Consider the following 52,258-nt stretch of genomic DNA (forward strand, 5'->3'; position numbering starts at 1 on the left):
TAGGCCTTGGCTTCTCCACCAAACTTCTTCGCCAGGATCGTCGTGATCGCCGCCGTCAAGGTGGTCTTGCCATGGTCAACGTGACCAATCGTGCCGACGTTTACGTGCGGCTTCGTACGTTCGAATTTTGCCTTAGCCATTGCCGGTACCTCAATACGTTAAATGTTAGAAAACCTTCAGTAATCATAAACACTGGTGCCCATGGGCAGGATCGAACTGCCGACCTCTCCCTTACCAAGGGAGTGCTCTACCACTGAGCTACATGGGCATCCTACCTGCCAATTTCACAGCCACAACACTGCTGCGTGGAGCGGGTGAAGGGAATCGAACCCTCGTCTTAAGCTTGGAAGGCTTCAGCTCTACCATTGAGCTACACCCGCGCAACCACTTACCCGCAAAACAAGCAACAAGACCACTTACAGCAGCATTCTCGGTGGAGGGAGAAGGATTCGAACCTTCGAAGGCAGAGCCGTCAGATTTACAGTCTGATCCCGTTGACCGCTTGGGTATCCCTCCAACTCAGAACAGAAAATTCTGACGCCCCCACAAAGGATTGTCAAACAGTTTTTTTCGAGCCGGGCGATATTGTAGCAGAAATCATGCCGATATACATTATTTCTCTCGCTTTGATGGAATAGACGCTCAAACCTATCAGTTCGACAGCGGATACAATACCGCGAAATCACTGGAGTCCAGCCTTGCATTCTCCCAACTCTGAACCCGAAACTGACACTGATCTGCAAGCGCAAAACCGACCGCATTTGCGACAACTGGCCTTGCAATGCGCTGCGGCATTCGTCGTTCTTTCGCTGGCCTGGCCCTATTTCGGAATCCGCAATGAAGCCCTGCCCTGGCCTGAAACCGCCCTGCTCATCGGCGGCGTTGCCCTGCTGCTCGCCAGCCTAACCCACCAGCCATGGTGGTGGCGATTGATCCACACACTCTTCGCCCCGCTGGCTTGGGGTATAGCCGAATTGGCGATCGATCCTGGCTGGTTTTTGCTGGCTTTCATCCTGGTATCGCTGTTTTATCGCGGCGCAGTCACTGGCCAGATACCGCTCTATCTTTCCAACAATGCTACAGCAAGCGTCCTGGCCGAACTCCTGTCAGAGCGTCCGGGCCTGCGCTTTATCGACCTCGGGGCCGGTATCGGTAGCGTGCTGCGCCCGCTCGCCAGGGCACGGCCTGATGCGCAACTCAGTGGCATCGAAAACGCGCCGGCCACCTGGCTCATCGGCTACCTGCGCACGGCCAGACTGGCTAACTGCAACTGGCGCTGGGGCAACATCTGGCGCGCCAACCTTGCCGAGTACGATGTGGTTTATGCTTTCCTCTCCCCGGCCCCGATGCCCAAATTATGGTCAAAAATTCAACGTGAGATGAGCGCAGGAAGCCTTTTTATCAGCAACAGCTTCCCTATTCCCGAGCTTGATGCCAGCAGCGTCATCACCGTTGATGATGGCCGGCAAACCCGGCTGTACTGCTACCGCCGCTAAACAAACCGACGACAACAATGAGTTTGACCACGATGACGAACAAGATTGGCGTTATGATGAAGCTGTACTCTGACATCACCATTACAGGAGTCACGCCATGCCGAAAATCAACTCTGCAAACGACCCGCTTGAATTCGCCCAGAATCTCTGGGGAAAAATGGGATTTTCGCTGCCCGGAATGGTTACTCCGACCTTTGACGTCGACGAACTGGAAAAACGGCTAGTCGATCTCAAGGCGGTCGAAGGCTGGCTGAAGATGAACCTGTCAATGCTACAAATGACCATTCAAACCCTCGAAATGCAGTGCAGCACTCTCAATGCTGTGCGCGCCATGGGCAGCATCAAGCCTGATCCGACTCCGGCAGCGCCGTCCCCTGTCGCCGGACCAGCCAAGGCTGCCAACGAAACTAATACGCCAGCGCCAGACCCTTACGAGTCGGCCGTGTGGCCGTGGGCGCTGATGCAACAGATACAAACGCAGATGCAGCATTCGATGGAGAAACAGGACGAGGCGTCGGCACCGACGACCAAACCTGGCAAGAAATCGTCCTGATACGGGCGCGTTCATGAACCGTGTTCACAGTGCTCCAGCCAGGTGGCGTCCATTTCGATCAGTCCTCCCTGTTTCAGGGGCTGCTCGAGAAACTGGCCGCGAAACAGCCAGCCTACCGTTCCATGCTGATTCGACCACGGCGTTTCCCACGCCTCGACGACCACACGGATACGCAGCACCGCCACCTCACGAATCTCGGCATCGTTCCCGACACAAGGTGTAGCCGCCGCGACACGCGCCCAGTCTGCGCGCGTATAGTTCGACGCCAGCTTGCCGATTTCCGGGCAACGGCCCGCTAAACGACGCTCGTGTGAAATAGCGGCAATCGAACCTTTCAGCCAGTAGGTCGGCGTCTTGAGGATACGTCCGCTGCCGCCTTCACGAAAAACGACACAATCGCCCAACTGTGGTGAACCCAAGGCCGTTTGCACTGAAGGCAGTTCGTCGGCTGACGCGGCAAAAGCCAGGGCCAGCGCGCACAGAAGTCCATTTTGAGCTTGGCAGCGTGCCAAAGCAACGCAACAGGCGATAATACCTTCATGTTCAAGGCATTTCATAACACCCCCACACCTGAGACGCCACTCCTGCATGAAGAGAACGGAGCGCTGTCACTACACTTCGACTTTCCGACCATTCAGAGCCGCATGCTCAAGGCCGAACCAGAACGCCTGATTCTCGACTATACGCGGACAATGATGGGCTTTCTGCTTTTCCAGCCAAAGCCGAAGCGTATCGCGATGATCGGGCTCGGTGGTGGATCGCTGGCCAAATATTGTCACCTTCGCTTACCCGAAACGGATTTCACGGCGATTGAAATTTCCTCCGAAGTAGTCGCACTGCGCAAGGAATTTGGCATTCCGGAAGACGATGCACGTTTTCGGGTGGTCTGTGCCGATGGCGCTGATGCCGTGCGCAATTCAAAAAACTCATTTGACATCCTTCTGATTGATGGTTTTGATCGCAACGGGCAACCGCGCCAACTATGCAGCGCCATGTTCTATGACAATTGCCATGCCGCCCTGCGCCCGGGCGGCGTTCTCGTCGTAAACCTTTGTGCCGACGATACCGGTTACGGCAGTTATATCGCCAGAATCAGCGATTCGTTTAACGGAAACGCAGTCGTCGTCGAAGCCGATGAAGGCGAGAATAAAATTGTCTTTGCCGGTAAAGGCGGCGACTTCCCGCCAACGCTCAAGGACTTGACTGATCGCCTGGGCGCACTCGAAGCGTTGCACCCCGTTGAACTTGACAAGACCGCGCAGAAAATTCTTCAGCGCCAGCAAGCACGCAGTGGCAAACGCAAAACTCGCCGCTAACCCCCGGCTCTGCCCTCTGAAGTGAAGTGCTTCATCCATGCGCGGCGGGCCTTCCGGATCATGCAAAAACTTTCCCTCGACCCAGTCGAAGCAGATCCGTATTTTCCTGCCAGTTGCGTCGTTCCGGGTTTGACCATGCATAGTCCCGGCTTTGCTCCGGCGTCTGCTCTTGAAACGTCTCGATCAACCTGCGCAAATAGCTCAAGTGGGGCAGCATCGTTCCGAAGAAAAGAACCGAATCGCTGCGCCTGATCAATAGTGTCGGAAAATTTTCGACGTCCAGATCGCCCAGATCGTCTGCCTGTTCTTCAATATCCAACCAGAGAAAGCGGACTCCGGGAAACTCCACCGCCAGCCCAGTGAAACCCGCCATGTAATCACGGCAGGTACCGCACCATTGGGCACACAGGCAGACCACCACAAACTCCTCAGGAGCCTGATGCTCCATGGCCGTACCTACATGTTGCTGCAAAGGCATGATGGCTAGTCACGGCCATAACGGATAATCGGTATAGCCAGCGGGCCCCGGAGTATAAAAACTGGCGGGCTGTGGCTGATTCAGGGGTGCACCGCCCTTGATCCGGGCCGGCAGGTCAGGATTGGCCAGGAAACCGGTGCCGAAGGCAACGGCGTCAACTTTCCTCTGTGCAATGGCGGCGCTCGCCTCGTCACCGGTGTAGCCCATATTGCCAATCAGTACCCCTTGATAATGCGCACGAACCGGGGTCACCACATCACCATTTTGTTGCTGGAAGAAATCGCCACGCATGAGATGGAGATAAGCCAGATCAAAGGCATTCAGCCGTTCTGCAAGCCAGGTGGACAAGCCGATCGGATCACTGTCGATCATGCTGTTGTAGCTGTTGAGCGGCGAAATGCGCAAACCGACCCGATCGCTACCCCACACACTGCTGACCCCATCAATCACTTCGAACATCAGTCGCGCCCGGTTTTCAAGGCTTCCCCCATAAGGACCGACACGCTGGTTGGCACCATCACGCAGAAATTCATCGAGTAGATAACCGTTTGCACCATGCACCTCAACGCCGTCAAAGCCCGCGGCCAGAGCATTTTCGGCAGCTTTTTTGAAGCCTGCGACAATCCCGGGCAATTCATCATCACGCAGTTCGCGCGGAATGACGTAAGGCTTTTTACCCTGCGGTGTGCGCACCTCGTCGCCGTTTATGGCCAGAGGACTGGGCGCCACCGGCTGGGCATCGCCGTTAAGCAGTGGGTGGCAAGCCCGCCCACCATGCCAGAGCTGGAGAAATATACGACCACCCGCCGCATGCACGGCATCGGTCGTCAGTTTCCAGCCAGCGACCTGAGCGTTAGAGTAGATTCCAGGCTCCGTCCAGAACGAGGAGTTGCCCTCAATGACCATGGTGGCTTCGGCAATGATCAGTCCGGCACTGGCACGCTGGGCATAATACTGGGCCATCATGGCATTCGGAAGATGCTCGGCGCCAGCCCGGCAACGGGTCAAGGGGGCCATGAAAATGCGATTGGGTACCGTCAGGGCGCCAAGTACAAGCGGGTCGAATAACGTGGTCATGAAATCTATTTTTTCGGGATTGGGCGATCGTCATAGTACCGCAATTGCGTGGGTCTTGATCCGGCGCGGAGACAAAGAGACAAAGCGATTAAACCCGTACAATGGCCGTTGACCATTTGAGCCCACGCGCCATGAGCAAAGGTTTCTGCTGTATCGGACTCATCAACCCCAAGACACCGGAGAATGTCGGCTCGGTACTGCGCGCCGCAGGCTGTTATGGCGTCAACACAGTGTTCTACACCGGTGTTCGTTATGACCGCGCAAAGGAGTTTGTCACCGACACCAAGAAGGTTTTCCAAAAGATACCGCTGATCGGCATTGAAGACCTACAACAGATCATCCCGCTAGGCTGCACCCCGGTCGCCGTGGAACTGGTCAAAGGCGCCAGACCGCTGCCGGAATACGCGCATCCCGAGCAGGCGTTTTATATCTTTGGCCCGGAGGACGGAACCCTGGACAAAACGATCCGCGCCTGGTGTACGGATGTGGTGTATATCCCCACTGTTGGCTGCATGAATCTTGCCGCAACGGTCAACGTTGTGCTCTACGACCGCTTGGCCAAATCGCACAAAAAACCAGGCCGGTAGCATAAGCCACCGGCCATGGCACAGATTCATTTGGCGGCGAAGCAGTAAAACAAGCCACCCCCGCCGCTACTCTTCAGCGCATCGACACTGCAGCCGCGTGACGGATGCGAATGATTCCACGATTTGGCGGGCGGTTTGCCATCCAGCCCTGTCCTGTCGTGATGGCCTACCTGTGCCGAGCCATCACCGCTTTTCGTCCAGTTACCGCAGGTGGTATCCAGCTCTCCCGGGAAGGCATGGCCATGCGAATCCGAACCGGTCAGCATGTCATGCGTGTTCGGCGTGTCACCCCGACCATTGACCACATCGCCCTTCTCGGTGAGCGCCGTCTGTTTATTGAGATTATTGTCCAAGTGCAACTCATCGACGTTACGCGCAACCAGTACGCCTTTGGCGTTATACCAGGGACCGGCACCGATTCGATCGCGGGCATTGATCGCCGACGTTGCACCCGAGGCGCTGGTACTCAAGTAGGCGCGCCAGGTTCGCCCGCCAGCGCCAACCGCTTGCGCGAGCGCTTGACAGTGTTTGTCGGCGCCGGCCAGCCCACCCAGATCACCTCCCTTGCCTGAGCCGACACTGGTTACGAAAAATCCCATTTTCTTGGGCGGTGCATCCTGCCCGGCAACAACTACCGAGCCAAAACCGGCTGCGGCTGCGACGACTACGCTTAATACGGACAATTTTAACGGGTGTTGCATAGCGCTTCTCCTCAATGTAAATCGTGCGTTGATAGTACCGAACAGCATACGCCCCGCACCACGGTCTCGATGAAGGTGCTTGGCGAGAAAACAATTTTATGCGACAACGATTCGCAGCGCGGCTACTTGCGCTCGATCTGCTCGTAGACCACTTTTGCGACGCGTGCCAGTTCGTCTTTGTCGATGCTGGCCGACAGGGCGTAGCCAAACTTGCCGTCGATCCAGTAAAAGACATTGACCTTGCCCTCCCGGGCGAAGCGGAAAGCGCTTTCCTGGTTGCTGGCGTTTTCGGTGCTTAGGTAGAGCGTCAACCGTTGCCCGCTGCCGTCGTGATACATGAATTGCGCGACAGGACCGGTATTGCCAGGCAGCAGGCGGCCACCGATCAGTTCGTAACCGAGCTCGCCTAGCCTGGGCGGATGTACTGGCGTACCCAGGCGTTTGGAAAGCCAGGCCACGAGCTGGTCTTCATGTTCGGCATCCACCTCGACCGGACGGCGCACATCCGGGCTGAACACCGCATGCGCCACAGCGGCCTGCCGGGGAAGAGGCGTCAGTCTGGCAACGCTTTCCGGCGGGGAATCCTGGCCGTGCGCCAGCCAGCCGGCGACACCGCCGAGCAGCGCGATTACAAACCCAGCCGCGCTACGTTGCAGCGACCAGCGCGCCAGAAATGGCCGGGCGAGCATGGCACGCGCTGGTGGTGAAGCCAGCGCGTGCAAATTCTCCGGTAATGGCTCGTCGAGCACCGCTCTGAACACGGCTTTGACCGCCTGATTCTGGACCAGGTAAGCCCTTACGCGCTCGGCATCGTCCGCTTGCACGGAAAAATAGTTCTCCAACTCGACATACCGTGCTGCGGGCAGGGCGCCATCGACGTAGGCGTGCAGGTCAGTTTCGCTGATCAAGTGATTGCTCATCGCACGACTTTCAGCCGGGGCTGCTGACCATCCATGATCAGACGCAGCCTTTCACGCCCGCGAGAAAGGCGCGACATGACGGTACCCGCCGGTATGCCAAGCATTGCGGAAATTGCCGTATAACTCATTTCTTCCAGGGCAACGAGCAGCACCACTTCACGCTGTTCATCGGGAAGCAAGCATAGCGCGGACTCGAGATCCTTTACCTCGCGCTCGTCGGCCTGGGTGGGGCGCGTCGGCACCTCGAAATCCTCCCCATCAATGGCCTGTGTGGGCAGCACCGGACGGCGCAACTGATCAACCCACAGGTTGTGCATGATGCTGAACAGCCAGGCACGCAGGTCGCTGCCGACCTGCCACTGCATTAACTGACGCCAGGCCCGCTCAAGCGTGTCCTGCACCAGATCGTCGGCCGCAGCGCGATCACCAAGCAACGCCCGCGCATACCGGCGCAGGCGGGGAATTTCGGCCAGAAGCGCGCTGCTATCCACGCAATCTTATGGCTTGGCGACGTGCCAGACGCTATTAATGCCATCACCAGTCTTGTCACCCGGCTTCTGGTCCTTGGCCCAGTAATAGAGCGGTTTACCCTTCAAAGCCCACTGTTTCTTGCCATCATCACGAGTAATGACGGTGTAATCGCCGCTGGCGGCATCACCACTCATGGCTAAAAGTGGGGGCCAGTTACTTGCGCAGGCGTCATTGCACATACTCTTGCCGGCAACATCCTTATCGAAGGTGTAAAGCGTCATGCCATTGCTGCCCGTGAGCATGCCGCCGGACACCGCAACTGGCGCGGCGGCGCGTGCCTCGTAGGCGAAAAAGACGGCCAGGGTGGTGGTCAAGAACAGGGCAAGTGTCAACTTGGACGTATTCATGTGTATCTCCTTTGATGTTTTAGGGGTCCTACACCTGCATGAACGAGGCGAAGGCTGCGCTTATTCCAATAAGCAGAAAATAACTGCCATGGCGTCGCAGCTTACTCGTCAAGCGTGGCCCTCAGTTGTTCCTGGCGCCCTGCACTACCCATTGCTTGAGTACCTCGATCTTGTCCTGGGGCATGGACGCCTTGCCGTGGGGCATTTTAATCGACGGATCGGCACGGCCTTCGACCAGCATGATGAGGACACTGCTCAGGCTGTCTCCGGGCTTGATAATGCTGCCAAACTTGGTGCCTTTCATCAGGCTTTCATGACTGGTCATGAGCAGGCCGCTCTTCGTGTAGCCATCACCACCCTCGACATGGCATTCCAGGCAGTACTGCTTGAGGATGGGCTGGACATCCGCTTTGTAGCTGACCTCCCTTTGGCCGCAGGCGGCAAGAACAAATGTGACGGCAAAAAGGGCGCCGCCCCGCAAAATTCCGGTTTTCATCATACTGTCCCCTTCCAACGCGTCTGTTTTTCCAGCTATTATCCCCGCACACGACACGGCTGAAACGACACGGGGTCTTCGCCGCGTACTATAAACCTACTACGCGGGAAAGCACCAGTCTCCTCCGCGATGACAAGTAGTCATTTGCTTGCCTTGCCTGAGAATTGTGCCCCTCGCTGACGCCCAACAAGTGCAGTGTCATGTATCGGACTCGATCACGACACTGCAGAAAGCAACGCCGAAAAGCAGCCGAAACCTGTTATTTTTCAGCGAATTGGCGTAGAATCCGCAGCCCTACAGCATTCCCGGACTTCTCGGATTCCTTATGCAGTTTCCTGACCGTTTCGACGTCATTGTGGTCGGTGGTGGCCACGCCGGCACCGAGGCCGCGCTCGCCAGTGCACGCATGGGCGCCAGAACACTGCTGCTGACACACAGCCTCGATACGCTGGGCGCGATGAGTTGCAACCCGTCGATCGGCGGCATTGGCAAGGGGCATCTGGTCAAAGAGGTCGACGCACTCGGCGGCGCCATGGCTGCGGCTACCGACGAAGCCGGTATCCAGTTCCGCATCCTCAACGCCAGCAAGGGGCCCGCCGTGCGCGCGACCCGTGCGCAGGCTGATCGCGTGCTTTACCGCCAAGCCATCCGCAGCCGGCTTGAGAATCAGCCGAACCTGACCCTGTTTGCCCAGGCCTGCGACGATTTGATCGTCGAGGGCGATGCTGTGGTCGGAGCGGTGACCCAGCTTGGTGTCCGTTTTGCAGCGCGCAGCGTGGTGCTGACCGCCGGAACTTTTCTCAATGGCCTGATCCACGTTGGACTATCGAATACCTCTGGCGGCCGCATGGGCGATATGCCTTCGCTGTCGCTGGCCTTACGCCTGCGCGAGCTGCAATTGCCGGCCGGGCGTCTGAAGACGGGGACGCCGCCGCGGCTGGACGGCAAGACGATCGATTTCTCGGTGATGGAAGAGCAGCACTCGGACAGTCCGCTGCCGGTATTTTCGCTCATCGGCAAGGCCAGCGCCCATCCGCGGCAGTTGCCCTGCTGGATCACCAGTACCAATGAGCAGACGCACGACATCATCCGCGCCAACCTCGACCGTTCGCCAATGTATACCGGAGTCATCGAAGGTGCCGGGCCGCGCTACTGCCCGTCGATTGAAGACAAGATTCATCGCTTTGCCGCCAAAAACAGCCACCACGTCTTCCTTGAACCGGAGGGGTTGACGACGCACGAGATCTACCCAAACGGGATTTCAACGAGCCTGCCTTTCGACGTGCAGCTAGCCCTTGTGCGTTCGATGCGCGGCCTTGAGAACTGCCACATTCTGCGCCCTGGCTACGCCATCGAATATGATTATTTCGATCCGTGCGGCCTCAAGGCATCGTTTGAAACCAAGGCCATACGTGGACTCTTTTTCGCCGGGCAGATCAACGGCACGACCGGCTATGAAGAAGCCGCTGCGCAGGGCCTGCTGGCCGGTGCCAATGCCGCCTTGCAGGCGCAAGACAAGGCGGCGTGGACGCCGCGGCGCGACGAGGCCTATCTGGGCGTCCTGGTTGACGACCTGATCACGCGTGGAGTTTCCGAGCCCTATCGGATGTTTACCAGCCGTGCCGAATTCCGTCTTTCCCTGCGCGAGGATAACGCCGACATGCGCCTGACCGAGCACGGTCGCTGCCTGGGTCTGGTCGATGAGGCGCGCTGGGCGGCCTTCTGCGACAAGCGCGAGGCAATCGCCCGTGAACAGGAAAGACTGAAGTCGACCTGGGTGCACCCGTCCAGAGTATCGGTCGAAGCCGTGACGCGCGTGCTCGGCCAGCCAATTGAGCGCGAATACACGCTGTACGATCTGTTGCGGCGACCTGGCGTGAACTATTCGGCACTGATCAGCCTACGCTTGGGCGCAGATGAAAGAGCGGGCGAAACTGAGGCCGGCGTGGCCGACCCCCTGGTCGCCGAACAGGTCGAAATTCAGGCCAAATATCAGGGCTATATCGACCGCCAGGCCGATGAGGTAGCGAGGAATCTCGGCAGTGAAGAGACGCGTCTGCCCGAGACCATTGACTATGGCCGGATTGGCGGCCTGTCCATCGAGATTCAGCAGAAGTTGATCCGCCACCAACCGGAGACCATCGGTCAGGCTTCGCGGATTCAGGGAATGACGCCGGCGGCAATTTCAATATTGCTCGTCCATCTCAAACGCGGCGGCCTTGATGCGGCACACAGGACGACGGCATGAGTCAAGCGCTGCTACTTCAACAGGGACTGGGCGACCTAGGCCTTGTCCTGCCGCTGGCCGCGCAGGAAAAACTACTTGCCTACGCGGCCCTGCTCTACAAGTGGAACAAGACCTACAGCCTGACCGCGCTGCGCGAACAGGACAAAGCGGTTAGCCATCACCTACTCGATTCGCTGGCCGTGCTGCCTTTTGTTCCTTTGGGACACCTGCTTGATGTCGGCAGCGGCGGTGGCATGCCAGGGATTCCCCTGGCCATCGCCCATCCGGATTTGCGCGTGACCCTGGTTGACAGCAATTCGAAAAAGGCGGCTTTCCTGCGGCAAGCAGTGATTGAATTGGCCTTGCCCAATATTTCCGTTCACTGCGGACGAGTCGAACAGTATCATCCGCTGCATGGCTTTGTGGCGATTACGTCGCGAGCATTTTCCGAACTGGCTGACTTTGTCGATCTGACACAGCATTTGCTCAGCGCCGACGGGCGCTGGCTGGCCATGAAAGGGATCTGGCCGCACGCTGAAATTGTTCGCCTCCCGGAAACTGTCGTAGTCGATGCTGTGCATCAACTGGCGGTGCCGGGTGTGGACGGGGAGCGGCACCTGGTGGTCTTGAGTCGTAGCGACGCACGGCGTCAAGGGGAGAGTTGAGTTGGTGAAAATACTGGCAGTGACCAACCAGAAGGGCGGCGTTGGCAAAACGACGACAGCGGTCAACCTGTCCGCCTGTCTGGCCGCCCTCGGGCAGCGCGTGCTGATGATCGACCTCGACCCACAGGGCAATGCCACGACCGGTTGCGGCGTCGTCAAGCGCGTGGCGCTACCGACTGTGTACCAGATTCTGATCGGCCGCTCGACGCTCGCCGAAGCGTTGATTCACACCGATTTCGGTTTTGACATTCTTCCCGCCAATCGTGAACTGGCCGGTGCCGAGGTCGACCTGATCGAGATGGACGGCCGTGAGTACCGTCTGCGCGATGCCCTGGCTCCGGCGCTGAATGACTATGATTTCATCCTGATGGACTGCCCGCCGGCATTGAACATGTTGACCGTCAACGGACTGGTCGCGGCGCAAGCGGTGATGATCCCGATGCAGTGCGAATACTACGCGCTGGAAGGGCTGACCGATCTCGTTGCCACACTCAAGAAAGTACGCGCCAACCTCAATTCGAAACTCGAAATCGAGGGGTTGCTACGGACCCTGTTTGATCCACGTTCAACCCTGACACAGCAGGTCTCGGGCGAACTGGTCAATCACTTTGGTAGCAAGGTCTATTGCACCATCATTCCGCGTAACGTGCGTCTGGCTGAAGCGCCATCCTACGGCAAACCGGTGATTGCCTTTGATCGGGTCTCCAAAGGCGCCCAGGCGTACATGGCACTGGCGCAGGAAATGCTGGATCGACGCGATGGAATCGCGCTTTCCGAGACCGAACAAGGAGCAACACAATGAAACTGAAAGGGCTTGGCCGCGGTCTTGATGCGTTATTGGCTGGCAACGAAACGCAGGGCAAGGAACAGCAACGTGCGTTGCCGGTGGGCCAACTGCAACCGGGGAAATACCAGCCGCGCACCCAGATGGACAGCGCTTCGCTTGAAGAATTAGCCGCCTCGATTCGAGTACAAGGCCTGATGCAGCCCATCCTCGTCCGTCCACTGGGCGATCTAGCAGACCGGTTTGAAATTGTCGCCGGAGAACGTCGCTGGCGTGCCGCCCAGATGGCCGGGCTGACCGAGGTGGCGACCCTGATCCGCGAAATTCCGGATGAATCGGCGCTGGCCATGGCGCTAATCGAGAATATCCAACGCGAAAATCTCAATCCGCTCGAAGAGGCACAGGGTTTGCAACGTCTGATTGATGAGTTTTCAATGACCCATCAGCAAGCGGCCGATGCCGTGGGCCGTTCGCGCCCAGCGGCGTCGAATCTCCTGCGACTATTGCAACTGGCTACACCAGTACAGGAATTGTTGATGCATGGGCAAATTGACATGGGTCATGCCCGCGCCCTCTTGCCTTTGTCCGGCGCGCTGCAAATTCAGCTCGCCCAGCGCGTGGTACACAAGGGCCTGTCGGTACGCGATGCTGAGCGGCTGGCTCAGCAGGCTCTAAAGACTCCGAAAGAGCCTGAAGCCAAAAAACCTGATCGTGATGTTCTGCGCTTGCAGGAGGAACTTTCCGATTTTCTCGGAGCGCAGGTGGAAATTCGCACCAACCGGAAGGGTGCCGGAAAAATACAGATTGAATTTGGCGATCTCGATCAGTTGGAAGGAATCCTGCAACGGATGCGCTAATCTGCGCCAATTTCAATTGACATAAACCATCGAAAGTTTTACAGTAGACCGGATACCCTGCAGCGGACTGTTTTTCATCTTTCTCATGTTCAGAGCTATCCTTCTGCAGGCAGGGGCGGTAATAATTACAGCGTCAGTAGCTGGTTTCTTCGCAGGAACGCGGGGGGCGGTGTCGGCAGCACTGGGCGGGGTGGCGTGTGCTCTCCCCAACTTCTTGTTTGCCTTGCGCCTGAAGCTCGCGGCTAATCGCCCCGGAGCATCCTACCTGGCTAATTTTTTTCTCGGCGAATTCGTCAAGATTGCTGCGACAGTTGGTTTGCTGGTTTTTATCGTGAGAGAGTACGCCGATCTGCACTGGCCTTCCATGCTGATCGGACTGGGGCTTGCTTTGCAAGCAGGTTTTTTAGCTTTTTGGAAAAAGTCCTGATCATGGTTACTGGTCACGAAGCTGCGGCAAACGCTCCCAACGCTGGCGAATACGTCGTCCACCATCTAACGCAGTTGAATACCACCGGACATGTGCAGTCATCGATTGTTGACTTTGGCATCATTAACCTCGATACCGTTTTCTTTTCGCTCCTGATGGGCGTGCTGGGCTTGTTCCTGATGATGCGCGTAGTCAGGGAGGTGACTTCAGGCGTTCCCGGACGTGGCCAAGCAGCCCTCGAAGTTCTGATTGAGATGGTGGCCAATCAGGCCAAGTCGATTGTGCACAGCGAGCAGTCGCGTAAATTTGTTGCACCGCTGGCGCTGACCGTGTTTGTCTGGGTGTTCCTGATGAACTCGATGGACTTCCTGCCGGTTGATCTGCTGCCTTGGATGTGGCAGACCCTGACTGGGAATCCACACGCCTACCTGCGCGTAGTGCCGACGGCGGATCTGAACGGAACGCTCGGCATGTCGGTCAGCGTGCTGCTTCTCTGCTTCTGGTACAACATCAAGATCAAGGGCCTGGGCGGCTGGGTGCACGAACTCTTTACAGCCCCGTTTGGTAACCATCCGCTGCTCTATATCCCGAACTTTCTGATGCAGATGATTGAGTTTCTGGCCAAGACCGTCTCGCATGGCATGCGTCTGTTCGGCAACATGTACGCTGGCGAACTGCTGTTCATGCTGATCGCTCTGATGGGTGCGGCCTATGGCGGATCGGCGGGTCTGACCGGACCTCTGTTATGGATCGGTCACGTGATTGCCGGTACCGGGTGGGCGCTTTTCCATATCTTTATTGTCGTGCTGCAAGCCTTTATCTTCATGATGCTGACGCTGGTGTATATCGGCCAGGCGCACGAAGGGCATTAGGCGAAATAATTTGTTGTCGTTTTGGTTTTTAACTTAGTAACTCAATTTGAAGGAGTGGTTATGGAACATGTTCTGGGTAATGTAGCGCTGGCCTGCGGCCTGATCATCGGCCTGGGTGCTATCGGGGCTTGTATCGGCATCAGCCTGATGGGTGGCAAGTATATTGAAGCTTCCGCCCGCCAGCCCGAGTTGATGAACGAACTGCAAACCAAGATGTTCATGCTGGCCGGTCTGATTGACGCGGCCTTCCTGATCGGCGTCGGTATCGCCATGATGTTCGCCTTCGCCAACCCCTTCGTCCTCAAATAATCGGACATCTCCCATCAACCTTTCAGAGGGAAGATAACCGTGAATCTGAACGCAACTCTGGTCGCCCAGATCGTTGTGTTCTTCATTCTGGCGTGGTTCACGATGAAGTTCGTGTGGCCGCCCATCATGAAGGCGCTCGACGAACGCGCGACAAAGATCGCCGATGGCCTCGCTGCTGCTGAACGTGGGAAGCAGAGTCTGGATCTCGCCTCCAAACGCTCGGCTGAAACCCTGCGCGAGGGTAAGGAAAAAGTGGCTGAGGTTCTGGCACAGGCTGAAAAGCGCGCATTGCATATCATCGAGGCAGCCACGGTTCAGGCTAGGCTGGAAGCCGACAAGGTTGTTGCCGGGGCCAAGGCTGAGATCGAGCAGGAAGCTGCCCGCGTCCGAGAGTCACTGCGTGAACGTGTCGCCGAACTGGCCGTCGCTGGCGCCGAGAAGATTCTGCGCCGCGAGGTCGATGCCAAGGTGCATGCCGACATGTTAGCTTCGATCAAACAGGACCTGTAACGCTCATGGCTGAATCCGTCACCATCGCTCGTCCCTATGCGCAGGCAGTATTTCGCCTGGCGCTGGAAAGTAAGGCGCTGGCGGCCTGGTCGGATCGATTGCAGCGGCTTGCTGCCATCGCGCAAGACGCCGAAATGACCAGGGTCGTTGGTAATCCGAAGTTTTCCGCAGGGCAGGTCGCTGATCTGTTTGTTTCACTCTCCGGTGAAGCCGGCAACCAAGAACTGGCCTCTTTTGTTGGCATCCTGGCCGAGAACGAACGGCTCGACGTCCTGGCGCAAATCCAGGAAATCTACGAGCAACTCAAGAGCGCAGAAGAGGGAGTCAAGGACGCGGTGCTTACCAGCGCCTATCCTCTCGACGCTGCACAACTGAAAAATCTGACGAGCCAGCTTGAAGCCCATTTTGGCAGCAAACTCCAGCCTCATGTCGAGGTGGACGCCGCGCTGATTGGTGGAATCAAGGTGGCGGTAGGTGACCAGGTCCTCGACGCTTCCGTCCGCGGCAAGCTTGAGGCAATGGCCACGGCGCTTAAGAATTAGGAGAAATTCATGCAATTGAATCCGTCCGAGATCAGTGAACTGATCAAGAGCAAGATTCAGAATCTGGATGTAGGCGCGCAAACCCGTACACAGGGTACCGTCGTCTCGGTGACTGACGGCATTTGCCGGGTGCACGGCCTAGCTGACGTGATGCAGGGTGAAATGCTCGAATTTCCGGGAGGCGCCTTCGGCATGGCGCTCAACCTCGAGCGTGACTCGGTGGGCGCAGTGATTTTGGGCGAATACGAACAGATCACCGAAGGCGATATCGTCAAGACAACCGGTCGCATCCTTGAAGTTCCGGTCGGGCCAGAGTTGCTTGGGCGTGTGGTCAACTCGCTCGGCCAGCCGATTGACGGCATGGGACCGATCAACGCCAAGCTGACTGACAAGATCGAAAAGGTCGCTCCGGGCGTCATCTGGCGTAAATCGGTTTCACAACCGGTGCAGACCGGTCTGAAGTCAATTGATGCGATGGTTCCAATCGGTCGCGGCCAACGCGAACTGATCATTGGTGACCGTCAAACCGGTAAGACCGCGGTAGCCATTGATACCATCATCAATCAAAAGGGCAAGGACCTGATCTGCATTTACGTGGCGATCGGCCAAAAAGCCTCAACTGTCGCCAACGTCCTGCGCCGTCTGGAAGAACACGGCGCGATGCATTACACCATCATCGTCGCCGCAACCGCTGCCGAATCGGCGGCGTTGCAGTACATCGCCCCATATTCGGGCTGCACGATGGGGGAATACTTCCGTGATCGCGGCCAGGACGCGCTGATCATTTATGACGATCTGACCAAGCAGGCTTGGGCCTATCGTCAGGTCTCATTGCTGCTGCGTCGTCCGCCGGGTCGTGAAGCGTATCCGGGTGACATCTTTTATCTGCACTCCCGCCTGCTGGAGCGCGCCGCGCGTGTTTCTGAAGCCTGGGTCGAGAAGTTCACCAACGGCGAAGTCAAGGGCAAGACCGGTTCGCTGACTGCCCTGCCGATCATCGAAACGCAAGCTGGCGACGTTTCGGCCTTCGTCCCGACCAACGTCATTTCGATTACCGACGGCCAGATATTCCTCGACACCGACCTCTTCAACTCCGGTGTCCGGCCCGCCATCGATGCCGGCATTTCGGTGTCGCGCGTCGGTGGCGCAGCTCAGACCAAGGTCATCAAGAAGCTCGGTGGCGGCGTGCGGCTGGCGCTCGCCCAGTATCGCGAACTGGCAGCCTTTGCGCAGTTTGCATCGGATCTGGACGAAGCGACACGCAAGCAACTCGAGCGCGGCCGTCTGGTCACCGAATTGATGAAACAGCAGCAATATTCGCCGATGGCGATTGCCGCAATGTCGATCACCCTGCACGCGGTCAACAAGGGCTTCTTCGACGATGTCGCGGTAAAAAAAGCGCTTGAAGTCGAGAAGCATATGCATGACTTCGTCAAGGAAAAATACGCCGGCCTCATCAACAAGATTGAGACGAGCAAAGAACTTGATGCTGACGCTGAGCATGAGCTCACCAAGGCGATCGAGGAGTTCAAGGCCACGCTGGCCTGATCGATCAAGGAGATTGCCATGGCGAGCGGCAAGGAAATACGCAACAAGATCAAGAGCGTCGAAAGTACGCGCAAGATCACCAAGGCCATGGAGATGGTGGCCGCATCGAAAATGCGCAAGGCGCAAGATCGGATGCACGCTGCCCGCCCCTACGGCGAGAAAATCAGGCGTGTTGCCGGCAATCTGTCCCATGCACTGACCGATTACAGCCATCCTTTCCTGCTCAAGCGAGAGGAAGCGAAGGCCGTCGGTTTGATCACCGTAACGTCTGACAAGGGGCTGTGCGGGGGGCTGAATACCAATATCCTGCGTCTGGCTCTGAGTCGAATGAAAGAGTGGGACGCCGAGGGCAAGACGCTTCAGGTCACCGCCATCGGCAACAAGGGGCTTGGCTTCATGATGCGCAGCGGCGCCAATCTGGTGTCGCAGGTGGTGGCTCTGGGCGATACGCCGCATCTGGAAAAACTTATTGGGCCGGCCAAGGTTCAACTCGACGCCTACATCCGGGGTGAAATCGACGTCCTGTATATTGCCTATAACCGTTTCGTCAATACCATGAAGCAGGAACCGGTTATTGAGCAGTTGCTGCCGTTGTCCGGCGATCTGGTCGGGAGCAACAGCCGCAATCGCTGGGACTACATCTACGAGCCGGATGCCCAGGCGGTGATCGATGACCTTCTGGTACGCTACGTCGAGGCTTTGCTGTACCAGGCAGTCGCCGAGAATATGGCGTCCGAGCAGAGCGCGCGCATGGTGGCCATGAAGTCAGCTTCTGACAACGCCAAGGACGTCATTGGTGAACTCAAGCTGGTATACAACAAGGCCCGCCAGGCAGCAATCACCAAAGAGCTTTCCGAAATTGTCAGTGGCGCAGCGGCTGTCTGACCACGAGAACCTAGTTTATTGATTGAGGATACGACGATGAGTCAAGGAAACATTGTTCAGTGTATCGGCGCCGTGGTGGACATCCAGTTCCCGCGCGATGCGATGCCCCGAATCTACGACGCACTTCTGCTCGACCAGTCCGAAGAGCATAACGGCTGCGAGGCGGATCTGACCTTTGAGGTCGAGCAGCAGCTCGGTGATGGCGTCGTGCGCACGATCGCCATGGGCTCTTCAGACGGCTTGAGGCGCGGCATGAAGGTCAACAATACCGGCGCCGGAATCTCGGTTCCGGTGGGTGACGCAACGATTGGCCGAATCATGAACGTGCTTGGCCGGCCGATTGACGAAGCCGGGCCAATTGCCACGCAAGAGCGTCGCGCCATTCACCAGTTGGCGCCAAAGTTTGACGAACTGTCACCGTCGGTCGATCTGCTCGAAACCGGGATCAAGGTAATCGACCTCGTTTGTCCCTTTGCCAAAGGCGGCAAGGTCGGCCTGTTTGGCGGCGCAGGGGTTGGCAAGACGGTCAACATGATGGAGCTGATCAACAACATCGCCAAGCAGCACTCCGGTCTCTCGGTGTTTGCCGGGGTCGGCGAGCGTACCCGCGAAGGCAACGACTTCTACCACGAGATGAAGGATTCGAACGTTCTCGACAAGGTGGCGATGGTCTTCGGCCAGATGAACGAGCCACCGGGCAATCGCCTGCGCGTCGCGCTGACCGGTCTGACGATGGCCGAACGCTTCCGTGACGATGGCCGCGACATCCTGTTCTTCGTCGATAATATCTACCGCTACACGCTGGCCGGCACTGAAGTCTCGGCGCTGCTCGGCCGCATGCCGTCGGCGGTGGGCTACCAGCCGACCCTGGCTGAAGAAATGGGACGTCTGCAAGAGCGCATCACCTCGACCAAGGTCGGCTCGATCACCTCGATCCAGGCCGTCTATGTACCCGCCGATGACTTGACCGACCCGTCTCCGGCAACCACCTTCCTGCACCTTGACTCGACCGTCGTGCTTTCGCGTGACATCGCCTCGCTGGGTATCTACCCGGCGGTTGATCCGCTGGATTCGACCTCGCGCCAGCTTGATCCACAAGTCGTTGGCGAAGAGCACTACCAGGTGGCGCGTGCGGTACAGATGACGCTGCAAAAGTACAAGGAATTACGCGACATCATCGCCATCCTGGGCATGGACGAGCTGTCTCCGGAAGACAAGCTGGCCGTGTATCGTGCGCGCAAGATCCAGCGTTTTCTGTCGCAGCCTTTCCACGTGGCTGAAGTTTTTACAGGTTCGCCGGGCAAGTACGTTCCGCTCAAGGAAACGATCAAGGGCTTCAAAATGATCTGCAACGGCGAGTGTGACAGCATTCCCGAGCAGGCCTTCTACATGGTCGGCGGTATCGAGGAAGTGTTCGAGAAGGCCAAAACCCTTTAAGCTCAATCCATAGCGGCGTCGTGTTCCAGGCTGGCACGCGACCCGCATAGGGGAAAAAAAGCATGCCACTCAGAGTCCATGTTGACGTTGTCAGTGCCGAGGAACTTATTTTCTCCGGCGAGACTGACTTCGCGGTGTTTCCCGGCGAAGCCGGTGAGTTGGGCATCTATCCGCGTCACACACCCTTGTTGACCCGGATCAAGCCAGGTACGGTGCGTTTGAAAATCCCGGATCGCGAAGAGTACGAACTCGTCTATGTTTCCGGTGGCGTGCTGGAAGTGCAGCCGACGTTAATTACCCTGCTGGCTGACACGGCGATTCGTGCCCACGATCTGGACGAGGCAAAATCTATTGAAGCCAAGCGGCGCGCAGAAGAGGCACTGAAGAACCGCGACGCCGATGTCAGCTATGCTGCCGCTGAGGCGGAACTGGCGCAAGCGGTCGCCCAGTTGCAGACGATCAAGAGAATACGCAACCGGCATTGATTGATCTGCGCCCGGTCTGATTCACGAATCAGAGCCCCCTTGGCTTACGCGGAGCTTTGGCGCACAAGCTGTCGTAGAGCACATTGGGCAGCAAGCGCAGGATTTTTGCGACGATGCCCATCTGCCAGGGAATCACGGTGTAGCTTGTGCCGCGTTCGATGGCGCGCGCGAAACGTCTGGCGGCTTCGTCAGCAGACAGCAGGAAGGGCATGCGGTAGGGATTGATCTCGGTCATTGGCGTCTCAATGTAACCCGGAGCGATGGTGACGACCTTGATGCCCGCCTCACGCATTTCGACACGCAAGCTTTCAAGGTAGGTAATCGCTGCTGCTTTCGAGGCGCTGTAGGCTTCGACGCCAGGCAGGCCGCGAATGCCGGCAACCGAGGCGATGCCGACCAGGCGTCCAGCCTTGCCGACAGTCGCCGCCTGACGCATGGCTGCGATGAAGGGCGCGAAGGTGGCGGCCATGCCATAGACATTTATTTCGAAGATGCGCCGGATGACCCCGAGGTCTTCGGCGCATTCGGTCAGAGTGCCGGAAGACACCCCGGCATTGGCGATTACGATGTCGGGCGCGCCGTGGGGCACGATGAAGTCCTCCGCCGCAGCCCGTAGTGCAGCGGCGTCGGTAACATCAAGGGGATAACAGCGCACCTGTTGCGCACCTTCACTGTAGAGCTTTTCAGCGATTGCCTTGAGCTGCTCGCCACGGCGAGCAGCCAGACCAAGCACCGCACCCTGTCGCGCATAGTGGCTGGCCAGCGCACTGCCGATGCCGGAAGAGGCGCCGGTAATAAAGACGATTGGTGCTGAGCGCACGCGGCCAGATCCCCTACTTTTTCTGGCTGCGTTCGCTGCGCGTCTTATTGATTAGCTTGTCGGTCAAGGCCAGCAGATCGGCATGGGTTTTTATGTCCTGGCCGGTCACCAGATAGCGCCCGTCAATAACCAGTGCAGGAACACCGCGAATCTTGGCCGCCTGTGCCATCTGGTCGGCGCGCTTGGTCTTGCTGATTACGCCAAAGGAGTTGTAGGCGTCAGAAAACTTCTTGGCATCAACACCCTGCGCAGTAACCCACTCGAGGATGCTTTTATCGTCAATCAACTTCAGACCCTTTTCGTGGATAGCGTTGAAGACGGCCTCGTCGAGCCTTGGCAATTCGCCCGTAACTTCCAGGGCGTAATAAAGTCTGGCCATGCTCTGATAGAAGGGGCTGTTAAAGCCAACCGGAATTCGCCTAAATACAACGTCTGCCGGCAGTTGGGCGGCCCATTTTGTGGCATGCGGATTCAGATCGCTGCAATGTGGGCAAGCGTAGGAGAAAAATTCGATGACCTCAATCTTGGCCGGATTATCAGTCATTTGTACCGGTTCGATAGCGACATAGTCGCGACCAACGACCAACTGGGCCTGTGCCGGCAGTGCCAGCGAGAACAGGGTGAAGGCGACGGCGGTGAGCCATCCGTTCAGGTATTTTTTCAATGCAGTCTCCTCAGTCTTTCTTTACGACGTTAGCTTCGATGCCCTGCTTGGCAAGATCGGAGCGCATGTTATTCACGTCATCGATTTTTTTGAACGGTCCCAGGCGAACGCGGTACCACACTTTTTCCTGCAACATGACCTGTTGAACTGAAGCTTCAACGCCCATCATCGCAAGCTTGGCTTTCTGACCATCAGCGTCACCGGCATTCTGGAAAGAACCGGTCTGCAAATAGATCGGCTCCGTGAGAGCGCTTTCCTTTTCGGTCTTGCCTTTGACCACGTCAGCCTGTTTTGTATCCCCCGGCTTGGGATCCGGGATGACTTCGGCATTTCCGGGCAGAATCTTGTAGAAATCAAAGCGAGGTTTATCGCTATTTTGGGGAATCGGGTCACCTGGCTTGCCTGGCAGAGCCATCGGCACCGCACCAACTTGTGGTGGTGCAACGGCTGGAGCCGGCGAAGGCTGTCCCTTGTTGTTAAAAGGAGCTGGCGTTTTGTGGATATACCAGACAACGCCCGACGCCGCGAGCACGCCAATGACCAGGCCAAGGAAAAGGCCAAGCAGTGTGCCGCCCCCCGATTTCTTTCTTAACCCGGCACGACCACTTTTTCGGGGTTTCATATCATGACTCATGAATTTCTCTCTGCTTCAATGCTTACATTGATGGCGGGCAACTTACGCCTAGAATTGCCAGGCCATTCCGGATAACCTGGCGCACTGCGGCTGCCAGAGCGATACGGGCATTCTTCACCGCGACATCGTCGACCAGCATGCGTTCGGCATTATAGTAGCTGTGGAATTCAGCGGCCAGATCCTTCAGATAGAAAGCGATCAGGTGCGGCGCCAGTTCACTGGCAGCAGCAGCAATGATCTCTGGAAATTCACTGAGCTTGCCGGCGATCGCCAGTTCGTGCGGATTGTCGAGGCGGGCGAGGTCGGCATTGACGAGGACGTCCGGCTCACCGTCCCACTGCGCGAGCAAGGAACAAACGCGAGCGTGGGCGTACTGGATGTAATAGACCGGGTTGTCATTGGTCTGGCTCTTGGCCAAATCGAGGTCGAAGTCGAGGTGTTGATCCGACTTGCGCAACACATAGAAGAAGCGGCAGGCGTCGTTGCCGACTTCCTCGCGCAATGTGCGCAAGGTAACAAACTCGCCGGAGCGGGTCGACATCGATGCCTTCTGGCCATTGCGGTAAAGCACGGCAAACTGCACCAGCGCCACGTCGAGGACATCCGGATTCAACCCGAGTGCGGCCAAAGCGCCCTTGACGCGCGGGATGTAGCCGTGATGGTCGGCGCCCCAGATGTTGATGATGCGTTCAAAACCACGTTCGCACTTGTTCAAGTGGTAGGCAATGTCGGAAGCGAAGTAAGTGTAAAGACCGTTGTCTCGTTGCACGACGCGGTCCTTCTCGTCGCCGAAGGCAGACGACTTGAACCACCTGGCGCCATCCTGCTCATACAGGTAGCCCGCTTTTGCAAGTCGTTCGACACAGCGGCTAACGAGCCCGGTATCGAACAGGGATTTTTCCGAGAACCACACATCAAAGTGCACGCCAAACTCTTCGAGGTCGCTGCGACCGTCTTCGAGTTGCTCGGTCAGCACGTGATTGTGTACGTAGTTCCAGTCTTCGCCGAGCAGCTTCTTGGCGTTTCCGATCAATGTATCGAGGTGCGTCTCACGCTGGGCCTTGGCATCATCGTCGGCGCGTTCGTCGTCCGGCAGACCCGGAGTGCCCTGGAGAATGGCGGCAGCGGTCCGGACAAACTTGTCGCCGTGCGCGATTTTCATCTGCTCGGCCATATTGAACACGTATTCACCCTGATAGGCGTTGGTCGGGAAAGGGGCGCTGCCACAGGTTTCGGCGTAGAAATCGAGATAGCGAAGCCAGGTAGAGAGCGCCAGAATATCCATCTGCCGACCGGCATCATTGACATAGTATTCGCGCGTCACATCCCAGCCGGCGTAGGCCAGCAAGTTGGCAAGGCTGGCGCCGTAGGCCGCGCCACGCCCATGACCGACATGCAAGGGGCCAGTCGGATTGGCCGAAACGAATTCAACCTGCACCTTCTTGTTGCCACCTAGCGTCGACCTGCCGAAAGACTCCGCCTGGGTCAGAATGCTGCGGATTACCGCCAGCTTGGCCGAAGCGTGCAGATGGAAGTTGATGAAGCCGGCTCCGGCAATCTCGGTTTTCTCGATAAAAGGTGATTTCGGAATCTCGGAGAGCAGCAGTTGAGCCAACTCGCGCGGATTGCGTTTCATCGGGCGAGCAAGCTGCATTGCCAGATTGCACGAGAAATCGCCATGCGCAGCCTGCTTCGGACGCTCCAGCAAGATGGCGGTGTCCGCCTGATCAGGCACGACGCTCGCTAGCGCAGTGCGCATCAATGCGGCGAGATGGGGCTTGATATCGTCAGTCATCGTAACGTTTCTTGATATGGGGCAAGTGGCCGATTATACGACGCCCGGCTCTTTATGAGGTCATCGAAGAAGTTGGCTGGTAGAGTGGACACATCAGGCAAAGTGCAAGGACGACCGATGACCGCAGGACCCGCTCGCCGCTATGCGGTGATCATTATCTCTTATGCCTTTATCGCAATACTGGCCGCGTGCACTCACGCCCCGAGCGTCCCCCGCACTCCTGCGCCACAAATCGGCGATGGCTACCCGGAAAAACTTGACATCCTGGAACCAGGAGAGCAAGAAGTCGTCGTCGTGATCAACGACAATTCGAAAATGGTCCATGCCGGGATGTTTGCCGGTGACAGCTTGCTGGACCCGGCGGGAAGTTATGAAGGAACGCGCCGACTCGATCGGCACTGGCCGGGCAGCAGCCTGCAAGACTATCTGCGCTTTCAACTGGAAGACGGTCCGGTTGTCAAAGTCTATCGCTTTACCCTGTCACCTGAAGGGTTCATGCAGGTCAAAGCACGCGCCGACAAAACCGGCGCTACCCTGCCGTTCTTTTGCGCCGCCCGTGTACAAAACATCATTAGCGGCATCACGCCCTTCGAGTCGGTGCCCGACGCATGGCTGATCTCGCCCGCAGCCCTGGCCAACAAGCTCGACGCCATCATCGGCTCGAACAGAATCGCGGGTGCCTGTTTCTGGCCAAACGGCACGTCCTGCTATCCACGCACGTCAGGCGAAGCTCGGGTTGATCCGGGGTGCGTCAGTACTGCGGACCCACCCGGATGTCATGAATTGCCAACGCCGCTTACCTCTCCGGAAAACACGCAGCCAGATGAGCGGCGCTCGGCTTTTTCGAAAAAAGGCTGACAACGACGGTGAATAGCAGCGACACCGGCACAGCATAGACCAGTGGGTCAATATCCTTGAGCGGGCTTCCGATGGCCAGCGAGGGAACGCCGAAGATCATGTTGGATAGCCCCAGCGGCTTGGATACCTTCTCGAAAACAAAAAACAGTACGATGACGCTGACGACCAGACCGCTCAGGAAACCGGCATGCGCTCCAGCCCTGCTTACGCCCTTCCAGTACAAGCCCAGCGCATAAATTGTCAGAAAACTGCCGGCACACAGGCCGAAGAAGAGTGCGGTGCCGTTGACAATGATCGTTGCGCCATCCTTGAAAAAACTGGGCAGGAAGTAGGCAGTCAGCGTGCTGATCAGAATCGCTGCCAGCATCGCTATGCGCATGATGCGAACCGGCTTCTCGGCTTTCATTCCCATGCCTTTTTCCATGATGTCGTGACCAATGGCCGAGCCCATGGTGTGGAACTGCGAGCTCAGCGTCGACATGGCCGCCGCCAGCAGGGTAATCATGAACACCGCCGTGTACCATTCGGGCATGTTGTTTTTGATGAAGAGCGGGATAACGTTGTCGGGCGATCCGGCGGCGGCGATGGCAATCTTGCCGCTGGCGTTCATGAAGAATACATTGGACAGCGAACCAACGACGAAAGCGACGCCGGTCATCAGCATGATAAACACGCCACCGATGACGACGCCCCGGTTCAATTCGCGGTCGCTCTTCACGGTCATAAAGCGGACAACGAGTTGCGGCTGAGCGAGCACACCGATACCGACACCCATCACGACAGTCGAAATCAACGTCCACCAGAGCGGCGAAAAGAGTTCAGGCATTGCCGTCCATCCGCGGTGTCCCTTGGCGACCAGTGCTGCTGGCACCTTGTCGGCGATGGCGGTCAACTGTTCGTGCGCGGAAACTACGCCTCCCAAGCCACTATAGGCATACCACAATAGGAGGGTCATGCCGATAGCCATGATGGCGCCTTGAAAGGCGTCGGTATACATCACCCCTTTCATGCCGCCCATCATCACGTAAAAACCGACGATAATCACGATGGTCAGCAAAGCCATATTTTGCGACAAGCCGAGCGCCACGGTCAGAAAGCTCACGCCACCAAGCATAACCGCACCGGCATAAAGTGGCATGCCAATAAAAATCAGCGCGGCAGCGGCCACTTGCAAAAACTTTGAGTCATAACGCTTACCGAGAAACTCAGGGAAGGTGTGAGCGTCAAGCTGGTGTCCCATGCGGCGCGTAGGCTTGCCGAAGATGATGAAGGCGATGAATATGCCAAGGAAGATGTTGAGCACGGTCAACCATAGAATGCCCATGCCAAAAACCGCCGCCGCACCGCCAAAGCCGACAATGGCTGCTGTTGAGATAAAAGTAGACCCGTAGGAGACGGCCATGATGACGGGATGAACCTTGCGGCCGGCGAGCAGGTAATCCTTGGCATTGGCAGTCTGGATATAGCCGAGATAGCCGAGTACCGCCGTAATGGCCAGATAAACTAGCGTGGTGACAACAACGGTGGCGTTCATTTAGGCTCTCCCTTTTCCCACGCTTCTTCTTCAGCGATTTCCTCGACTTCCTCTTCCGGACTTGGCTTGTTCCAGTTAATAAAGCCATACACCACACACAGTGCGGTCGAGCCCAGCGTCAAGATAAACGCCAGACTGACGCCCCAATCCCCTAATCCCAGCATGAAACACCCCCTTGTAGACGCCGACTAAGAAGTCGGTCGATGGTAAAAGATATAGAGCGATCGGTCGGCAGTTAGCGATCGCTTCGCTTGAGAAGGTCTTTCAGATTGGCGAATGGCTGCGCACTTGCCCGATTGACCTGAGCCTTGCCGCTCTCGCCAACTCCGGCCTGGCGCGCGGCATCGTGGTCTGACTCTCGAGAATGCTCGTTGTCGTGGCAATACAGACAGAGCAGTTCCCAATTGCTGCCATCCTTTGGATTATTGTCGTGGTTGTGGTCGCGATGATGCACAGTCAGTTGCTGCAAATTTTCGCGAACAAACTCACGGGCACAGCGCCCGCAGATCCACGGGTAGATTTTCAGTGCCTGTTCGCGATAACCCTGCTCGCGAGTCTGACGATTGCGAACAGACTCGGCAATCATTCGATCAGCATGTGCACGCTTCGCATCTTCGGCAACCAAGACTTTCCCCTTGAAGGACGTTGCAATCAATTTTACGCCATCGGCCAATTGTAAAACCGCCGGAGGCTATAAACCATAGACTTACAAATAATTCATTTTGCATGAATCGTCGGCAAGTTTAAACTGGCGTTGTGTAAGGCTATGGCTATAAACTCCCCTTTTTTTGCCCGCCTCCCCAAATGCCACAGGCCACTCCCGCCACCTACCTCAAACTCTTGCTGACCGCCCTGTTCTGGGGTGGAACCTGGGTCGCTGGACGTGTCGCCGTACAGGAAGCGGCTCCGTTCGCGGTCGCCAGTTGGCGCTTCTTCGTCGCCGCTCTCGTGCTGGGCGTGCTGCTGATCGTTCGCGAAGGCTGGCTCCGCTGGTCGGCGCGACAATGGCTGAAGTTGGCAGCACTTGGACTCTCCGGCGTTTTTTTCTACAACGTCTTTTTCCTTTATGGCCTGCAGCGGGTCGAGGCTGGTCGTGGCGCGCTGGTCGTCGCCCTCACCCCGGCCATGATTGCGCTTGCCGACTGGCTATTATTCCGTCTGCCGATGTCGCCAAAAAAAGTCCTCGGCATCGTGTTGGCCCTGTTTGGCAGCCTGCTGGTGGTCACTCGCGGGCAACCGAGGCAATTGCTCGGCGGCGGGGTTGGATTAGGCGAATGGCTGCTGATGGGGAGCGTTGTGTCTTGGGCCAGCTACACTCTAATCAATCGTCATTTCTCAAAACAGTTCTCGGCGCTGGCCTTGGCCTTTGGCGGCTGTTTTACCGGCTGGCTGATGCTGACCGCCACCGCCCTGATCAACGGCAGCCTGTTCGTTCTCGGTGCCACAACATGGCGCGGCTGGAGCAGCATCATTTTTCTCGGCCTTTTTGGAACGGCACTTGCCTTTACCTGGTATTCGGAAGGCATTGCACGTATCGGCACGACAAAATCCGCCGCATTCATCAACCTGGTCCCGGTATTCGCCGTCCTGCTCGGTACCCTGATGCTCGACGAGTGGCTCGGTGGCGCCGTCCTTGCTGGCGGAGCGCTGGTTATTGTCGGCGTGTTCTTGACCAATCGAACCGCCCTTCCCGCTACAACTTGACGGCGATCAGCGGAACAGTCATCTCGTCGCTACTGACTCCGCCATGCACGCCCAGCATTCGGTGGCGCTTTTCACCCGGCAGCCAGTCCTTGATGGTCCAGTTGCCTTTCATCACCAGCGTGTAATCGCCAACGCGTGAAGCCAGACGCGGGTGGTAAGGTGGCGGGCCAAACCAGCCGGCGCTTACCAATTCACTGCTACACCGCAGATCCAGGCAGTGCCCGAAGTGTTGCCGAACGTAGGCCTCGAACGCAGTCGCGCGGGCAGTGCTAACGTAACAGTAGGCGGCGCGGCGTTCGCCACAAAGTGGGCGACTGAGCAGTGCAGTTAGTTGCGGGTGATCGTCGAGGTTTAGCACCCGTTGCGGCGGCGAGTCGATAAAACCATGATCGGCGGTGCCAATCAGCCAACTGTCGCTGCCCTGCGCGGCGTTCAGCAAGTCACCGAAGCCGGCATCGAGCGCAGCCAGTGTCTGTTGCACCTGTTCGCTTTGCGTGCCATGGCGGTGCGAGCGGGTATCGAGATCGGGGTAGTAGGCGTAGATGAAGCGTGGGGTTTGCGCTTCACGCAGCAAAGTGGCGAGCTGGGCAAACAGTTCAGGCAGTGAGTTATACGCCAGACGCCTGGCACCACGCGCATGCCAGACGTTGAACGGACTGTCGGCAATACTTTGTGGGGCCAGAGCCCAGCACTCGCGATCAAGCTGCTGGAACAACGTCGGATAGTCGAAGAGGCGCGACGTCAGTGTTTCCGGCGGCAACGCTGAGGTTCCGACGCGGGCGGTCAGCGGTAGGATGGCCAGCGTCTGGCCGATTTCGTCAAGATGCATATGCCAGCCGGTCAGGCCATGTTGCGCCGGAGCCAGCCCGGTCATGAAGGTGGTGATGGCGCTGGCGGTCGTCGACGGAAATACCGATGTCATTGTGCTTATGGCATGGCGCCGTAGATTTTGGCTGGCCGGGTGATTGTCCAAGGTGCGCTGGCCGAGACCGTCGATAACCAGCAAGACGATGTGGCGCGCCCCGCCAAGTGCGGTGGCGGGCAGTGCATCCAATTGCGGGTAGGGCGCCCGAATACTGCCGCAGGCCGTGGCGATGCTCTGCATCAGGTTGACGATGCCCTTGCCAGTGTAGTTCGGGAACACTGTTGAACTCATGATGAGAACGATTGTACGTCAACTGAAAAGGGGGCCTGCGCCCCCTCTTGATGATTCAATTCGCCAACCGATTACTCGGCAGCCTTTTTCTGCTTGTCGAGCCTGAATTTCACATAACTACCCGGCGCATCTTCAATGACCTTGAGATTGCCTGCGCCTGGTTTGCGCGCGCGAACCTTCTCCGCACCACCAACCTGATCGGTCACCCACTGCTGCCAGTCGGTCCACCACGAACCAGGAGTCTGCGTCGCGCCTGCCAGGAAATCGTCTGCGCTTTCAGGCAGCTCGGTATTCGTCCAGTAGCCGTACTTGTTGGCCGCTGGCGGGTTGATGATGCCAGCAATATGCCCGGAGCCGCCGAGCACGAACTTGACCGGACCACTGGGTAGCAGGGCGCCCATATAGGTACTCTTCCAGGGCGCGATGTGGTCTTCGATGGCCGAGACGAAATAGCAGGGTGTCTTGACCTTTGAAAGGTCGATCTTGACGCCGCCCAGCACGACGCCACCCGCTTCGCGCAGCTTGTTTCCGAGATAAAAATTGCGCAGGTAAAAACTGTGCATCTTGGCCGGCATGCGCGTTGAGTCGGAATTCCAGTAGAGCAGGTCGAAGGGAAAAGACTCCTTTCCCATCAGGTAGTTGTTGACTGCAAACGACCAGATCAGGTCGTTGGCCCGCAGCATGTTGAAGGTACCTGCCATGTCGGCGCCATCGAGGAAGCCGCGCTCATCCATTCGCGTTTCAAGACCGGCGACGGTCGCTTCGTCAAGGAAGACCTTGAGTTCGCCCGGCTCGGAAAAATCGAGCATGCTGGTGAAGAAGGTGGCCGAAGCGATGCGCTTATCTCTTTTGGCGCTCATGTAGGCCAGCGTCGACATCAGCAGTGTTCCACCAAGGCAATAGCTGGCGGCATTGATCCTGGCCTCGCCGGTGGCCTGCTCGATCGCATCGATGGCCGCCATTGTGCCGTCCAGCAGGTAGTCTTCAAAGTTCTTGTCGGCGTAACGTTCGTCCGGATTGACCCAGCTCATGATGAAAGTGGTATGCCCCTGATCGGTCGCCCATTTGACGAAGGAATTCTTGTCACGCAGATCGAGAATGTAATATTTGTTGATCCACGGTGGCACAATCAGCAGCGGCTTCTTGAATTGCTGCGGGGTTGACGGATCGTACTGAATCAGCTGAAACATGTCGTTCTGGAAGATGACCTTGCCTGGAGTGGTGGCGACATTTCTGCCAAGCTCGAAGGCGTCGGGATCAGTCATGCGGACTCTCAATTGACCGTCACCGGCTTCCATGTCACGCAAGAGATTGTCGAATCCCCTGACCAGGTTCTGGCCATTGCTGCTTACCGTCTCACGGACGACTTCCGGATTACTCAGGGCAAAATTTGTTGGCGAAAGCGCGTCAGTATATTGACGTGTGAAAAAGCTGACTTTTCTCTGGGTTGATTCGTCGAGGCCCTCGACGTCCGATACAATACCATTCAAGTGGTTGGCGGTAAGAAGGTAGGACTGCTTAATAAAATCGAAAAGAAAGTTGCTCTCCCATTCGTCATCCTTGAATCGTTTGTCCGACTTTAGCGGCGTAACTACGGCCGGAAGCGACGACGAGCCCATCATTTTCATTGTCGAGTACTGCCACAGCGAAAAATAATCTCGCATCAACTTCATTTGCGCTTCTGCGAGCTTTTGGGGGTTGGACAGCAAGCACGCTGAGAGATCCGCGAAGGCCTTGGAGATCCCCATTTCATCCGACGGCATCGAAAATCCCTCAACGGACTTCTTGTCGACATGCTGAGCCAGCATTTGCGAAGCGCGCTTGGCCACCTCTGAATAGCTTTTCATAAGTTCCGCAGGATCGGGAAAGGACCTGCCTTCCTCGAATTTATTTTGCTGTGACATCAGATAACCTCCTTGACTGGTACTTAACACAGTGAAAAGAACGCACGTCGACAGTAGATAAATTGAAAAAAATGTTGAAAGCTATAGACTTCGCCCACAAGGAGCAGCCTTTTTTGCCGGGATCGAGCAATATAACATTTGGCGATTACTTTGACATGGCTTTGACGGGTAAATATTCCATAATTCCGGTTATTTTCAATTCCCTGCAGGCTCTCTGAAGACGTGCCAAATTCGCAGCACAAATCGCGCCCTGATCACTTGATGGAGGTTGCATGTATCAGTCGATTATTACCGAGGTTGATGATTCCGTCGGTATTCTCACGCTGAACAAGGCGGAACGTCACAACGCTTTTGATGAGTTGCTGATTGCCGAAATTACCAACGGGCTGCTCGAACTGGAAGCCGATCCCCGAGTGCGTGTGGTGGTCCTTTCGTCTACCGGGAAAAGTTTTTGCACTAGCGCCGAGTTGCACTGGATGAAGCGCGCGGCGACCTCTACGGTGCAAGAAAACTTGCGTGATGCACGCAACCTGGCCCGCTTGATGAGCACGCTGAATGAACTCTGCAAGCCGACCATCGCCCGTGTGCAAGGGCCTGCCTATGGCAGCGGGCTTGGCCTGATTGCGGCCTGTGACATTGCTGTCGCCACCTACGATTCACTGTTTGCCCTCACCGAGGTCAAGCTCGGCATTCTGCCCGCCGTCGTCAGCCCCTACATCCTGGCCGCCATTGGTGAGCGCTACTGCCGCCGTTACATGCTTTCCGCCGAGCGGTTTTCTGCGGCGGAGGCCTACCGTATCGGACTGGTGCATGAAATCGTGCCAGGCGAAGAGGAGCTCGACGAAGCGATCGGCGAAATTATCGACAATCTTTTGAAGAATGGCCCGCATGCCCAGGCCGAGTGCAAGGCCTTGATTCGTGTCGTCTCGGGCCAACCCATTGACGAGTCCACCAGTGAAGAAACAGCGCAGCGCATTACCCGAGTGCGCGCGAGCCCGGAGGGGAAGGAAGGTCTGAGCGCTTTTTTGGAAAAGCGCAAACCGAACTGGATTGGCTAATTCTTGTCCGACAAGCACCCCTTTCATCACCTCAGAATGCGCGATGATTCAGACTAGCAAACCGCGTCAAGCGGCATCACCGTGCATCAATGTATGCGCTCTGGACGCCCAAAATCACCTGTGCCAAGGCTGTTTCCGAACGATCGACGAGATTTCCAGATGGAGCCGGGTTTCAAATGACGAACGCCTGAGCATTCTGGACGCTGCGGCGCAGCGGCGATATCAAGCGCTGGGCCAATGAACGAGCCGAAAGTCATCTATCTGTGCGTCGGTGTCTGCATAGACGACCCTGACTCTGGTTATTGCCTGGGCTGTGGTCGCCCACCGCTGCAAACATCGACCAATGAGCAGAACGTTGTGGCGTATGAAATTTTCCGGCCTCCGGAAGCTTCTGAGCCGAAACTTGGAATTCCGGCTGATCCAGAAAACGGGAACGCTTAGATCCGCTTATTTCGAAACAACCGGCAGCGCGCTTTCCACCAGTCTTACCCAGTAACTGATGCCTAGCGGCAGGATATCGTTGTTGAAATCGTAATGGGGGTTGTGCAGGGTGCAGCCCCCGGTGCCCGGCCCGTTGCCCAACCACACGTAGCAACCTGGTTTGACTTGCAGCATGTAGGCGAAATCCTCAGCGCCCATTGACGGCAATTCATCCTTGCGCACATTGGCGTTGCCCAGCACCTGTCCGGCAACACGCTGGCAGAGGGCGGTTTCGGCGATGCTGTTCACGGTCGGCGGATAGCGGTGGTCATACTTGACCGTGATGTGCGCGCCAAACGCGCTAGCAATACCGCTGCACAGGCGCTCGATGGCGCGTTCGACCATCTCCTGCACGTCCGCCTTGAAAGTGCGTATCGTGCCACGCAGCACGGCATCGTCGGGGATGATGTTCCAGGCTTCGCCACCACCGTGAATCTGGGTAACGCTGACCACCGCCGCTTCGCAGGGATGCAGGTTGCGTGCCACCACGGTTTGCAGGGCAAGCACCAGCTGGCTGGCCGCGACCAGCGTGTCGACGCCCTGGTGCGGCATCGCGGCATGGCAACCGTGGCCACGAATGGCAATCTCGAAGGCGCAGGTGCCGGCCATCACTGCTCCGGGCATCACGGCCATTTCGCCGACAGAAATTCCGGGCCAATTGTGCAGGCCATACACCGCATCCATCGGAAACCGTGTAAACAGGCCATCCTCGATCATGACCGCAGCACCGCCTTCAGATTCCTCGGCAGGCTGGAAAATGAAGTAGACGGTGCCGTCAAAATCAAGACTGTGCTGGTGTTCCGCCATGTAACGCGCGGCGCCGAGCAAGAGGGCGCTGTGCCCGTCATGGCCACAGGCGTGCATCTGCCCTTGGTGTCTGGAGCGATGCGGGAAATCGTTTTTTTCATGCAGCGGCAGCGCGTCCATGTCGGCACGCAGGCCGATGGAGCGCGCGCTGCTGCCTTTACGCAGAACGCCGACAACACCAGTCTTGGCCAGCCCGCGGTGCACCTCAAGGCCATAGGCGGCGAGCTCGCGCGCCACGATGTCGGAAGTCCTCGCTTCCTTGAAGGCCAGCTCGGGGTGGGCGTGGATATCATGACGGATGGCAGCGAGATCGGCGAGGAAGGAAATGTCCAGAAGATTCATGGCGTCGGTTTCAAAAATAGAACCCCTAGTTTAGGCCAGCCTGGCTTGCCCGTGTCAGCATCGTTCCGCTATGCTCCGGACCATGCACATCGTTATCATCAGCGGCCTTTCCGGTTCAGGCAAATCGATCGCCCTCAACATGCTTGAAGATACGGCGTACTACTGCGTGGACAACCTGCCTTCGCAATTGTTACAGCAACTTGTCGATCATCTCGCTCAGCAAGGCTACACCAAGGTGGCCGTGGCGATCGACATCCGCGGTGGCGAGAGCATCGCGATGCTTCCACAGCAACTGGCCGAACTGCGTGCCAACGAGTTGGAGATGCAGTTTCTCTTTCTTGACACCAAGACCGAAACATTGCTCAAGCGCTATTCCGAAACCCGCCGCCGACATCCGCTGGCCAGAGGGCGACGCACCGTGACCGAAGCCATTGCCGAAGAACGGGTACGTCTGGAAGGCCTGGCCGAACTGGGTCACCACATCGATACCAGTGACCTGAAACCAAACGCCCTGCGCGAATGGATACGCCAGTTTATCTCCATCGATGCGGCGCAGGGGCTGACCCTGATTTTCGAATCCTTCGGCTTCAAGCATGGCGTTCCGCTGGATGCCGAACTCGTCTTCGATGTGCGCTGCCTCCCCAACCCGCATTACGATCTGTCATTGCGCCCGCAAACCGGCCACGACGCCCCGGTTATTGCCTTTCTCGAAGCCGAGCCTGAAGTGCGGCGCATGCGTGACGACATTGCACGTTTCGTCGCCACCTGGCTGCCTTGTTATGTTCGTGATAATCGCAACTACCTGACCGTGGGTATTGGCTGTACGGGTGGTCAGCACCGCTCGGTCTATTTTGCCGAGTGGTTGGGGCGTGAATTTCGTCAGCAGGCGCGCGTGCTAGTCCGTCACCGCGAATTGACGCCGGCGCTTAGCGGCCAGCCCTGATGCGCTGGCTATCGCTGTGCAGGCCCGGTGACTGGCTGGTCGCCGGGCTGGCCGCCGCCTTTTGCGCCGCCACCTTTCCGCTGGCCTGGCAAGGCGGCGTTGCCGAAAAGGCCGTCATCAAGAAAGGGGGCGTAGTTTTCGCCGAACTTGATCTGTCCCGTAACCGCCGGATCGACGTTCCTGGACCGCTTGGCATTACGACGGTTGCTGTTGAACAGCGCCGTGTGCGTGTGGTCTCCGATCCCGGACCTCGGCAATATTGTGTGCGCCAGGGTTGGCTCGAACACGCGGGTGAAATCGCCATCTGTGCGCCGAATCAGGTCAGTGTTCAGGTGCTGGGGGCGAAGACGGCCTATGACTCGCTCAATTACTGAAAGTCGCCGGCCTTTGCGGCAATCGGTCGGATAAGCAACGTGGTAGAATCGCCGTCCTTCCTGCATCCCTACGATCGATATTCATCATGTTCTCTGGAATCATCGCTGCGATTGGACGCATTTGTGCACTGACGCCACGCAACGACGGTAGCCCGACCGTGCGCCTGACTGTCGATGCCGGTCTGCTCAGCCTTGATGATGTCGCGTTGGGCGACTCGATGGCCTGCAACGGTGTCTGCCTGACGGTCGTCGAGAAGCAGGAGCAACGTTTCTTTGTTGACGTCTCGCCGGAAACACTGTCCTGCACCATTGGCCTCAACGCCCCCGGCCCAATCAATCTGGAAAAGGCGTTGCGCCTGGCTGACCGCCTCGGAGGCCACCTCGTCTCCGGTCACGTCGATGGTGTCGGCGAGGTGTTGCGCTTCGATCCCGTTGGCGATAACCGCCTGCTGGAAATCCGCGCGCCGCAGGCTTTGGCCAAGTACATCGCGCGCAAGGGTTCGATCACCGTCAATGGCGTGAGTCTGACCACCAATTCGGTAAGTGGCGCCTGTTTTTCTATCAACCTGATCCCGCACACTCTCGAAGCGACGACGCTTGGTTACCTGCAAACACGCGATCAGGTCAATCTCGAGATTGACCTGATCGCGCGCTACGTTGAACGGATGCTTAGTTGTGACGACGCTGGTATGAGCGCGCCCGCCAGACCGCCATTCAAGTAGTCGACTATGGCCGTCGAGAATTAAGGATCACGGCCAACATAGCTCGTGCTCTTGCTGGGTGGGTAGATACCCGCTGGAACGACAAGTAATCTGTCGCGTGGACACAGCCGACGCTACCCAAACAGGGCACGTCGGCTACTATGCAGAGAACCGGCCCGTCAAGGCCGAAATGGTCGCGTTATGGGCAACTGCATCATGGGGCACCAGCAGGTATTTCCATGGCTTGCCTCCCTGTGCCTGTGAGTACTCGCTGGCATTCTTGCACCACGTTACCGTCGCGTCGGCCTTTGCCTTCACATCCGCGTTATCCATGTCCTTGGCGGCTTTGGTTTCAATGATCAGATTGTGTTCGGCGGTCGCCGCTACGAAGTCCGGCACGTACTCGGGCTGATTGGCACCGGAACGATAATAGATATTGAACTGCCCTGCCACTGGCCGGAACCAGCGTTGGGCATCGCGTTCCAGAACACCGGCCAACACGCGCTCGGTATCAGAATGAAACTTCTGAACCGGGTACGCGCATCTGGAAAAGCCGCCATAGACATACTGCGCGATCTTGCCCTTCTCGGCGGGGGCTTGATGCAGCGGCAAAATATCGCCCTCGGCGGTGAAGGCGCAGGGCTTGAGCGGCGTAAAGCCCTGGCTGATGACGACCTCGGATTCCGAATGATCCTCGAAGTAGTGGTGCGCCATTTGCAGATGAATGTTTTCTGCGATGTTCTTGCCGTAGTTGCCAAGGATGTTGTGCAATTCCTCATCCGTTGCCAGGTAGGACTTGAAGTGCTCAACCGCCTGCCCGGACAACTCGTAGATCAGCTCGGCGTGCTCATCGTAAGAGACGTCGTCGTAGTTGATTAGCTCGCGGACAAGGTAATCCTCCAACCGTGTTTCCAGCACAGCGGACGACTCACCGTAGAGAATCTGCTTGCCGGATTTTAGACCTTGCCCAAGCAGCGCCATGTCCTGCGGCTGGAAATTCATCTTCGATACGTCGAGCTTGAATGCCTTGTAGCCGCTCTTCATCGGGCCTTTCGGGACAACCGAAATACGCGGGATATCGATGGTGTGCTCGACCAGAATCGCCACCGTTTTCTGCACCACCTCAGCGAACGGCAAAGGGGGCGTAGCCAGCAAATCCCCTTGTTTTGGCAACATCCGTTCCTGTACGCGCTGGGTAATTTGCTGCTGGATGTCGGCCTGCGCCAGCGATGCGCTGCTCGGAACAAGGCATTGCCCGCCTTGCTTCTCCCGGCTGATTTCGGCGATCACATCCATGGCGATTTGGGCAATCTGCCGTTCTTCACCGGTGTGCAGCACAATCGTCGGAGCCGAAGTCCCGTATTGCGCACCATTGGCCCCGGCGCTGGGCAATTGCGAGGTGCCCGAAGTGACTGTGCCCAGCATGGCGTTTGCCGTGGGCTGCACCGCAATGCTCTTCAACCTGCTACCACTGCCGGTATCCGGCGTAAGCACCAGCGCCTGCATGCGGATCGGCGAATCACCGCGACCGGCCTCGTCGATAACTTCCTGAAACTTGTCGTGGGCGATGATGTTCAGACGATCCACCACGTCGACGCCGGTCTTGCGGCCGTAGGGCAAACGCAGGCCGCGACCGATGGACTGTTCGATCAGCGTGCGGGCGTTGGCGGCGCGTAGCGGAACGATGGTGTACAGGTTGGTTACGTCCCAGCCTTCTTTCAGCATGTTGACGTGGATCACAATCTCGGTCGGTTCGTCGTAGCTCTCCACCGCCAGCAAGCGCCGGATCATTTCCTCTTCTTCGGCACCGGAACGGCTCGAATCGACCTGAATAACCTTGCCCTTGTAACGGCCAGCGAAGAACTCGTTGGATTCAATCGTTGCCATCAACTGGGCCGCGTGCGTGGTGTCGCGGGCAATCACCAGCATGAAGGGCTTCACCAGCTTTTCTCCGCTCTGCTGCGCGTAGGTCAGTAAATGGACCTTGGTTTCCTCATGCACGCGCACGCCGTCTTGCAGCTTGATGGTCTCCAGCGCACCGGCACTATGGGCGCTCGGGTCGAAGTCTTGCTGGGTGACAACGGCCGGCTCCTTGACGAAACCATCCTCGATGGCACGCGCCAGCGGGTAATCCATCACCACGTTCTTGAACGGCGTCGTCTTGCCGCCGGTACCCTCAACGAAGGGCGTGGCCGTCAGTTCAAGGCCCAGCAAGGGGCGCAACTCGTTCAGCGACCGAATACCCGCACTCGCCCGGTAACGGTGCGACTCGTCCATGATGAGGACCAGATCGTCCAGCCCGGCCAGATACTCGAAGTAGCTTTGCCCAAGGTACTCCGACAGGCGCTTGATCTTCGGCGACTTGCCGCCGCGTACCTCGGAATTGATCTTCGAGATATTGAAGATATTGACCTCGATGCCGCCCAGCAGGCTCAGGCTGCCGCGTTGCTCGTAGTTGTCGCCGGTAATCACCTCGGGCGGCGTGCTGGCGAATTCGGCGATGCCCTTGAATACGTACTTGGGCGAGTTCGGCGAGAAGTCGCCGATCAGCTTGTCGTAGATGGTCAGGTTCGGTGCCAGCACGAAAAAATGCTTGTAGCCGTAGGCCGCATGCAGGTAGCTGATGAACGCCCCCATCAGACGCGTCTTGCCGACGCCGGTGGCCAGCGCGAAACACAGGGACGGGAAGTCGCGCTCGAAGTCGGCCAGCGTCGGAAACTGGCCGGTCAGCGCGTCCTGCATCGCCTTCAATTCTTCCGGCGACCGCGCTTTCGCGTCGCGCAACGCGGGCACCTGATCGCCCGCCCAATGCAAGCGGCGCAGACTTTCGGCTTGTGGCTCGCGCAGACTCAGGCGACCGCTGACCGAGCGAACGATGTTTTCCAGACTCATGCGCCCGCCTTTTTGCGGAGGTCATCCGCCGTTACCCGGACAATTTTCTTCCCTTGCACCACGACAATTGCCGTATCGGTCTGCACCGCTGCCTTGCGTGCCATCGCTGCCGCCCGTTTCATGGCCGCCATCGAGGTCACGAGGTCTTGGTCCTTTGCCTTGCCGAGTTCATGCCGGGTCATTATCGTTCTCCCCATTCAATCATTACGGGTTCGTCGCCCGAGTTGTCGTACAGCGCCCAGGCATCCACCGCCGCACGGTAGTCACGCTCAAAGTTGGCCTTGCCGGCAGCAAAGCGCCGCCGAATCACCGGTTCCGGGATGTTGTGTCCGCCCTGCTGCACCCGCTCGGCCACGCGGGCAATCGCCACTTCGGCGGAGGGCAGGCCAAGAAAAAACAGGCTGACGTGATAACCGGCCTGCTGCCATTCGCGGATATGGCGCAGATACGCCACGCCCGAAAGCGTGGTTTCAAAGGCGAAACTCTCGCCCTTGGCCGCGCAAGCCGCAATCTCCTGCAACATCAAACGCCCCGCCTTCACTGCCGCCGACTCCGGCGCAAACGGCGACAAACCGGCGGCAATCAGATCGGCGTTGATGAAGTGCGGGCACTGCGCCTCTTCAGGCAGGAAAGCACGGGCGAAGGTGGTTTTCCCCGCCCCATTCGGACCAGCGATGATGATGATTTTTTTGCTCATCACCGCCCCTTTACCCGGCAAACTTGTAAGAATGGCTTACAAGTTGCGTCTTCCGTTTGGTAGAGCAGAACCTCCCCGGCTGGCTGAATATCGCTCATTCGTCGCCCCCGTCAAAGAGGCCCGCTTGACCAGCGTCGACCGATTTTGCGCTTTTGCGTCCACTTGATGCAGGCGCAGCCGCAGTTACAGCCAGTTCGGGCGGAGACGCCATCGGCAGATTTTCGACGTTCAGGCTGTAATCGTCGTGACCCCACTCGCAGCGGGACAAGACCATCTTGGGAATCTTCTTTACGGTGAGGTTCGGGAAGCGGTTGGCATCACCCCGGAAGGCTGAACAGCAGACTAGCAGGCTGCGCTCTTCGCCGACTTCCTCGCTCAAGGCTTGCAACTGTTCTGGCATTAGGCTTTGCGTAGTGACGTAGATGAAATCGTTCTCGGTGCTTTTGCCGTGTTGCCAGTAGTGCGCGTCGCTGGGCGCGTAGGTGAAGCCCTCCAGCTTGCAGATCGCCGCCGCCAGCATTTCGGCGTTGTAGTCCTTGTTGATGATCCACTGGCCCCAGCGGTCTTGCTGCAACAGGCTGGGCGCGAGGCAGTAGTAGCGGAAGCCGCCGCCACCTTTCCAGTTCACTGCTTGGCTGATGCCACCTTGGTCGTCACCGTCGATGACTTTTTTCAGGCGCGGAATGATGTGCGTATGGCAGTGCTCGCCCAACTCGATCATGATCCAGCGGCGACCCATTTTGTGGGCGACAGCGCCGGTGGTGCCGGAACCGGCGAAGGAGTCGAGGACGAGGTCGCTGGGGTTCGTAGCAATGTGAATAATTCGTTGCAACAATCGTTCAGGCTTCGGGGTATCAAACGCCTTTTCCTTACCAAATAGCTCGTGCATTTCTTTTTTTGCTTCGTCGGTATGCCCTGCCTCTTCGTGAGGCCACCAAGTATTTGGAACGATAGCTGCAGCATCTTTAAGGTACTGCTTGAACGAAGGAACACCGTCTCCAGACTTCCCGAAATACGCCAAACCTGTTTCAACAATTTCAAGCCATTGATCCTCCGTTCGAGACCAGCATCGGCCTGGGGGCGGCAGCCTGACCTTGCCCGTCGGGGTCGTGATCGGATAAGTAAGATTTGGCCGCAAGTTTGGCGCGTCCCAAGGAATAGCTCGCCACGGACCGTTCATGTCCTTGTCAAGATTCTTGTATTGCCCAGCTTGCTCTTCGGTACGAGTAAGCCTATTTCTGATCTTTTTCCATTTATCTGGATTTTGTGCGTACACCAGGATCGAGTTGTGCGAAAGAGACAAGCTAGCGTCATTCGATCTGGAGTACCTGTTCTGCCACACAACATTGGCTACGAAAGTCCGCCGTCCAAATACCTCGTCACATAGCACCTTGAGGTAATGCGCCTCGTTGTCATCAATGGTGATCCACAGAGAACCGTCTTCGGACAACAGGCGCCGAATGATCTCCAGCCGATCCCGAATCAGTGACAACCAGATCGAATGCTCGACGCCGTCGTCGTAGTGGGTGAACGCACTACCTGTGTTGTACGGCGGATCAATGAATACGCACTTCACCTTGCCGGCGTAGTCCTGCTCCAAAGCCTTCAATGCCAATAGGTTGTCACCAAAGATCAGCTGGTTATCGAAAAGGTCAGTGCTGGTGACACGGTGTTTCGCGTGATAACTCATCGAAGGATCGCCCAACAAAATGCGTGGCTCCACCTTCGGCCTCACATCTTTGCCAATCCAGGTGAGTTCGAGTTTTTGTTTTTTCATGCTGTCTGTCCCTTGCCGCTATACCCTGCACGTATGGCCATCCATCACAACACCACCGGCTTGGCGCGCTTTGCGACTGCGACAATCGCATCAAGTTTCTCGACCACTTCTTGATCGATTTGGTGTTTCGATAAAAAGCCCGCAAGCAGGTGATAATCGCGCTTACGGAAGGACAATGGCAGGCCGATCTCCTTGAAGAAAAGCCTAAAAACGCGGTCAAAGACTTCGTCTGTGGCTTTTACATCTGACGACCAGGGTGATTTTTCGTCTATCTCCAGAAGGTGTGTGACTTCGGCAATGGCTTTTTCCATTGCCTGCTGGCGTATTGTACGGTCGGTAACGCCAAAGAGGTCATCTGCCACATCATGGACAGCCCACGCATACAGTACCTCTTGAGCACAGAAATAATTCTCGATTTCCCGCTTTGCCCACATAACTTCATTCAGATTTTCGTTGGGCTGAAGCGTACGGTCGAGGCGGTCAAATATGGCAATACCAACCAAGTCGCTCTTGGCTTCGCGCAGCCCATTAAAGTGATCACGAGATTTTTGCGGCAAGTTGGTTGTGACATAGTGAACAAACGGCATTTCCAGACAGTCTTGAGCAGGGTGCCCCAAAATTCTGGCGAACGCCTTGAGAACCGCCAGGTCCGTTGAGTCTTCGACATACAACACCCAGCCCGTCTCTTCCGCCTGATAGTATTGATCCCAGCCCAAGTCCGTCAGGGCTTTCATGACTTGGCTGCCACGGTCATTCAACAAATGTGGTTTGCCAACAAATGCTACTACCATGCCGCGATTTGCCGCTTCAGCAAGGACAACTTCAGAATGACTGGCAGCGATGATTTGTGAACCTTTCGTGTCAGCAAGATCATTGATCAGTTGATAAGTTTGGCGTTGGCGCAATACCTCAAGATGGGCATCGGGTTCATCGAGCAATAGCACGGTGCGTGGATTGGCATAGAGGTGTGCAAGAATCAGCAAGGTTTGCTGCAAACCCCTGCCCGAGGATGAAATGTCAAGACGAGCACCCGACTTTTCCTCGTACTGCATGACAATCTCACTACGTTCAGCGATGAACTTCGGGTTGAGCAATTTCACCCCGAACAGGCGAGACAACTGCTCCGCGACCTCGACCCAATCATTAGACGGCCTGGTATTTTCCTCGCCTGGCCAACACACCCGGTAACACAAATTTCGCAGTACTTGCGCCGTCTGGCCTTGACCGATCAAGACACCAATTTCTCCTGGCTGCTTTATGAATTCTCGGTCAGTTAATCCAGACATTGGTGGCAGCAAGGCCACCTTTACCCTTGTCGCCAATTCGGGAATTGCCATACGCTCCGGCTGGCTGGCATCGTCAAGCCTGAGCGGGCGACAATAGAAAGACTCCTCGTTTGCATAATCGAACTCAAGCCCGCATGTCCAGGCTCGGTCGTCACTGATGCCCTCGACCAAGATGTCAACGCGAATGTTCTGCGTCTTTTGCTTTCCTTCCCGCCGTTCCAAATTTCGGACATGCAGGTCGCGCCAGAGAAGATTAGCCGTCGGGACGGGAAGCGCCACCAAATCACGCCGGTTAATTGCCACGCCTTGGCGCTGAAGCGCGGTTGGTTTCCCCTGGCGTTTTTCCGTCCAGCGACGTAACCCCAACTCCCATAGGGCAAGCGCCTGGAGTGCGGTAGTCTTCCCGGAGTTATTTGGGCCAATGAGCACAACCGATTTACCCAGATCAACTTCTGCGTCTTCAAACCGTTTGAAGTTCTTTATAGTTAATTTAGTTAACATTCCCATCCCCTTCGTTACTTAAGACAAGCAAACTCAACACCTCAATTTGCTTCCGTGTTGCTTCGATCAGAGGCGCTGCGAGCGATTCCGTAAGTCGGATTTCGGTCTTGCAGTTCGGGCCGGTGATGGGGGGGTCGGTCATGTCTCATCCTTTTTTGGTTTTGTTGCCGCTTTTCCACTTCCTTGATGTGCTCTGCCGGCGGAATCTGCTCGGGCGGGGTGCCGCCGATGCGCTTGATGGCGTCGCGGACTTCCTTGCCGACCTGCTCGTGGGTCTGGATCGCTTGTGACTGATTGCGAATCCCGTCGCGTGCGAGCTTGTCTCGCGTTTGGGTCATGCGGAACTGATTGGCGGCCAGTTCGGTGGCGTTCATCCGGTCCAGCAGGTTGTCTTTTTCGGGGATGGCTTTGCGCGCCTTGATGGCTGCGCCGCCCAAACCACCGTACAAGCCTTTGTATCCGGCATCATGGAACACGCCGAACATCTTGCTTTGGACGCCAGCGTCTTGCGCCGCGCCGGAAAGGGCCTTGAATTCCTCGCTGGTTTGCTTACGCAGTTCCAGCCGTTCCATGTCGGCAGCAGCCTGGTCGCCAAGCTCTTGCCGGCGGGCCTGAATAGCGAAGTATTTCTGGGCGTTGGCGATTTCCGGTTTGCGGGGGTCGCCGTTCTGGGCAATGAGGTAACAGGCGAAGCGGGAGAGGTGATAATCCTCCACGACTTGAACCGCCCCTTTGCCGCCTGTGATCGGTTTGCCGGCGCCGGCAAAGTGATGCTCGGCACTGTTTCCAGAGGTTTCGCAGGAAGTCATAGCCCGCTTGACGGCATCCTCAAACCGACGCCACTGGCTATATCCGAGCATGGGCTGCAAGTCGCGAGCGCTCCAGTATTCGGCGCCATGCTCGTTGCTTTGCTTGAGTTCCTCAAAGGTTTTTACGCCACTTACTGGTAATTGTTTGTCCATCAAACGACCTCCCATTCCGCGGAAAACAGCCGGCTTGTAGCGATTTGCTGTTTCAGTTGTGTTTCAAGTTCATCGATCAGGCTATCCCGACGCCTTTGAATTTCGTCCTGCCGGGTAAATAGCTCACGGCGCTTACGGTCGCGCTGAGCTTCAATGTCTCGCTGCTCCTTCTGGGCTTGCAGCTTGTCGGCGAGCGTTGCGGCACCCTTGCTCTTGGTTCGGGCTTCTTTGTAAGGCTGCGCGATTCCAGGTCAGTAATGATGCGGGCTTTTTGCTGGTCGATTTCTTGCTGCAAAGGGGCGGGAATTGCCACATTTGCTGCTGCAAAATACAGCCCATCCGGTTGCGCAGGATCGCCATCGACACGCAGTAACGTTTCGGCATAGCCGGACAAGTCTTGGTCATTCGGCATACCCATCAGTCTTGGCCCTCGACTTTGCTTTCGCCAGCGCCACCAGACTTTACCCACGTATCAACTTCCACCCGCTGGAACTTCCAGAACCGGCCCACGCGATGCGCAGGCATGCCTTTCTTGGCAATCCATGCATAGACGGTGTCCTTGCTGATGCCGAGGTGTTCAGCAATCTCTTCAACCGACAACCAGCGGTCTGTCATGGCGGAGTTTTCCATTGGAGCATTTGAGTGGTTCAAGGGCATAACTATGACACAGCGCCTGACCCGTGCACACCTGATTAGACCGGTTTTGATCGGAGTAGCATATATTCATGAGGCACTGGAGAACTCGGCCTGAAGCTTCTCAACCAAGCCAACTGGCAGAGCCTTGCAGACCACGGGTATCGCAATGCAAGCAGCGTTGCTTGAACCGTGGCGAAGGGGCTTGCCACTGCGATTTTTTCAATCTGAAAATGCTGGCCCAGTGACGCAATCTAGATGGTTCCATCAAGGCCACGACGAAACGTCAGTTGGTAGTCATGGCCGGATTTGAAGCGGAAAAGCAGCGACCACGCGAGGCTTTCATCTGCATTTGAGGCGACCACAGTTGCCGACTCCAGCCGTGCGCCCAGAATGCGGAGTTCGTAATACTGAACATCGAGCACACGCTAACCTTGGAGCGCCTCAAATGGCAGCATGAGGCGCGTCAATGGACGTTCAAGGCGGTGGTGGATCGCTTGTCGGCCATTCGGTTTCAGCGGGTAAAAATTGCCAATACCGAGTTCGATCAAGTGACCCAGCCCGACAACGATCAACAGCGTATCCTCGATTTGCTGGGCGTTAAGCTCTAATTCCCTGTAGCCATCCTCATGAAACAGTAAAATCGCTGTAACCAAGCGGTATCAAGGCGTTTGGCTTGTAGGGGTAAACAAAGCGCGGTTAGAACAAATTTACCCCGTTGTGGCATCTTGGAGCCTTGAAAAACCTGCCATCAACCTATTGATCACCCCTATAATCGTCGGCTTATCGATAGGAAGCGTTGTTCATGGGCCGATTGATTTCTTACGAGCATGGCATTTATGCCTTCGATTCCGGCTATGTTCGACCACTTCTGGCGTCGGTCCATCTGATTGTCGAAAATGGGCGTGCCGCCTTCGTCGATACTGGGAGCAATGAGTCGCTGCCTGCTGCACTGAAAGCGCTTGATCAGATCGGTCTTTCTGTCAACAGTGTCGACTACGTCATCCTCACACATATTCATCTCGATCATGCTGGCGGAGCGGGGGCGATGATGCAGGCGTTTCCACACGCACGCTTGGTGGTCCACCCGCGCGGTGCGCGGCACATGGCTGACCCGTCCAAATTGATCGAAGGTGCCTCGGCCGTCTACGGCGCTGATGAGGTACGCCGCCTGTATGGCGAGGTGTTGCCGATCGCCGCCAGTCGCATCATCGAGGCGACGCATGAGCTGAAAATTGATCTGGCCGGCCGGGAATTCCTCTGCCTTGATACGCCAGGGCATGCCCGGCATCACATCTGCATTGTCGACGGCAAGAGCGGGCATCTATTTACCGGCGATACCTTCGGGCTTTCCTATCGAGAACTTGATACTGCGGGCCGTCAGTTCATCTTTCCGACAACAACCCCCATCCAGTTTGACCCGGAAGCCCTGCACGCATCGATTGATCTGATCACGAGCTATCGACCTGAGGCGGTGTACCTGACCCATTTCAGCCAGGTCAAGAATGTCCCTGAAAAAGCGCTTCAGTTGCATCGGCTGATCGAAGCGCACCTTGCAATCGCCCGGCGTGAGAAAAAGACAGGTCAGGAAAGGCATTCGCGCATTCGTTCCGGACTCGCTGAACTGCTCCTCACCGAGACTAAGCTTTTTGGCTGCCCGTTGCCTCCCGCTGACATTCTGGAAATCTTTGCCACCGACCTCGATCTGAATGCGCAGGGGCTGGCCGTATGGGTGGATACTGAGAAATGAGCGAGAAATAATCGCGCCTCAGCTTGTTTTCCCGTCGACCGCCAGATGCCTGAGTATTTCGCTGGCGGCGAACAGCCCGAACGATGCCGTGACACACACCACTGAGCCGTAACCCGCACAGTTTAGCCCAGTCAGGGTTGGTGGCTCGTCGCAGGCCGTAGCGCTTTCCGGGTAGCGTAAGGGCTCGCTCGAAAACACGGCCGGGACGCCGAAATTCTTTTTCATATCGCGCGTAAAGCCATACTCCTTGCGTAGAAGAGAGCGTACCTTCGCTAGCAGCGGATCCTGGATGGTGCGTGCCAGATCGGCAATCTCGATACGTGTCGGGTCGATCTGGCCGCCAGCACCGCCGACGGTGATCAGCGGAATTTCGCGCGCTTTGCACCAGGCAATCATTGCCGCCTTGGTGCGCGCCTGATCGATGGCATCTACCACGTAGTCAAAGTTCTTGTCGAACAACTGATCCAGATTGTCCGGCGAAACGAAATCCTCAATGCAGTCGACCCGGCAATGCGGATTGATTGCCAGAATGCGTTCCGCCATGGCGTCGGTCTTGGCTTTGCCGTAGGCATTGTCGAGCGCTTGGATCTGACGATTGACGTTTGATTCGGCCACCATGTCGAGGTCAATCAGCGTGATCTTACCGATGGCGGAACGGGCCAGGGCTTCCGCCGCCCACGAACCAACACCGCCGATGCCGACAACACAGACATGGGCGCCCTGAAAGCGTTGCCAGGCATCGGCACCGTAAAGCCTTTTGATGCCGCCAAAGCGCCGTGCCAGATCAGCGCCATGATCCTCCGGGGTCATCGGGCTTCAACGGTGCGGCGGATGACTTGGTTAAAAGGTTCAATCCACTCCGGAGCAAACTGCTTGTCACAGGCATTGATCTCGGCAATGGCGCGTAAGACCGAACGGTTTCTGCCGCGGTTGATATGCTTGAGCATGACCGCCTCAAAAGCGTCGGCAATCGCCATGATCTTTGCGCCGTCGCTAATCTGATTCTCCATGAGGCCGGCAGGATAACCCGCACCATCGGGCATTTCATGGTGCTGCGCGACTATTTCGGCGGCTTCGTTCCAGCCGTCCATGCGCGAGAGGATGCCGGCGGCGTAAGTCGGGTGCGTGTGCAGAGCCTGTTTTTCATCCTCGCTCATGCGCTCTAGCTTCAACCATATCGATTCCGGCAGAAACATCATGCCGATGTCGTGCAGATAGACGGCCGCTTCGAGTTGCATCGGATCAACCGCCTTATCCATCACCTGGTTGGTTTCCAGGCTCAGGCGCAGCAGACGCATGGTGCGGCCCTTGAAAAGCAGCGAACGCGCTTCAAGCTGATCGGCCAGGGTACGGAAGAAACGAAGGTCGTCTGCCGCCTGCGATTTTGATTTGCTGGAAATCGACGAGGCGCGCCCGCGTATCAAATTGGAGGTTTCGGCGGCTGGGCGAAATCCGGTGACTGCTTCAATCAACTCACAGGCACACTCGTCCATATCGGGGGCAGTGGCCAGCGCAAGTTTTTCAAGCCCCTGCACCAGCACCTTCAGGCGCAGGGTGTCCAGAGATTTTCCAGCAAACAGGCCGTCAGCCGCCAATTCCAGGCGGTCGATCGCCAGCAGAACCGCTTCGGCAAGGATGTCGCTGAACACGATTTCGTCGTTGCGAAATCGCGCAAGTACCGTTTCGATCGGATGAACAATGGTGACAGCCAGCTCAACCTTGCAAATCGTGGCGTCGCCCTTGATGTTGTGTATTGCACGAAAAAGGCTGCTGATGACTTCGCGGTCGCCTGGCGTGCTCTTGAGCCGGGCAATATCCCGCTCGACAGTTGGCGCAATGTCGCTCAAGGATTCAATGAATTCTTGCAGGGCTTCCCTGTCCATCGTCACGGGTTCAGTGATAGCGTGCGTTGCCATGATCCCTCCCGCCAGCGTTTTGTCGTGCGGCAAGTTTAGCCGAAAGCCGGGTCAATGGTTGGCGCATCCGCTTTTCGCAGCGACGATGCGCGTTAAACTGGTCGCATCGGCCGTGCTGGTCTACACTCCACGTCTTGGATTCATTGGGGAATGTTTATGTCCATCACGACAACCGAATCAGGTTTGCAGATTGAAGAAATCCAACTGGGCGATGGCGACAGCGCCTCAACTGGCCAATTTGTGAGTGTTCACTACACCGGCTGGCTGGTAAACGGCAGCAAATTCGATTCGAGCAAAGATCGCGACGAACCCTTCGAGTTTCCACTTGGTCAGCACAATGTCATCGCTGGATGGGATGAAGGCGTGCAGGGCATGCGTGTCGGAGGCGTGCGCAAACTGACCATTCCGCCACAGCTTGGCTACGGCGCCCGTGGCGCGGGCGGCGTGATTCCGCCGAATGCCACGCTGGTATTCGAAGTGGAACTTCTCGACATTCTCTGAGCGATGGCCGCTAAGCCACTGCGCGGTGGCGCATCCAAGGGCATACGCCGGCCGGCCGTCGAGGTCGCGATTCGCCCGCCGCCAAGCGGTGTGCGAATCTCCAAATTGATGGCCGAACGCGGCCTGTGTTCACGGCGCGAGGCCGACGTCTACATTGAGCGGGGCTGGGTTTTCGTCGATGGCGAGCGCCTCACCGAGTTGGGAACGCGCGCAGACCCAGCGGTCAGGATAACGCTGGACAAGGGGGCGCGCGCGGCACAGCAACGGCAGATGACGATCCTGTTGCACAAACCGGTCGGCTATGTTTCGGGGCAGCCGGAACCGGGCTTCAAGCCCGCCGTCACCCTGGTCTTGCCCGAAAATCAATACCGCACGCCCGACACACCGATCTTTCATGCCTCCCACCTCAAGGGACTGGCCCCAGCCGGGCGGCTGGATATTGATTCGACCGGCCTGTTGGTGCTAACGCAGGACGGCCGTGTGGCGCGGCACTTAATCGGCGAGAACTCGACCGTCGATAAGGAGTATCTGGTGCGCATCGAAGGCCGGCTCGACGCAAAGGGATTAGCGCTCCTCAACCACGGCCTCAGTCTCGATAACCGTAAGCTCAAGCCGGCCAAGGTTGAGTGGCTCAACGAGGATCAGTTGCGTTTTGTTCTTCACGAGGGGCGCAAGCGGCAGATTCGGCGCATGTGCGAACTGGTCGGGCTGCGCGCCGTCGGACTCAAGCGGGTTCGTATTGGCAAGGTGAAGCTGGGCGATCTGCCGCTTGGGCAGTGGCGCTTCCTGCGCGACGATGAAACGTTCTGAGCTTAAGTTCGCTCACTTATGATCACTTCAACGTTCGCCCTAGCCTGTCGCAATCTTGCGCGCCACACCCGGCGCACGGCGGTGTGCATTGGCGCCATAGGCTTTGGCGTCGTCGCCCTGATACTTGCCGGCGGGTTCGCCGAGTGGATGATCTGGATGGAGCGGGAGTCGACCATTCACTCGCGCCTTGGGCATCTGCAGATCGTCAAACACGGCTATTACGAACATGGTGTCGCTGATCCCCATGCCTATCTGTTCGGCGATCAGGTAGTCGACACGCAGCGGATCATCGCGCTACCGCACGTCAAGACGGTCACTCCGCGGCTGGCTTTCTCTGGCCTCATTTCCAGGGGCGACACCACCTTGGGCTTTCTTGGCGAGGGGGTCGCGCCGGAAACGGAAGCGGAAGTCTCAAAGGAAGTTATAGTCCATGCCGGCCAGCCGCTGGCGAGCAGCGATCCGACCGGCATCATTCTTGGCAAGGGCCTTGCTGCAAGCCTTGGCGCCGAGCCGGGAATGACCGTGGTACTCCTGTCCACCATGCAAAGTGGCGGCATTTCAGCGGTAGAGGCGCAGGTACGAGGCATCTTTCATACCGCCGTCAAGGCGTTTGACGACGCCGCGCTGCGCGTGCCGATTCCGCTTGCGCGCAAGCTGATGAAGGCCGATGGCACGCATCAACTGATCGTTCTGCTCAATGAGACCGAGCGAACCGACGAGACTCTGAAAAAATTACGTGCCCTGGTCAACGAGAATAAGACCGGCTTGCAGGTGACGCCGTGGATCGACCTCGCTGATTTCTACAAGGCGGTGGTCGAGCTGTTCGCATCGCAGACCGGATTCGTTCGCATGATTATCGCCATCATCATCATCATGAGCATGTCCAACGCGCTGATGACGAGCATCAGGGAACGGACCAGCGAAATCGGGACGATGATGGCAATCGGCTTCCGCAGGCGTGAGGTGATGCAACTGTTTATGTGCGAGGGAGTCATCATGGGCCTGATCGGCGGGGCGCTGGGGACGCTGCTCGGCTATTTTCTGGCGCTGCTCATCTCGGCGCAGGGCATCCCGATGCCACCGGCACCCGGTATGGATCAAGGATTCGACGCGCAGATTCGGGTGACCGGCGCTCTGGCCTTGAGCGGCTTCCTGCTGGCCGTCGTTTCCGCACTCCTTGCCAGCCTGTACCCGGCGTGGAAAGCATCAAGGCTACAGATCGTTGACGCCCTGCGCCGTGCGCTATAGGAGATAAATATGCCGTTCGAATTGATGACCCTGCGTTGCAGCTTGCGCAATCTGTTGCGTCAGAAAGGTCGCACCGGGATGACGCTGGCCTCGATCGTATTTGGCGTCGTCGGCCTGATTGTTTCGGGCGGCTTCGTCGAGGATATCTTCATCCAGTTGCGTGAGGCCACCATCCATTCGCGCTTCGGCCATCTGCAAATCTATAAGGAAGGCTTCTACGCCAACGGCGTCAAGGAACCCTACGACTACCTGATCGCCAAACCGGATGCCGTCAAGATCAGCGTAGCGGCCGTTCCCGGCGTGCTCGATTCGATGCTGCGGCTCAATTTCTCGGGCCTGCTGAACAACGGCAAGTCCGAGTTGCCGATCCTTGGCGAAGGCGTCGAAGCCGACAAGGAGGCGAAACTCGGCAGTCACCTCTCCCTGATTGCCGGGCGCCAACTTGCCGACAATGATGCCAACGGCATGTTGATCGGTGAAGGCGTGGCGACATCACTGGGAATCGGCGTCGGCACTTTCGTTACGATCCTTGCCAATACTCCCGAGGGCGCGTTAAACAGCCTGGAGTTCAAGGTCGTCGGGATTTTCCGCACCTACGCCAAGGATTTCGATGCGCGTGCCGTCCGCGTTTCCCTTGCTGTGGCGCAAGAGTTGCTCGGCGTAGAGGGCGCTCACGCCGTCGTCGTATCGCTTGACCAGACCTTGAGCACCGACCGGGTGGCGGCGACATTGCGAGCTGGCCTCAGCAAGAGCGGCTTCGAGGTCAAGACCTGGTTCGAGCTCGACGATTTTTACGCCAATACGGTTGCCCTGTACCAGACCCAGTTGGGTGTCCTGCAATTCATCATTCTCGTCGTTGTGCTGCTAAGCGTCGCCAACAGCGTCAACATGACGGCTTACGAACGCGTCGGCGAGTACGGTACGCTCAAGGCACTGGGCAGTCGAAACCGGCAGATTTCGCTCATGATCATTCTCGAAAACACGCTCCTCGGCCTGATTGGGGCAAGCCTTGGCCTCATTCTCGGCACCCTGCTGGCCCTGGTCCTATCGGCGATTGGCCTTGAGATGCCACCACCGCCAAACTCGAACGTCGGCTATACGGCTCACATTCGCCTCGTTCCGGGCGTTCTGCTACTGTCGTTCGCGGTTGGCTTTTTCGCCACCGTACTGTCTTCGCTGCTACCGGCGCGTGGCGTTGCGCGTATCCCGGTAGTCGATGCGCTACGGCAGAATATCTAGCAGCCTGTCGGGCTTGATGGGTCGAAGCGAAAAATGTGGGAGACGAGCGCAGTTTTGCACGGGTTTCAAGCGAATAGTCGTTCTATTCGCGCAGAAACACGGGCGAAAATGAGCCGTCCTCCCACATTTTGCAGCCGACCTGGTCAAGTCCGACAGGCTGCTAGTCTTACTGTGTCACATGGCATGATTGCCTGCTCCACAGCACGGACAGCGCTGAAGTTT

General features: G+C 57.3%; 60 protein-coding genes and 3 tRNA genes. 30 read left to right on the plus strand and 33 right to left on the minus strand.

Annotation, left to right across the window (positions count from 1 at the left end; genetic code table 11):
- From Q1J43_RS15100 to Q1J43_RS15115, 4 genes are all read right to left on the minus strand, one after another.
- A partial coding sequence (locus Q1J43_RS15100; RefSeq protein WP_301101068.1) for a GTP-binding protein occupies nt 1-140 on the minus strand: 140 nt, incomplete at its 3' end.
- A gap of 53 nt (nt 141-193) precedes the next feature.
- Nucleotides 194-268, minus strand: a tRNA-Thr gene (locus Q1J43_RS15105).
- A 38-nt stretch (nt 269-306) separates the two neighbouring features.
- Nucleotides 307-380, minus strand: a tRNA-Gly gene (locus tag Q1J43_RS15110).
- Nucleotides 381-434: 54 nt separating this feature from the next.
- Nucleotides 435-516 (minus strand) — tRNA-Tyr (locus Q1J43_RS15115).
- Between the two features lie 182 nt (nt 517-698).
- On the opposite strand from Q1J43_RS15115, the gene Q1J43_RS15120 reads away from it, so the two are divergent.
- A complete protein-coding gene (locus Q1J43_RS15120) occupies nt 699-1,496 on the plus strand; it encodes a class I SAM-dependent methyltransferase (protein ID WP_301103339.1) in 798 nt (265 codons plus the stop codon).
- 97 nt (nt 1,497-1,593) lie between these two features.
- The gene (locus tag Q1J43_RS15125; RefSeq protein ID WP_301103340.1) at nt 1,594-2,049 is read left to right on the plus strand and encodes a PhaM family polyhydroxyalkanoate granule multifunctional regulatory protein; all 456 of its coding nucleotides are present in this window, start codon (nt 1,594-1,596) and stop codon (nt 2,047-2,049) included.
- A gap of 11 nt (nt 2,050-2,060) precedes the next feature.
- Here Q1J43_RS15125 and Q1J43_RS15130 read toward each other — a convergent pair whose 3' ends face one another.
- Nucleotides 2,061-2,606 carry a hypothetical protein gene (locus Q1J43_RS15130; protein ID WP_301103341.1) on the minus strand — a complete coding sequence of 182 codons (546 nt, stop codon included), beginning with the start codon at nt 2,604-2,606 and terminating at the stop codon, nt 2,061-2,063.
- Between Q1J43_RS15130 and Q1J43_RS15135 the strand changes: the two genes are divergently transcribed.
- The gene (locus tag Q1J43_RS15135; protein WP_301103342.1) at nt 2,589-3,365 is read left to right on the plus strand and encodes a methyltransferase domain-containing protein; all 777 of its coding nucleotides are present in this window, start codon (nt 2,589-2,591) and stop codon (nt 3,363-3,365) included. The two genes, Q1J43_RS15130 and Q1J43_RS15135, sit on opposite strands and share 18 nt — an antisense overlap.
- A 58-nt stretch (nt 3,366-3,423) precedes the next feature.
- Here the strand turns inward: Q1J43_RS15135 and Q1J43_RS15140 are convergent, their stop codons facing one another.
- Both Q1J43_RS15140 and Q1J43_RS15145 read right to left on the minus strand, forming a co-directional pair.
- Nucleotides 3,424-3,813, minus strand: coding sequence for a thioredoxin family protein (locus Q1J43_RS15140; RefSeq protein ID WP_301103343.1), 390 nt, complete (start codon nt 3,811-3,813; stop codon nt 3,424-3,426).
- A gap of 39 nt (nt 3,814-3,852) precedes the next feature.
- Nucleotides 3,853-4,920: an alkene reductase gene (locus Q1J43_RS15145; RefSeq protein WP_301103344.1), complete on the minus strand. Its 1,068-nt coding sequence runs from the start codon at nt 4,918-4,920 to the stop codon at nt 3,853-3,855.
- A gap of 131 nt (nt 4,921-5,051) precedes the next feature.
- Between Q1J43_RS15145 and Q1J43_RS15150 the strand changes: the two genes are divergently transcribed.
- The gene (locus Q1J43_RS15150) at nt 5,052-5,507 is read left to right on the plus strand and encodes an RNA methyltransferase (protein ID WP_301103345.1); all 456 of its coding nucleotides are present in this window, start codon (nt 5,052-5,054) and stop codon (nt 5,505-5,507) included.
- 26 nt (nt 5,508-5,533) lie between these two features.
- Here Q1J43_RS15150 and Q1J43_RS15155 read toward each other — a convergent pair whose 3' ends face one another.
- From Q1J43_RS15155 to Q1J43_RS15175, 5 genes are all read right to left on the minus strand, one after another.
- Nucleotides 5,534-6,208, minus strand: coding sequence for a hypothetical protein (locus tag Q1J43_RS15155; RefSeq protein WP_301103346.1), 675 nt, complete (start codon nt 6,206-6,208; stop codon nt 5,534-5,536).
- 122 nt (nt 6,209-6,330) lie between these two features.
- A complete protein-coding gene (locus Q1J43_RS15160) occupies nt 6,331-7,128 on the minus strand; it encodes an anti-sigma factor (RefSeq protein ID WP_301103347.1) in 798 nt (265 codons plus the stop codon).
- A complete protein-coding gene (locus Q1J43_RS15165; RefSeq protein ID WP_301103348.1) occupies nt 7,125-7,619 on the minus strand; it encodes an RNA polymerase sigma factor in 495 nt (164 codons plus the stop codon). The genes Q1J43_RS15160 and Q1J43_RS15165 overlap by 4 nt, the downstream gene beginning before the upstream one ends.
- A 6-nt stretch (nt 7,620-7,625) precedes the next feature.
- Nucleotides 7,626-8,006 (minus strand): hypothetical protein, encoded by a 381-nt coding sequence (locus Q1J43_RS15170; RefSeq protein ID WP_301103349.1) that lies wholly within the window; start codon nt 8,004-8,006, stop codon nt 7,626-7,628.
- Nucleotides 8,007-8,127: 121 nt separating this feature from the next.
- The gene (locus Q1J43_RS15175; RefSeq protein WP_301103350.1) at nt 8,128-8,505 is read right to left on the minus strand and encodes a c-type cytochrome domain-containing protein; all 378 of its coding nucleotides are present in this window, start codon (nt 8,503-8,505) and stop codon (nt 8,128-8,130) included.
- Between the two features lie 322 nt (nt 8,506-8,827).
- Here Q1J43_RS15175 and mnmG point away from each other — a divergent pair, with 322 nt between their 5' ends.
- The 13 genes from mnmG to Q1J43_RS15240 all read left to right on the plus strand — a co-directional run bounded on the left by mnmG (nt 8,828) and on the right by Q1J43_RS15240 (nt 20,050).
- Nucleotides 8,828-10,750, plus strand: coding sequence for a tRNA uridine-5-carboxymethylaminomethyl(34) synthesis enzyme MnmG (gene mnmG, locus Q1J43_RS15180; protein ID WP_301103351.1), 1,923 nt, complete (start codon nt 8,828-8,830; stop codon nt 10,748-10,750).
- A complete protein-coding gene (gene rsmG, locus Q1J43_RS15185; RefSeq protein WP_301103352.1) occupies nt 10,747-11,394 on the plus strand; it encodes a 16S rRNA (guanine(527)-N(7))-methyltransferase RsmG in 648 nt (215 codons plus the stop codon). Before mnmG ends, rsmG begins: the two co-directional genes overlap by 4 nt.
- 1 nt (nt 11,395) lies before the next feature.
- On the plus strand, nt 11,396-12,196 hold the full coding sequence (locus Q1J43_RS15190; RefSeq protein ID WP_301103353.1) for an AAA family ATPase: 801 nt from the start codon (nt 11,396-11,398) through the stop codon (nt 12,194-12,196).
- Nucleotides 12,193-13,035 (plus strand): ParB/RepB/Spo0J family partition protein, encoded by an 843-nt coding sequence (locus tag Q1J43_RS15195; protein ID WP_301103354.1) that lies wholly within the window; start codon nt 12,193-12,195, stop codon nt 13,033-13,035. The genes Q1J43_RS15190 and Q1J43_RS15195 overlap by 4 nt, the downstream gene beginning before the upstream one ends.
- 85 nt (nt 13,036-13,120) lie before the next feature.
- Nucleotides 13,121-13,462, plus strand: a complete 342-nt coding sequence (locus tag Q1J43_RS15200) for an ATP synthase subunit I (RefSeq protein WP_301103355.1) — start codon at nt 13,121-13,123, stop codon at nt 13,460-13,462.
- A 2-nt stretch (nt 13,463-13,464) separates the two neighbouring features.
- Complete coding sequence (gene atpB, locus Q1J43_RS15205) at nt 13,465-14,334, plus strand: F0F1 ATP synthase subunit A (RefSeq protein ID WP_301103356.1); 870 nt, start codon at nt 13,465-13,467, stop codon at nt 14,332-14,334.
- A gap of 60 nt (nt 14,335-14,394) precedes the next feature.
- Nucleotides 14,395-14,643 carry a F0F1 ATP synthase subunit C gene (atpE, locus tag Q1J43_RS15210; RefSeq protein WP_301103357.1) on the plus strand — a complete coding sequence of 83 codons (249 nt, stop codon included), beginning with the start codon at nt 14,395-14,397 and terminating at the stop codon, nt 14,641-14,643.
- Nucleotides 14,644-14,682: 39 nt separating this feature from the next.
- Nucleotides 14,683-15,153 (plus strand): F0F1 ATP synthase subunit B, encoded by a 471-nt coding sequence (locus Q1J43_RS15215; protein ID WP_301103358.1) that lies wholly within the window; start codon nt 14,683-14,685, stop codon nt 15,151-15,153.
- Between the two features lie 5 nt (nt 15,154-15,158).
- Entirely contained in the window at nt 15,159-15,695 is a 537-nt protein-coding gene (locus Q1J43_RS15220) for a F0F1 ATP synthase subunit delta (RefSeq protein WP_301103359.1), read from the plus strand.
- 9 nt (nt 15,696-15,704) lie between these two features.
- Entirely contained in the window at nt 15,705-17,243 is a 1,539-nt protein-coding gene (gene atpA, locus Q1J43_RS15225) for a F0F1 ATP synthase subunit alpha (RefSeq protein WP_301103360.1), read from the plus strand.
- 18 nt (nt 17,244-17,261) lie between these two features.
- Nucleotides 17,262-18,128: a F0F1 ATP synthase subunit gamma gene (atpG, locus tag Q1J43_RS15230; RefSeq protein WP_301103361.1), complete on the plus strand. Its 867-nt coding sequence runs from the start codon at nt 17,262-17,264 to the stop codon at nt 18,126-18,128.
- A 36-nt stretch (nt 18,129-18,164) separates the two neighbouring features.
- On the plus strand, nt 18,165-19,565 hold the full coding sequence (gene atpD / locus Q1J43_RS15235; protein WP_301103362.1) for a F0F1 ATP synthase subunit beta: 1,401 nt from the start codon (nt 18,165-18,167) through the stop codon (nt 19,563-19,565).
- A 62-nt stretch (nt 19,566-19,627) separates the two neighbouring features.
- Complete coding sequence (locus Q1J43_RS15240; protein WP_301103363.1) at nt 19,628-20,050, plus strand: F0F1 ATP synthase subunit epsilon; 423 nt, start codon at nt 19,628-19,630, stop codon at nt 20,048-20,050.
- A gap of 28 nt (nt 20,051-20,078) precedes the next feature.
- Here Q1J43_RS15240 and Q1J43_RS15245 read toward each other — a convergent pair whose 3' ends face one another.
- Genes Q1J43_RS15245 through argS form a run of 4 tightly spaced genes read right to left on the minus strand, consistent with a single transcriptional unit; the run spans nt 20,079 to nt 23,963 of the window.
- Entirely contained in the window at nt 20,079-20,870 is a 792-nt protein-coding gene (locus tag Q1J43_RS15245) for an SDR family oxidoreductase (protein WP_301103364.1), read from the minus strand.
- A gap of 13 nt (nt 20,871-20,883) precedes the next feature.
- A complete protein-coding gene (locus Q1J43_RS15250) occupies nt 20,884-21,534 on the minus strand; it encodes a thiol:disulfide interchange protein DsbA/DsbL (protein ID WP_301103365.1) in 651 nt (216 codons plus the stop codon).
- A 10-nt stretch (nt 21,535-21,544) separates the two neighbouring features.
- Nucleotides 21,545-22,156 carry an SPOR domain-containing protein gene (locus Q1J43_RS15255; protein ID WP_301103366.1) on the minus strand — a complete coding sequence of 204 codons (612 nt, stop codon included), beginning with the start codon at nt 22,154-22,156 and terminating at the stop codon, nt 21,545-21,547.
- A 34-nt stretch (nt 22,157-22,190) separates the two neighbouring features.
- Nucleotides 22,191-23,963 (minus strand): arginine--tRNA ligase, encoded by a 1,773-nt coding sequence (argS, locus tag Q1J43_RS15260; RefSeq protein ID WP_301103367.1) that lies wholly within the window; start codon nt 23,961-23,963, stop codon nt 22,191-22,193.
- Nucleotides 23,964-24,080: 117 nt separating this feature from the next.
- Between argS and Q1J43_RS15265 the strand changes: the two genes are divergently transcribed.
- A complete protein-coding gene (locus tag Q1J43_RS15265) occupies nt 24,081-24,821 on the plus strand; it encodes a hypothetical protein (RefSeq protein WP_301103368.1) in 741 nt (246 codons plus the stop codon).
- Here Q1J43_RS15265 and Q1J43_RS15270 read toward each other — a convergent pair.
- The 3 genes from Q1J43_RS15270 to Q1J43_RS15280 form a co-directional block, all read right to left on the minus strand.
- Nucleotides 24,760-26,355: a sodium:solute symporter family protein gene (locus Q1J43_RS15270; RefSeq protein WP_301103369.1), complete on the minus strand. Its 1,596-nt coding sequence runs from the start codon at nt 26,353-26,355 to the stop codon at nt 24,760-24,762. The genes Q1J43_RS15265 and Q1J43_RS15270 overlap by 62 nt on opposite strands.
- Nucleotides 26,352-26,519 carry a symporter small accessory protein gene (locus Q1J43_RS15275; protein ID WP_301103370.1) on the minus strand — a complete coding sequence of 56 codons (168 nt, stop codon included), beginning with the start codon at nt 26,517-26,519 and terminating at the stop codon, nt 26,352-26,354. The genes Q1J43_RS15270 and Q1J43_RS15275 overlap by 4 nt, the downstream gene beginning before the upstream one ends.
- A 71-nt stretch (nt 26,520-26,590) precedes the next feature.
- Nucleotides 26,591-26,941, minus strand: coding sequence for a YajD family HNH nuclease (locus Q1J43_RS15280; RefSeq protein ID WP_301103396.1), 351 nt, complete (start codon nt 26,939-26,941; stop codon nt 26,591-26,593).
- A gap of 218 nt (nt 26,942-27,159) precedes the next feature.
- Between Q1J43_RS15280 and Q1J43_RS15285 the strand changes: the two genes are divergently transcribed.
- Nucleotides 27,160-28,059, plus strand: coding sequence for a DMT family transporter (locus Q1J43_RS15285; RefSeq protein ID WP_301103371.1), 900 nt, complete (start codon nt 27,160-27,162; stop codon nt 28,057-28,059).
- Here the strand turns inward: Q1J43_RS15285 and Q1J43_RS15290 are convergent.
- Both Q1J43_RS15290 and phaC read right to left on the minus strand, forming a co-directional pair.
- Nucleotides 28,049-29,215 carry a nucleotide pyrophosphatase/phosphodiesterase family protein gene (locus tag Q1J43_RS15290; protein WP_301103372.1) on the minus strand — a complete coding sequence of 389 codons (1,167 nt, stop codon included), beginning with the start codon at nt 29,213-29,215 and terminating at the stop codon, nt 28,049-28,051. The two genes, Q1J43_RS15285 and Q1J43_RS15290, sit on opposite strands and share 11 nt — an antisense overlap.
- Before the next feature lie 71 nt (nt 29,216-29,286).
- On the minus strand, nt 29,287-31,119 hold the full coding sequence (gene phaC / locus Q1J43_RS15295) for a class I poly(R)-hydroxyalkanoic acid synthase (RefSeq protein ID WP_301103373.1): 1,833 nt from the start codon (nt 31,117-31,119) through the stop codon (nt 29,287-29,289).
- 272 nt (nt 31,120-31,391) lie between these two features.
- On the opposite strand from phaC, the gene Q1J43_RS15300 reads away from it, so the two are divergent.
- Both Q1J43_RS15300 and Q1J43_RS15305 read left to right on the plus strand, forming a co-directional pair.
- Complete coding sequence (locus Q1J43_RS15300) at nt 31,392-32,177, plus strand: enoyl-CoA hydratase/isomerase family protein (RefSeq protein ID WP_301103374.1); 786 nt, start codon at nt 31,392-31,394, stop codon at nt 32,175-32,177.
- Nucleotides 32,178-32,220: 43 nt separating this feature from the next.
- Complete coding sequence (locus Q1J43_RS15305; protein ID WP_301103375.1) at nt 32,221-32,418, plus strand: DUF1289 domain-containing protein; 198 nt, start codon at nt 32,221-32,223, stop codon at nt 32,416-32,418.
- Nucleotides 32,419-32,624: 206 nt separating this feature from the next.
- Here Q1J43_RS15305 and Q1J43_RS15310 read toward each other — a convergent pair whose 3' ends face one another.
- Complete coding sequence (locus tag Q1J43_RS15310; RefSeq protein ID WP_301103376.1) at nt 32,625-33,806, minus strand: M20 aminoacylase family protein; 1,182 nt, start codon at nt 33,804-33,806, stop codon at nt 32,625-32,627.
- An 82-nt stretch (nt 33,807-33,888) separates the two neighbouring features.
- On the opposite strand from Q1J43_RS15310, the gene rapZ reads away from it, so the two are divergent.
- The 3 genes from rapZ (at nt 33,889) to Q1J43_RS15325 (ending at nt 35,845) form a co-directional block, all read left to right on the plus strand.
- Complete coding sequence (gene rapZ / locus Q1J43_RS15315) at nt 33,889-34,749, plus strand: RNase adapter RapZ (protein ID WP_301103377.1); 861 nt, start codon at nt 33,889-33,891, stop codon at nt 34,747-34,749.
- A complete protein-coding gene (locus Q1J43_RS15320; protein ID WP_301103378.1) occupies nt 34,749-35,123 on the plus strand; it encodes a NusG domain II-containing protein in 375 nt (124 codons plus the stop codon). Before rapZ ends, Q1J43_RS15320 begins: the two co-directional genes overlap by 1 nt.
- An 86-nt stretch (nt 35,124-35,209) precedes the next feature.
- On the plus strand, nt 35,210-35,845 hold the full coding sequence (locus Q1J43_RS15325) for a riboflavin synthase (RefSeq protein WP_301103379.1): 636 nt from the start codon (nt 35,210-35,212) through the stop codon (nt 35,843-35,845).
- A gap of 138 nt (nt 35,846-35,983) precedes the next feature.
- Here the strand turns inward: Q1J43_RS15325 and Q1J43_RS15330 are convergent, their stop codons facing one another.
- The 9 genes from Q1J43_RS15330 to Q1J43_RS15370 form a co-directional block, all read right to left on the minus strand.
- A complete protein-coding gene (locus Q1J43_RS15330; RefSeq protein ID WP_301103380.1) occupies nt 35,984-38,716 on the minus strand; it encodes a DEAD/DEAH box helicase family protein in 2,733 nt (910 codons plus the stop codon).
- Nucleotides 38,713-38,898, minus strand: coding sequence for a hypothetical protein (locus tag Q1J43_RS15335; protein WP_301103381.1), 186 nt, complete (start codon nt 38,896-38,898; stop codon nt 38,713-38,715). Before Q1J43_RS15335 ends, Q1J43_RS15330 begins: the two co-directional genes overlap by 4 nt.
- Nucleotides 38,898-39,413: a zeta toxin family protein gene (locus tag Q1J43_RS15340; protein ID WP_301103382.1), complete on the minus strand. Its 516-nt coding sequence runs from the start codon at nt 39,411-39,413 to the stop codon at nt 38,898-38,900. The genes Q1J43_RS15335 and Q1J43_RS15340 overlap by 1 nt, the downstream gene beginning before the upstream one ends.
- 94 nt (nt 39,414-39,507) lie before the next feature.
- Nucleotides 39,508-41,190 carry a site-specific DNA-methyltransferase gene (locus Q1J43_RS15345; protein ID WP_301103383.1) on the minus strand — a complete coding sequence of 561 codons (1,683 nt, stop codon included), beginning with the start codon at nt 41,188-41,190 and terminating at the stop codon, nt 39,508-39,510.
- A gap of 44 nt (nt 41,191-41,234) precedes the next feature.
- Nucleotides 41,235-42,977 carry an ATP-binding protein gene (locus Q1J43_RS15350; protein WP_301103384.1) on the minus strand — a complete coding sequence of 581 codons (1,743 nt, stop codon included), beginning with the start codon at nt 42,975-42,977 and terminating at the stop codon, nt 41,235-41,237.
- 41 nt (nt 42,978-43,018) lie between these two features.
- Entirely contained in the window at nt 43,019-43,939 is a 921-nt protein-coding gene (gene dinD / locus Q1J43_RS15355) for a DNA damage-inducible protein D (protein WP_301103397.1), read from the minus strand.
- Nucleotides 43,940-44,015: 76 nt separating this feature from the next.
- Nucleotides 44,016-44,357: a hypothetical protein gene (locus tag Q1J43_RS15360; protein ID WP_301103385.1), complete on the minus strand. Its 342-nt coding sequence runs from the start codon at nt 44,355-44,357 to the stop codon at nt 44,016-44,018.
- Nucleotides 44,357-44,554, minus strand: coding sequence for a helix-turn-helix domain-containing protein (locus Q1J43_RS15365; RefSeq protein ID WP_301103386.1), 198 nt, complete (start codon nt 44,552-44,554; stop codon nt 44,357-44,359). The genes Q1J43_RS15360 and Q1J43_RS15365 overlap by 1 nt, the downstream gene beginning before the upstream one ends.
- 272 nt (nt 44,555-44,826) lie before the next feature.
- Complete coding sequence (locus tag Q1J43_RS15370; protein WP_301103387.1) at nt 44,827-44,997, minus strand: hypothetical protein; 171 nt, start codon at nt 44,995-44,997, stop codon at nt 44,827-44,829.
- Nucleotides 44,998-45,006: 9 nt separating this feature from the next.
- Between Q1J43_RS15370 and Q1J43_RS15375 the strand changes: the two genes are divergently transcribed.
- On the plus strand, nt 45,007-45,183 hold the full coding sequence (locus tag Q1J43_RS15375) for a hypothetical protein (RefSeq protein WP_301103388.1): 177 nt from the start codon (nt 45,007-45,009) through the stop codon (nt 45,181-45,183).
- 194 nt (nt 45,184-45,377) lie between these two features.
- A complete protein-coding gene (locus Q1J43_RS15380; RefSeq protein ID WP_301103389.1) occupies nt 45,378-46,322 on the plus strand; it encodes an MBL fold metallo-hydrolase in 945 nt (314 codons plus the stop codon).
- Between the two features lie 18 nt (nt 46,323-46,340).
- Here Q1J43_RS15380 and tcdA read toward each other — a convergent pair whose 3' ends face one another.
- On the minus strand, nt 46,341-47,132 hold the full coding sequence (gene tcdA, locus Q1J43_RS15385) for a tRNA cyclic N6-threonylcarbamoyladenosine(37) synthase TcdA (RefSeq protein WP_301103390.1): 792 nt from the start codon (nt 47,130-47,132) through the stop codon (nt 46,341-46,343).
- On the minus strand, nt 47,129-48,238 hold the full coding sequence (locus tag Q1J43_RS15390) for an HD domain-containing phosphohydrolase (protein ID WP_301103391.1): 1,110 nt from the start codon (nt 48,236-48,238) through the stop codon (nt 47,129-47,131). Before Q1J43_RS15390 ends, tcdA begins: the two co-directional genes overlap by 4 nt.
- A gap of 156 nt (nt 48,239-48,394) precedes the next feature.
- On the opposite strand from Q1J43_RS15390, the gene Q1J43_RS15395 reads away from it, so the two are divergent.
- The 4 genes from Q1J43_RS15395 to Q1J43_RS15410 are packed head-to-tail and all read left to right on the plus strand — an operon-like array spanning nt 48,395 to nt 52,036.
- Nucleotides 48,395-48,739: an FKBP-type peptidyl-prolyl cis-trans isomerase gene (locus Q1J43_RS15395; protein WP_301103392.1), complete on the plus strand. Its 345-nt coding sequence runs from the start codon at nt 48,395-48,397 to the stop codon at nt 48,737-48,739.
- Between the two features lie 3 nt (nt 48,740-48,742).
- The gene (locus tag Q1J43_RS15400) at nt 48,743-49,549 is read left to right on the plus strand and encodes a pseudouridine synthase (protein WP_301103393.1); all 807 of its coding nucleotides are present in this window, start codon (nt 48,743-48,745) and stop codon (nt 49,547-49,549) included.
- Between the two features lie 18 nt (nt 49,550-49,567).
- Nucleotides 49,568-50,797, plus strand: a complete 1,230-nt coding sequence (locus tag Q1J43_RS15405; RefSeq protein WP_301103394.1) for an FtsX-like permease family protein — start codon at nt 49,568-49,570, stop codon at nt 50,795-50,797.
- Nucleotides 50,798-50,806: 9 nt separating this feature from the next.
- Complete coding sequence (locus tag Q1J43_RS15410) at nt 50,807-52,036, plus strand: FtsX-like permease family protein (protein WP_301103395.1); 1,230 nt, start codon at nt 50,807-50,809, stop codon at nt 52,034-52,036.
- Nucleotides 52,037-52,258 lie beyond the last annotated feature (222 nt).

It is taken from the genome of Propionivibrio sp. (assembly GCF_029255185.1).
Lineage (GTDB): Bacteria > Pseudomonadota > Gammaproteobacteria > Burkholderiales > Rhodocyclaceae > Propionivibrio.

What these genes read in the sequence shown, in the direction of transcription:
- atpG (WP_301103361.1), top strand. Translation starts at nt 17,262, where the DNA reads ATGGCGAGCGGCAAGGAAATACGCAACAAGATCAAGAGCGTCGAAAGT.
- Q1J43_RS15380 (WP_301103389.1), top strand. Translation starts at nt 45,378, where the DNA reads ATGGGCCGATTGATTTCTTACGAGCATGGCATTTATGCCTTCGATTCC.
- Q1J43_RS15160 (WP_301103347.1), bottom strand. Translation starts at nt 7,128, where the DNA reads ATGAGCAATCACTTGATCAGCGAAACTGACCTGCACGCCTACGTCGAT.
- Q1J43_RS15400 (WP_301103393.1), top strand. Translation starts at nt 48,743, where the DNA reads ATGGCCGCTAAGCCACTGCGCGGTGGCGCATCCAAGGGCATACGCCGG.
- Q1J43_RS15390 (WP_301103391.1), bottom strand. Translation starts at nt 48,238, where the DNA reads ATGGCAACGCACGCTATCACTGAACCCGTGACGATGGACAGGGAAGCC.
- Q1J43_RS15220 (WP_301103359.1), top strand. Translation starts at nt 15,159, where the DNA reads ATGGCTGAATCCGTCACCATCGCTCGTCCCTATGCGCAGGCAGTATTT.
- Q1J43_RS15195 (WP_301103354.1), top strand. Translation starts at nt 12,193, where the DNA reads ATGAAACTGAAAGGGCTTGGCCGCGGTCTTGATGCGTTATTGGCTGGC.
- Q1J43_RS15135 (WP_301103342.1), top strand. Translation starts at nt 2,589, where the DNA reads ATGTTCAAGGCATTTCATAACACCCCCACACCTGAGACGCCACTCCTG.
- Q1J43_RS15255 (WP_301103366.1), bottom strand. Translation starts at nt 22,156, where the DNA reads ATGAAACCCCGAAAAAGTGGTCGTGCCGGGTTAAGAAAGAAATCGGGG.
- Q1J43_RS15170 (WP_301103349.1), bottom strand. Translation starts at nt 8,006, where the DNA reads ATGAATACGTCCAAGTTGACACTTGCCCTGTTCTTGACCACCACCCTG.
- Q1J43_RS15325 (WP_301103379.1), top strand. Translation starts at nt 35,210, where the DNA reads ATGTTCTCTGGAATCATCGCTGCGATTGGACGCATTTGTGCACTGACG.
- Q1J43_RS15345 (WP_301103383.1), bottom strand. Translation starts at nt 41,190, where the DNA reads ATGAAAAAACAAAAACTCGAACTCACCTGGATTGGCAAAGATGTGAGG.
- atpA (WP_301103360.1), top strand. Translation starts at nt 15,705, where the DNA reads ATGCAATTGAATCCGTCCGAGATCAGTGAACTGATCAAGAGCAAGATT.
- Q1J43_RS15320 (WP_301103378.1), top strand. Translation starts at nt 34,749, where the DNA reads ATGCGCTGGCTATCGCTGTGCAGGCCCGGTGACTGGCTGGTCGCCGGG.
- mnmG (WP_301103351.1), top strand. Translation starts at nt 8,828, where the DNA reads ATGCAGTTTCCTGACCGTTTCGACGTCATTGTGGTCGGTGGTGGCCAC.
- Q1J43_RS15130 (WP_301103341.1), bottom strand. Translation starts at nt 2,606, where the DNA reads ATGAAATGCCTTGAACATGAAGGTATTATCGCCTGTTGCGTTGCTTTG.
- atpE (WP_301103357.1), top strand. Translation starts at nt 14,395, where the DNA reads ATGGAACATGTTCTGGGTAATGTAGCGCTGGCCTGCGGCCTGATCATC.
- atpD (WP_301103362.1), top strand. Translation starts at nt 18,165, where the DNA reads ATGAGTCAAGGAAACATTGTTCAGTGTATCGGCGCCGTGGTGGACATC.
- Q1J43_RS15290 (WP_301103372.1), bottom strand. Translation starts at nt 29,215, where the DNA reads ATGAGTTCAACAGTGTTCCCGAACTACACTGGCAAGGGCATCGTCAAC.
- Q1J43_RS15280 (WP_301103396.1), bottom strand. Translation starts at nt 26,941, where the DNA reads ATGATTGCCGAGTCTGTTCGCAATCGTCAGACTCGCGAGCAGGGTTAT.
- Q1J43_RS15140 (WP_301103343.1), bottom strand. Translation starts at nt 3,813, where the DNA reads ATGGAGCATCAGGCTCCTGAGGAGTTTGTGGTGGTCTGCCTGTGTGCC.
- Q1J43_RS15270 (WP_301103369.1), bottom strand. Translation starts at nt 26,355, where the DNA reads ATGAACGCCACCGTTGTTGTCACCACGCTAGTTTATCTGGCCATTACG.
- Q1J43_RS15275 (WP_301103370.1), bottom strand. Translation starts at nt 26,519, where the DNA reads ATGCTGGGATTAGGGGATTGGGGCGTCAGTCTGGCGTTTATCTTGACG.
- argS (WP_301103367.1), bottom strand. Translation starts at nt 23,963, where the DNA reads ATGACTGACGATATCAAGCCCCATCTCGCCGCATTGATGCGCACTGCG.
- Q1J43_RS15305 (WP_301103375.1), top strand. Translation starts at nt 32,221, where the DNA reads ATGATTCAGACTAGCAAACCGCGTCAAGCGGCATCACCGTGCATCAAT.
- Q1J43_RS15340 (WP_301103382.1), bottom strand. Translation starts at nt 39,413, where the DNA reads ATGAGCAAAAAAATCATCATCATCGCTGGTCCGAATGGGGCGGGGAAA.
- Q1J43_RS15155 (WP_301103346.1), bottom strand. Translation starts at nt 6,208, where the DNA reads ATGCAACACCCGTTAAAATTGTCCGTATTAAGCGTAGTCGTCGCAGCC.
- Q1J43_RS15145 (WP_301103344.1), bottom strand. Translation starts at nt 4,920, where the DNA reads ATGACCACGTTATTCGACCCGCTTGTACTTGGCGCCCTGACGGTACCC.
- dinD (WP_301103397.1), bottom strand. Translation starts at nt 43,939, where the DNA reads ATGGACAAACAATTACCAGTAAGTGGCGTAAAAACCTTTGAGGAACTC.
- rsmG (WP_301103352.1), top strand. Translation starts at nt 10,747, where the DNA reads ATGAGTCAAGCGCTGCTACTTCAACAGGGACTGGGCGACCTAGGCCTT.
- Q1J43_RS15350 (WP_301103384.1), bottom strand. Translation starts at nt 42,977, where the DNA reads ATGTTAACTAAATTAACTATAAAGAACTTCAAACGGTTTGAAGACGCA.
- Q1J43_RS15405 (WP_301103394.1), top strand. Translation starts at nt 49,568, where the DNA reads ATGATCACTTCAACGTTCGCCCTAGCCTGTCGCAATCTTGCGCGCCAC.
- Q1J43_RS15125 (WP_301103340.1), top strand. Translation starts at nt 1,594, where the DNA reads ATGCCGAAAATCAACTCTGCAAACGACCCGCTTGAATTCGCCCAGAAT.
- rapZ (WP_301103377.1), top strand. Translation starts at nt 33,889, where the DNA reads ATGCACATCGTTATCATCAGCGGCCTTTCCGGTTCAGGCAAATCGATC.
- Q1J43_RS15410 (WP_301103395.1), top strand. Translation starts at nt 50,807, where the DNA reads ATGCCGTTCGAATTGATGACCCTGCGTTGCAGCTTGCGCAATCTGTTG.
- Q1J43_RS15150 (WP_301103345.1), top strand. Translation starts at nt 5,052, where the DNA reads ATGAGCAAAGGTTTCTGCTGTATCGGACTCATCAACCCCAAGACACCG.
- Q1J43_RS15330 (WP_301103380.1), bottom strand. Translation starts at nt 38,716, where the DNA reads ATGAGTCTGGAAAACATCGTTCGCTCGGTCAGCGGTCGCCTGAGTCTG.
- Q1J43_RS15265 (WP_301103368.1), top strand. Translation starts at nt 24,081, where the DNA reads ATGACCGCAGGACCCGCTCGCCGCTATGCGGTGATCATTATCTCTTAT.
- Q1J43_RS15240 (WP_301103363.1), top strand. Translation starts at nt 19,628, where the DNA reads ATGCCACTCAGAGTCCATGTTGACGTTGTCAGTGCCGAGGAACTTATT.
- atpB (WP_301103356.1), top strand. Translation starts at nt 13,465, where the DNA reads ATGGTTACTGGTCACGAAGCTGCGGCAAACGCTCCCAACGCTGGCGAA.
- Q1J43_RS15365 (WP_301103386.1), bottom strand. Translation starts at nt 44,554, where the DNA reads ATGACAGACCGCTGGTTGTCGGTTGAAGAGATTGCTGAACACCTCGGC.
- Q1J43_RS15285 (WP_301103371.1), top strand. Translation starts at nt 27,160, where the DNA reads ATGCCACAGGCCACTCCCGCCACCTACCTCAAACTCTTGCTGACCGCC.
- Q1J43_RS15300 (WP_301103374.1), top strand. Translation starts at nt 31,392, where the DNA reads ATGTATCAGTCGATTATTACCGAGGTTGATGATTCCGTCGGTATTCTC.
- Q1J43_RS15175 (WP_301103350.1), bottom strand. Translation starts at nt 8,505, where the DNA reads ATGATGAAAACCGGAATTTTGCGGGGCGGCGCCCTTTTTGCCGTCACA.
- phaC (WP_301103373.1), bottom strand. Translation starts at nt 31,119, where the DNA reads ATGTCACAGCAAAATAAATTCGAGGAAGGCAGGTCCTTTCCCGATCCT.
- Q1J43_RS15335 (WP_301103381.1), bottom strand. Translation starts at nt 38,898, where the DNA reads ATGACCCGGCATGAACTCGGCAAGGCAAAGGACCAAGACCTCGTGACC.
- Q1J43_RS15360 (WP_301103385.1), bottom strand. Translation starts at nt 44,357, where the DNA reads ATGGGTATGCCGAATGACCAAGACTTGTCCGGCTATGCCGAAACGTTA.
- tcdA (WP_301103390.1), bottom strand. Translation starts at nt 47,132, where the DNA reads ATGACCCCGGAGGATCATGGCGCTGATCTGGCACGGCGCTTTGGCGGC.
- Q1J43_RS15200 (WP_301103355.1), top strand. Translation starts at nt 13,121, where the DNA reads ATGTTCAGAGCTATCCTTCTGCAGGCAGGGGCGGTAATAATTACAGCG.
- Q1J43_RS15310 (WP_301103376.1), bottom strand. Translation starts at nt 33,806, where the DNA reads ATGAATCTTCTGGACATTTCCTTCCTCGCCGATCTCGCTGCCATCCGT.
- Q1J43_RS15395 (WP_301103392.1), top strand. Translation starts at nt 48,395, where the DNA reads ATGTCCATCACGACAACCGAATCAGGTTTGCAGATTGAAGAAATCCAA.